Genomic DNA, 55,813 nt, shown 5'->3' on the forward strand with positions numbered 1-55,813 from the left:
GCAACATCTTGAGTTTTTCCTGACAATAAACCTGATTTATCAAATGTAAAAACCTCTGGAGCTACTTTTACAGATGCTACACTAGCAGCTTTAGTTAACTTAACGTTTACAACATAGGATTTTAGAGCAACATTATCAGTAGCAGTAAAACTCACTTTTACTATTGCATCTCCAACAAATGATTCCTTTGCTTCAGGACTTTTAATTGTAATTCCAGGAGCTTCTTTATCAGTATCATCTCCACCACTACTGCCACAACTCATCATACCTATTGAGAAAAGAACGATAAGGGCATACTTTAAGAATTTCATATAATCTGATTTTAGTTTGTGATTTAGTTTTATCTAATAAAAATAGTTGATAGCTAGCAAACTAGCAAGCAACTACAAGGAAATAATTCTTTTTACCTTTTTGAACCAAAAAATATTTATCTGCAATTAAATGTTCTTTTGTAATTAACATCTCCGGATTATCTACTTTTTCCTTATTAATACTGATTGCATTGCCTTTAAAAAGTCTTCTTAGTTCTCCTTTCGATGGAAATACATCTGTTTTAACAGCCAATAATTCCAAAATATCAATACCATTGTCAAATTCAGACTTACTAACAGTAAACTGAGGTACTCCTTCAAAAACAGATAAGAATGTCTCTTCATCCAATTTTTTCAAAACATCAGCTGTGGCTTTTCCAAATAAAATTTGAGATGCTTCAACTGCTGTATTGTAATCTTCTTCGGAGTGGATCATGATAGTTACCTCTTTAGCTAACCGTTGCTGCAATTTTCTCATATGAGGAGCTTCCTGATGTTCTTCTATCAGAGCAAAAATTTCTTCTTTCGGAAGAAGTGTGAATATTTTAAGGTATTTCGCGGCATCTTCATCAGAGGTATTCAGCCAAAACTGGTAGAATTTATAAGGCGAAGTACGTTTAGGATCTAACCAAATATTTCCTGATTCTGTTTTTCCAAACTTTCCACCATCTGCTTTAGTAATCAGCGGACAAGTTATCGCAAAAGCAGTACCACTTTCTTTTCGGCGAATTAATTCTGTTCCGGTAGTAATGTTTCCCCACTGATCGGAACCACCCATCTGCAATTTGCAGTTCTTAGTTCGGTAAAGTTCCAAAAAGTCAGTTCCCTGCACTAATTGGTAAGTAAATTCGGTAAAAGACATTCCTGATTTAGAATCAGCACTTAATCTTTTCTTTACAGAATCCTTACTCATCATGTAATTCACAGTAAGGTGTTTGCCAATATCACGAATAAAATCAAGAAAGGTAAAGTCCTTCATCCAATCGTAATTGTTCACCATTTCGGCAGCATTTACGGCGTCTGAATCGAAATCCATGAACTTGGAAAGCTGCGCACGCAAACATTCCTGATTGTGACGAAGAGTTTTTTCATCCAGTAAATTTCTTTCCTGAGATTTACCTGAAGGATCTCCGATCATGCCGGTTGCTCCTCCTACCAATACAATTGGCTTGTGTCCCGATACCTGAAAATGTTTTAACATCATTACACCAACAAGGTGTCCGATGTGCAGTGAATCTGCCGTAGGATCAATTCCTACATAAGCTGATGTTAGTTCTTTTGCAAGTTGTTCTTCTATTCCAGGCATCATATCGTGAATCATGCCCCGCCACTGGAGTTCCTCAATAAAATTCATTTGTTCTGTATTTAATTTCCTGATAGGAATCTAATTATCAATTTTCTATTTGAATGGCAAAGATAAGAATTTTACCATTTTATTATGCTGTAATTTTTTCTATTCAACAACTAGTGAAATCAAGCTGTATAAAATCCCCGATATCAGTAAAATATTATAGATAAAAGAAAGCATAAAAAATTTCACAATTGTTTTTATCCATGATTGCTGATAATAAAATTTCAAGGCCAGAAAAAGTTGTATGGGAATCAATAAATACAAATAAAAAGCAAACTGATGAACAAATTCTAATTTGGTCATTATCAACAGCTCACTAACAATCACAATCACAAAAATAAAAGAATGGAAATTAAGTGATATTAATAAATGTTCTAACAAATAATGCTTCCTGCGGATGTAGAACAGTGCCAAAAACAAAGCAAATACCGGAAGTATAATCAGCAAAGTTTGTGATAACTTTTTAAAGACATTATCCATCATCAAGGTTGGATTTAACTTCCACATGTCAATCACACGTTTTACATCTGAATTTCCGAACTTGTTATTCTTCCCTCCCTTTCCGCCAAAAGTAATTGATTGCGCCGTTTGTGCAGTATCCTGACTAATATTTAAGTTAAACAATCCTTTTTTTAATTTTGAATTGGTCAAAGAATCTGACTCCAAGCTATCTACCTGGTTTTTATTTTCATCAACCATATCCTCGAAATAGGATAATACATCAACATCTTTTCCTTCCTCTGTTGTAAAAGTAAAGTTTTTTTCTGCCTGAGTTTCGGGCATGTGATTGTGGGAAAGCAGTAAAAATGCAAAAAAAGTAAGAAATAGATACAGTCGAAAAGGTGGCGTATATCTGGCTCTTTTCCCTCTCATAAACTCTTTGGTAAGATAACCAGGCCGAACAAACAGAGGCACTATCGTATGAAGAAATTTATTATCAAGCGATAGAGCATCTCCAAGCGATTCGGACAAGACACTAAAAAAAGGTCTGTGAAAATCTTTTACCGACTGACCACAATTGGAACAAAAACTACCATTAACCGGATGTTCGCAATTGGCACAAAACCCCTCAAAATGAAAAACTTTCCTTTTGGGAAGTTTTTGGATGCATTTCTTAATTATTTCTTTCATCAGACTTCAAGAGGGAGTTCTTTTTTCACTTTTTCCTTAATCTTTTCTTTCGTATCACTAAAATCTGAATCAAACAATTCAAACATCTTTTCCGAAACAGTTGTCATTGGCTTATATAAGTAGCTTCCATCTTTTTTTTCATCTGAAATAAATTTAAATTTCCGATCTAAATAATCAACAAAATAGACAATAATACCGATTATAATAATGCCCTTCATTAAACCAAATACCATTCCCAAAATTCGGTTAAACATCCCTAAAGCAACAGCTTCAACAAGTGAATTGAGAAGCTTGCCAATGATATGAACAATAATTACAATGACAATAAATGTGATTCCAAATGAAATGTATCCCATATATTCGGAGTCGTAATTAAAACGATCCCTTATGAATTGCGCTGTAAAATCGGAGAAATGAATGGCTCCATAGATCCCTAATACTAAAGCAATCAAGGTAGCAATTTCAAAGATGAAACCATTCTTAAAACCTTTAACCATTACCCAAAGCAATGGAATACCTATCAATATATCGAGAATATTCATTTGTAATGCGTTTCTAATTTGACAATGATCACCAAATATAAGTAAAAACCAACATAACCTGAGCATAATATTTAGATAAGAAACAAGACCTCAATTAAAATTTCTTTATATTTAAATCAGTAAACTATTCAAATATGGCTTTAATAAACTCTCTTGTTAGTTGGCTGAATACGAAAAGATTCTCTCAGATCGATTTTTTTAAAAATCATCCGATTGAAACTCAGAAAGAAACCCTTACGCAGTTAATCGAACAAGCTTCGAATACTGAATGGGGAAAAAAGTATGACTTTAAAAGTATTCGCACACTTTCTGAATTTAAAGATAGATTGCCGGTTCAAACCTATGAAGATATAGAACCTTACATTAACAGACTTAGGAATGGTGAGCAAAATATTTTTTGGCCTTCCGAAATAAAATGGTTTGCCAAATCGTCAGGCACCACCAATTCGAAAAGCAAATTTATTCCGGTAAGTAAAGAAGCTTTGGAAGACTGTCACTTTCGAGGAGGAAAAGACATTTTAGCCATCTATACTTCTCTGTTCCCCGAAACCGGGATTTTTAAAGGGAAAGGATTAACACTTGGTGGAAGTCATCAGATTAACAACATCAAAAATGATTCTTATTATGGTGATTTGTCAGCTATTCTAATTCAAAATTTGCCTTTTTGGGCTGATTTTATAAGAACACCTGATACATCTATCGTATTAATGGATGAGTGGGAAGAAAAACTGAATAAAATGACAGAAGCAACACTGAATGAGAATGTAACCAGTTTATCTGGTGTACCTTCCTGGTTTTTGGTTCTGTTAAAACATATTTTAAATGCTTCAGGCAAAAACAACATTCACGAAATATGGCCTAATCTTGAACTTTTTGTTCATGGAGGTGTTAGTTTCGACCCTTACCGTGAACAATTTAAAGGATTGTTACCATCTCAAAATATGCACTATCTGGAGACCTATAACGCCTCCGAAGGTTTTTTCGGAATTCAGGATAATCCTTTAGATGATTCACTGCTTTTGATGTTGGATTACGGTATTTATTATGAATTTATTCCTATTGAATGTTTGGCCAATGATCATCCAGGAGCCATCAGTCTGGAAGAGGTAAAACTTCATACAAACTACGCAATCGTTATTACAACCAACGGAGGATTGTGGCGTTATCAAATTGGAGACACCATCCGGTTTACATCAAAAGCCCCGTTTAAATTTAAGATTTCGGGCAGAACCAAATTATTCATCAATGCCTTTGGTGAGGAATTAATTATTGACAATGCCGAAAAGGCAATTCAAACAGCCTGCGTAAAAACCAATTCAATCATTAAAGAGTATACAGCCGCTCCTGTGTTTATGGCATCGAATCAAAAAGGGGCTCACCAATGGTTAATTGAATTTGAAAAAGCACCCGGCAACATTGACGAATTCAATTTCATATTAGACAATGCCTTAATGAGTGCAAACTCTGATTATGAGGCAAAAAGATACAAAAACATTACCCTTGAGAAACCACACATTACCATCGCTAAACCTGGTTTATTTTATCAGTGGCTGAAAGAAAAAGGAAAATTGGGCGGTCAGAATAAAGTACCCCGACTTTCAAATAATCGTGATTTAATTGAGGAACTACTACAAAAAAACAACTAATCATTTATGCTGCAATTCCTTCTTTGGATATCTCTTTTGTTTCCATCTCAAAATAATGTTCAGATCAATCAGGTTCATGATTTTATTTCGGTTGATCACCTGGGCAATATATTTGTCGTGAATAAGTCCGAACTAATTGAATTCAATTCGAAGGGAGAGAAATTGACCGTTTTTTCTAATTCCATGCTGGGTTCTATCTGTCATATTGATGTCTCGAACCCACTTCGAATACTGATTTTTTACAATGATTTTAATCAAATATTATTTCTGGACCGTAATCTGGCAGAAATTGGCGGCGAAATTGATTTATTTGAATTTTCGGATAACGAAACCGAATTGGTTTGCACTTCTGCAAATGGCGGGTTTTGGATGTATAACTCAAATGACAATCAGGCAATTCATATTTCGGACATTGGCAAAATAATAAATCAAAGCAGCTTACTGAACTCCTTTTATCAGGATTGTATTCCTGATAAAATGCTGGAATACAACAACGATTTGTACCTCCTTTATCCGAAAATGGGAATTCTGAATCTGGATCGGAACGGCCAATTCAAGAAAAAAATTCCACAACCGGGCATCAAAAACTTCCAAATATCCAAGAACACACTTCTATACACAACTGAATCAGGAATTTATTCCTTTCAGCCAATGTCCAGAGAAGACAAATTAATTTTCAGTTTAGAAGATTTAAAAGATTCTCAACTTATCATCCGAAACAACAATTTGTATGTTTCTAATAAAAAATCAATATCAATTAAAGCATTAACCCTCTGATTAAAAACAGACTGCAGCTTACTGGTATTTTTTCCAATTGAATTCCTGAAAAATATTCTTAATTTTAGTTGCCTTTTTCACACAAAGTAAACATAAATATGCACATTGCTGTTGCTGGAAATATTGGAGCTGGTAAAACTACACTAGCGGGATTATTAGCTAAACACTACGGATGGGAAGCTCATTTCGAAGATGTTGATGAAAATCCATATTTAAATGATTTTTACGATGATATGAAGCGATGGTCGTTCGCTCTTCAGATTCATTTTTTAAATAGTCGTTTCAATCAGGTTTTGACCTTACGCAAATCCGGGAAAGACATCATTCAGGACAGAACCATCTACGAGGATGCCTATATTTTTGCTCCTAATCTGGAATCGATGAGTTTAATGCCCAGAAGAGATTTTGACAACTATCTGTCTCTTTTCAATATCATGAGTTCATTAATTCAGCCACCGGATCTGCTTATTTATTTGCGTGCAAGCATTCCTACGCTGGTAAGTCATATTCAGGAGCGTGGCCGTAATTATGAGGAAACCATTCGCTTAGACTATCTGAAGCGTTTAAACGAGCGTTATGAGGCATGGATATCGGGCTATGCAAATGGCAAGCTTCTGATTATTGATGTGGACAACATTAATTTCCTGAAAAACCCTAAAGACTTAAGTGAAGTAATCAACAAAATTGATGCTCAGCTAAACGGACTCTTTTAAATTATAAATGATGAATTATCAATTTATGAGTTCATATCCATAATTGTTAATTCTTAATTCATAACTCATAATTACTAAACATGCATATCGCAATAGCTGGAAACATTGGCTCCGGTAAAACTACCCTTACCGAACTGCTTGCAAAACAATATGGCTGGGAGGCTCATTATGAAGATGTAGATGAAAATCCTTATTTAAATGATTTTTACGACGACATGAAACGATGGTCGTTCAATCTTCAAATCTATTTTTTAAAAAGTCGGTTCAACCAAATTATGGAAATCCGTAAAGCGGGAAAAAATGTAATTCAGGATCGTACCATTTATGAAGATGCCATGATTTTTGCTCCTAATTTATTTGATATGGGTTTGATGTCGCAACGCGATTTTAAAAATTACAACAACCTGTTCGAATTAATGGGATCAATGGTTCAAGCTCCTGATCTGCTAATCTATTTGCGGTCGTCTGTTCCTACATTGGTCAATCAAATTCAGAAAAGAGGCCGCGATTACGAAGAAACCATCCGTCTGGATTACTTAAAAAACCTGAACACCAGATACGAAACATGGATTCAGAATTACAATCGTGGCAAACTATTGATTGTTGATGCCGACAATATTGATTTTCTGGATAATCCTGAAGATTTAAACAACATTATGGATAAGGTAGAGGCTCAAATTCACGGATTGTTTTAAAAACGGTAAAACAATCCGATTGATAATTCTGGGAGAGAGATCTTATCTAGACCAGAATATGCAGTTATTGAATCTGAGAGATTAGGAATATAAATATATCGCAAATTCATATCAAAGCTCCATTCATCGGAAAGATGATACAAAAAGCCAATATTTGGAGCTAATCCTACTTTATTATCAGTCATATCAATTTTTATATTTTCCATTCCAGCTGATATAGCTGTAAAATCAACTTTATTTCTATAGTAGAAATAGCCAAAGGCTAGAGAAGCATAAGGTCTAAAATCACGATCCCAACTATCGAAATAGTAAGACGCTCTTAACAGAGCTGAACCAATATTATAATCTACGTTGTAACTTCCACGATGATCTGCATTCCAAAAATCATCTTGTCCTAAAATACTATAACCAAGCTCAACACCAACTCCTATCTTCTTATTAAGCATCATCTGACCGGTTAACCTAATCGAAGGTCCTCCTTTCGCCTGATCTCCTAAATCTCCAAAAGGATGCTGGTAACCAACAGAAGCACCAACTAAAAACTTTTCATCTTTATAATACTGAGCTTTTCCTACAGAACAAATACAGATTGCCAACAGGAAAAATATAGTAGATTTAAACCTCATCGATTCTATTTTAAAATTTATCAGCCACTAAATTACAAAAAAATGGGAACCAAACCGGCTCCCATTTCATATATAACTTGAATAAAATTATTCAATTACTTTTAATTCTTTTCCAATTTTAATGAAAGCAGCCAAAGCTTTATCCAAATGCTCTTTTGTGTGCGCAGCAGAAAGTTGAATTCTTATTCTTGCTTGTCCTTTCGCTACAACCGGATAATAAAATCCGATCACATAAATACCTTCTTCCAGTAATTTAGCTGCAAATTGTTGTGATAGCACTGCATCGTACAACATCAAAGCATTAATAGCCGATTCGGATGGTTTTACATCAAAACCTGCAGCCAATAATCTTTCTCTGAAATATTTAGAATTTGAAATTACCTTATCGCGTAATTCTGTAGATTCGGTTAACATTTCGAATACTGCTAAAGAAGCTCCTACAATTACAGGAGAAAGCGAGTTCGAGAATAAATACGGACGGGATCTTTGACGTAAAATATCGATAATTTCTGCTTTACCAGTTGTAAATCCGCCTAAAGCTCCACCCAATGCTTTTCCTAATGTACTTGTGATAATATCAACACGATCCATACAATTATGGTATTCGTGAGTTCCCCGGCCGGTATCACCAATAAAACCGGAAGCATGACTATCATCAACCATTACTAATGCATTGTACTTATCAGCCAAATCACAAATTTCATTCAGTTTCGCAATATCTCCGTCCATAGAGAATACTCCGTCGGTAACAATTATACGAAAACGCTGCGCCTGAGAGATCTTTAACTGAGCCTCCAAATCTTCCATATCAGCATGCTTGTAACGATATCTGGCCGCTTTACACAAACGAACCCCGTCAATAATCGAAGCATGATTCAACTCATCAGAAATAATCGCATCTTCCTTGTCGAATAATGGTTCAAAAACGCCGCCGTTTGCATCAAAAGCTGCTGCGTACAATATAGTATCTTCAGTTCCGAAGAAAGCCGCAACCTTTTCTTCCAATTCTTTATGAATATCGGTTGTACCACAAATAAAACGAACAGACGACATTCCATATCCATGCGACTTTAAAGCTTTTGAAGCTCCCTCCATAACCCGGGGATTGGAAGACAAACCTAAATAGTTATTCGCACAAAAATTTAATACTGTTTTACCAGTATTTACTTTAATTTCTGCACCTTGTGGGGTTGTTATAACTCTTTCGTTTTTATACAAGCCGGCATCTTTAATAGACTGTATTTCCTCTGCCAAGTAATCTTTGAATTTTCCGTACATGAGTGTTTGTTGTTTATATGTGTTAGGTGTTTAATATGTTTCTAAATTCCAAGCCAAAATTACAATAAAATTTCGCTTCTGAGTTTTTCAAAAACTGTTTTTTTGTTGCTGCTTATTATCCAATTCCGTTTTTAACCAAATAATTTTCCTTTCAGACCAACTCATCCTGCAAAACTCAATCCTTGAAAAACAATCACATAGCCATTACGTACAGATAGCAACAAGTCAAATTCAGATTAAAAAATCATTTTTTTGAAAAAATATTCCGGCAGATGTTGTATTATTGAACAAATCCTATTAGTTTTGCATCGCAATTTTCCTCCAGAATGTACGTCATTCGTGCAACTCAGAAGAAAATTTGGAAGTTATACTCCTTCTTAGCTCAGTTGGTTAGAGCATCTGACTGTTAATCAGAGGGTCCTAGGTTCAAGTCCTAGAGAGGGAGCAAAAAAAGCAAGCTAAATGCTTTCAAAACAATTTTAGCAGAGTATTCCTTCTTAGCTCAGTTGGTTAGAGCATCTGACTGTTAATCAGAGGGTCCCAGGTTCAAGTCCTGGAGAGGGAGCAAAAAAAAAAAGCAAGCTAAATGCTTTCAAAAACAATTTTAGCAGAGTATTCCTTCTTAGCTCAGTTGGTTAGAGCATCTGACTGTTAATCAGTCCCGACGAGTCGGTATAGGTTCAAGTCCTAGAGAGGGAGCAAAAAAAGCAAGCTAAATGCTTTCAAAACAATTTTAGCAGAGTATTCCTTCTTAGCTCAGCTGGTTAGAGCATCTGACTGTTAATCAGTCCCGACGAGTCGGGATAGGTTCAAGTCCTGGAGAGGGAGCAAAAAAAAGCAAGCTAAATGCTTTCAAAACAATTTTAGCAGAGTATTCCTTCTTAGCTCAGTTGGTTAGAGCATCTGACTGTTAATCAGAGGGTCCTAGGTTCAAGTCCTAGAGAGGGAGCCGAAAGCCATCCATTGCGGGTGGCTTTTTTCGTATCCTTAATTTTTCTTCCCTGCAAAAGTGACTCCAGATCCAAAATTTCCTTAATTTAGTTATATGTTTTTCATATATATTTTATACTCTCCTTCATCAGACAAATACTATCTAGGATATACCGAAGATGTTTCCAAGCGGATTTTCATGCATAACAACCCCATACGAACAAGTTACACTTCTAAACACAGACCATGGATTCTTAAAAAAGCATTTAAAGTTGGTAACAACAAAACTCTTGCTTTAAAAATTGAACGAAAAATTAAGAAAATGAAAAGCCGAAAATATCTCGAACAATTACTGGATCCGCAGATAGGCGAACAAATGTTTGGTGATCTTTTAATATCATCAACACCTGACTGTTAATCAGTCCCGACGAGTCGGGATAGGTTCAAGTCCTGGAGAGGGAGCAGAAAGCCATCCATTGCGGGTGGCTTTTTCTTTTTTTAGGTACTCCGATCCAAAATTTTCATCTATTTTTGTTGGAATTGAAAAATTCTATGCTTTGAAACACTATTCATTACCAATATGTCTTTTTTTGATCCTGCTTTTAAGTATCCCAATTTATGGATATGCTCAGGTAAAAATTGATACAACAGTTACATTTCCTAAAACCCGGCTAAATCCTGGATTAGGCAAAAGGGTTTTTAATAAAGAAAATCTATTGGTGTTTGGTGGATTATTAGGCACTTCATTTCTACTCGACGAATGGTCGAACAAACGGCTGAAATTAAATCAAAATTCCTTTTTAGATTCCTACACCAATATCTTTAATGAATTTGGTGAGAAGAAATACATTGCACCTGCCACATTTGCGACCTGGATTATTGGCACAGCAATTAAGGATGAAAGGCTGTCAACTACTGCGCTCAACTCGGGAAAAGCTTTAATCACTGCTGCAATTTTAACCGAAGGCACAAAAATAATAGCCGGTCGATCCAGACCATCATTAAACAGAGGAAATATGCATTTTGATGCTTTTGGAGGAACCAGCAACGAAACAAAATCATTCCCTTCCGGACACGCTTTTGTATCCTGGGCAGTATTCACTCCTTTCGCCGAAGAATACAGCAAATGGATTTACGTGATTCCAGCCTCCGTGAGCTTTGCAAGAATGTACCGGAACAAGCATTGGTTTTCCGATGTTGTTTTAGGAGGAGGAATTGGCTATTTTGCAGGCCTTTATTTTCACAAAAGAAAAAACCAATCTGTCATTTTCGACGGAAATGGAATTGTAATCAAATTTTAACCAAACAAATTTATACAACCCAAAACCCAATATTATGAGCTTAACAAGTGTCTTTAAAAAATTCCCGAAAACCTTTTGGGTTGCAAACTCCATAGAACTATTCGAAAGATGGGCATGGTATGGTTTTTTCATGCTTTTTGCAAATTACCTTACCGGATCTTCAGATGCCGGAGGTCTTGAATTTACTCAAGTTCAAAAGGGTATGATCATGGGAATCGGTACTGGAATCCTTTACTTCCTCCCAATATTAACAGGATCGATTGCAGACAAATACGGATATAAAAAAGTATTATTCTTAGCATTTATCATCTACACTTCTGCTTTTATTCTGTTGCCAATGTTCGATACTTTTACCGGAGTTTTTATCATGTATCTTTATTTGGCATTAGGGGCAGCACTTTTTAAACCTATCATATCAGCAACAATCGCTAAAACTACCACCGATGAGACTGCCTCAATCGGGTTTGGTATTTTCTACATGATGGTGAATATTGGCGCTTTCTTTGGTCCAATGGTTACACTACTATTCAAGAATTCCTCATACAACCTAGTCTTTTACATCTCCGCAGGTATTGTGGCAATCAACTTTATATTGCTGCTATTCTATAAAGAACCCAATCGTAAACCTAATAACGACACTTTGGGTGTTTCAATCGCTAATGTTTTTAAAAACATAGGTCTGGTAGTGGTTGATTTAAAATTTATGCTTTTTTTATTGATTATTGCAGGTTTCTGGACGATGTACAATCAATTATTTTTTACCCTTCCTGTTTTTATTGCTCAATGGGTTGATACATCAGTTGTTTTTAATTTCTTTCATAATACAATACCTTTCTTCAGTGAAAATTACGGTACTCATAACGGACAAATGGAAGCGGAGTTCATTACAAATTTTGATGCCCTATTCATCATCATTTTTCAACTCATTGTATCAACCATTGTTATGAAATGGCAACCACTTAAAACAATGATGACTGGATTTTTAGTTTGTGCAATTGGAATGTCACTTACTCTTTTCACCCAAAATGTACTATTTACTTTTGCCGCAATCTACATCTTTGCAATTGGTGAAATGGCCGGATCTCCAAAAATTACCGAATACATCGGACGAATTGCTCCTGCTGATAAAAAAGCTCTTTACATGGGGTATTCATTCATTCCTGTATTCCTTGGAAATGTATTTGCCGGTTTTATTTCAGGTAACGTTTATCAGGACATGTCGGACAAAACCTTATTTGTAAAGCAAGAAGTAGCTAAAAGAGGTCTTGAAATTTCTGAAAGTCTCTCACAAAACGAATATTTCAATCGTGCGGCAGAATCAATGAGCATGACCCCAAACGAATTAACAAACTATTTGTGGTCTTCATATAATCCATCGAAAATATGGTATGTGATTTTAGCGATTGGCCTTTTCGCAGTTCTGGCTCTCTATTTTTACGATAGATTACTGCTGAACAAAAAAGCACAATAGCCTGCAAACAAGGACTCGATAAAACAACAAATCCCACTCCGGTGGGATTTTTTTTGTCTTCTTCATCAAAACTATTGAGATTAGCAAGGACTTCTGCATTATATTTTTTAATTTGCAGACGAAATAAATCAACAAATAAAGTCACTTTTTGCTGATTTATTCGTACTAAAAAAACCACTCAACCATTTTTATGCTACCCAACCAAATTAATAACATGTTAAGGCATATTATATGATAAGAACTCTACACGTAAAAATTTTATTTTTCCTCTCTGTTTTTGTTGCTTTTTCAGTTGCAGCAACAGCTCAGATTTCTATTGAAGAATACTACCAAAACGCTGCCGGAAAAACAGGTGGTGAATTGAAGACTGCATTGCATTCAATTATTAGAAATCACACCGAACTGCCCTATACAACTAAAGATGCCGGTGACCAATACAATGTTTGGGAAGCGCTTAAGATTACTGATGAAGATCCAAATAATACAGACAATGTACTTCTAATTTATACCGGAAGAAGTGAAGTGAAAACAAGACAAGATGATGGAGTAAGTAATGATCCCGATTCCTGGAACAGAGAACACATCTGGGCCAAATCACATGGAAATTTTGGAACCGACCGGGGTGCAGGAACAGATATTCATCATCTTAGAGCCTGCGACCGAAGTGTAAATACAGATCGAAGCAATAAGTTTTTTGACAATGGCGGAACAGCTCATTCTGAAGCTGCAGAATGTAAATTTGACGGAGACTCCTGGGAACCCCGCGATGCTGTGAAAGGCGACATAGCCCGAATGATATTATACATGGCCGTATGTTACGAGGGAGAAAATGGTGATCCTGATTTGGAAATGACCAATGATATGACTTACAGCATGGATAATTACTCTGCTCCGTTTTTTGGTAAGCTATCTACTTTATTAGTTTGGAATACACAGGATCCGGTTGATGATGCCGAAAAAGCAAGAAACGAAAAGGTTTATACGATTCAAGGCAATAGAAATCCATTTATTGATTATCCAGAGTGGGCTGACGAAGTTTGGCCACCCGATACAGATAGCCCTGCTATCGCCGAACTATCTCCTGTTAATGAATCTTCCGGAGTCTCATTAACGGCAAATCTCATTATCAAATTTAATGAAGATATAAAAGAAGGAACAGGTAGTGTTACCATCAAAAGATACAGTGACGAAACAATTTTTGAAACACTAACAATTCCAAGTGCCAGATTAACTTATTCAGGCAACCAGCTGTTAATAAACTCTGAAGCTAAATACGAAGAAGGAGTTAGATACTATGTTGTAATTGATAATGGTGTAATTACCGATGCTTCCTCGAATGCTTTTGAAGGATTTTCGGATAAAACCATATGGAACTTCACAGCAACCTACACTCCTCCTGCAATTACCGGATTTACTCCGGCTGACGACAGCGAAAATGTTCCCGTAAGCACTGATCTGGAAATTACTTTTGATAAAAATGTACAAGCTGGAAATGGTAAAATTTATATTAAAACCAATGGCACTGCAGTAGAGGAAATATTTGCTTCAGATGCATCTGTCACTTATAGTGGGACTCAAGTAAGTATTGATTTATCCGATGATCTGGAAACAGGAACCGAATATTACATTAACATTGATAATAATGCATTTGTAAGTTCAAACAGCATAGCTTTTGCAGGTATCAGTTCCATTACAGACTGGTCTTTCACTACCGAAAACCCTACCGGAATTGATGATTTACATACCGATGGAATTCCATCATTCTACCCGAACCCAGCCGTGAATGAAATCCGGTTGAAAAATATGGATGATGTGGAATCGATGTATATTTCGAACTTAACCGGGCGAAATATCATGGAAATAAAATCTCCTGATACAAGAATATTCATTAGTAAATTGCCAAAAGGGATGTATTTTGTGACCTTTGTTACTTTCGACGGAAAACGAATTACCAAAAAATTACTAAAACAATAAGTTGTAAAATTCTAATTAATTAAGACTGTTCTCGAATGGAACAGTCTTTTTTTTGGGGCAGAGGACTCTAAATATCTTTAAGATCCGAAACAACCACCCCTCCTGATGGCGAACCGCCACCTGTACAGGTGGGAGACCACCACTCTCATACGTGGAAGGTCACCACCTGTACACATGGCAGACTACCACAACGAAAGGTTTGAGTTTGTCATCAATAAAAATCCGGACAGATGGTTCTGTCCGGATAAAATGTATTCAATCTCAGTTGGTCTATTCTACAATCAGAACATGCTCAAAGGGTGTAGTTCTGGGCTCTTTTAGGGTAGAGTTATTAGATGAATATTGTGTCACAATCTCTAAAATGTAATTACCTGCTGGCAGATCAGGAAGCATTACCATCAATTGTTTTGGCTCATTGGTTACGATTTGTTCACATTTGCAGCGCGTATTGGTACCCTGATCTACCAGATAAACACCTACACCAGAATCGTCTCCTGCAATCTTAATTCTGTTTCCTTTAATAACAATTACATTACCCGGGGTAATCGTGCTATCCTCTGCTTTAGTTAAATTGTCGATTACTTTCCCGATAACGGGCTCGGTAGTGGCTGCTCCAATAATCTCTACTTGTGTTTTCTTTAACTCTTCGCGCAAAGCAGTACTGCTGGTAAAAGATGCTGTAATGCGGTGCTCATTAGGATCGAAACGATCTGTTGCTCCGTGAAAAGCACCATTTATACCAATATGGCTGTAACATACGCCTGTATTAATGCTATATCCCTCAACCAATTTAGAGACTTTAATCCGGTCGCTTCGATCGAGGATATTTAAAATGGTTTCCTTTTGGTATTCGGTGCCTTCCTTTACCATAGCATCGGCGATATCGTTATTGCGGAGTGTACCCTGAGGCTTAACTTTTCCGTAGAAATCATTGGGGTCGGGAGTCAACAGGTTATCGTATAACCATACATTTACTTTACTCATAATAATGTGATTTAATTAATATAATTAACAAGTTAAAAGTTCCGATTCTTCTTAAACAAAACCAAGACAGGAGCAGTTAAATTATTATGTTATTGAACACCTTTATCAGTCCTCCAATCAAAACATGTACTCTGCATACAATCTAAGCAATGGAGATAAAAAAAGCCCGAATCCATTGGATTCGGGCTTAGTATTATATTCCTTTCTGTTAAATATCTTCAACAGCTTCAAGTATCACTGTTTTATCAGTTACTCCAGCACTATAATATTTATAAGTAACAGAATAAACCTGACCTACAGCAACCTCATAATTGTTTTTGATAATCTTAGCGATTTTTTCAAGAACAACAGCTTCTTCTTCATCGAAGTTACCATATTGACTATTGCCAACAAAAGCATAATCATCATAAACCAAAGTAAACGTTACAGTTGGGGTCTTCTCCGACTTCACAAATTTGATTGGAGGAACAAACAACCATGTTTTATCTTTGTAAGCAACCAAAGAGGATGCTTCAACAGTACTTTGATAAGCAACCCACACCCCTTTAGTTAAAGTATATTCAACAGCTTTTGTTTCTGTCACACCATCACCAGCATAATACTTGTAAATTGGTGTAATTTTATTTCCTTCTAAAGCAAAAGGAAATTTAAAACTAAGGAAATTTGGTAAATAATCAGCAGGCACAATTGAACTTGAAAAGTTATTGTATTTGCCAGGTTGATTAGAACCTGTTCCCATTGCATCGTAATCTTCGGTAGTCAGTTCATAAATCATTACATCACCAGGAATAGCCGGAGCAACTTTATCAGATTTAGTCCAAACAGAACCATCAAAAGCCCAAAATTCAGTAACCATAGAAGTTGATGAACCATTGTAATATTTGTAAGTTACAGCTAACTCATCACCATCAGCAGCACTAGGGTATTTACCCAATAAGAAGTCAGGCAAATAGTTTTCTGCTTTTACTGTAGCATCGAAATTATTGTACTTGCCAGGCTCACCTGCAGCAGTTCCCATACCATCGTAATCTGCTGTAGTCAGTGTATAAGAATCAATAGCAGCTAACACTTCCAGATAATCAAGATAATCATAGATATAAGAAAGACCACCTCTATAATAATTATAGTTTACAGTATATTCTGCTCCTGCCTCACCATAAACCTTCATGTTTGTTAATACTTCAGGCAGGTTATCAGCTACAGTAGCAGTACTTGAAAAATTCTGATGCCCGCTAACATTCGTGTTAGTTGAAAGGGCATAATCAGCATCAGTCAAAGTATATCCTGTTTCAAGCAATACTTTATCTGAGAAAAATTTCGCATCAGCCACAGCATCAGCATTCGCTTCATCTACTTCTTTGTAAGCATCTTCCATTGGGTCACAAGAAGTGAAAACCAAAGCAAAGAAGGATGCCATATATAATAATTTCTTCATCTTTCTATTTTTTTTATTAAACAAAAGTCTGATTAAAACTTAATTTTAAGACCTGTTGACCAAGTTCTTCCGAATCCGTAATACACTAAAGCTTCATTAGTTGTATGAGTTAAACCATCTTGCGCTTTAGAAACATACTCCGTATCAAACAAATTGTAAACATTTGTATTTAAAGTAGCATCAAGTCCTGCAATCTGAAACTTATAACGGAAACCTGCATCAACCAGCCCTGCTTCCGGCATTTCCCATGAATCACCACTGGTGGCAATATCAGTTCTCTTAGTAGCATCAAAATCAGCATAATGATTACCGTAGTAGGTATAATCAACACTTACATTTAATTTAGGAAGCACTTCGTAATCGATAGAAGCAGAACCAGATAACTGAGCTGAATTACCAACATGAACATCTTTTAAATAGGCTGTAAACTCACCTTTTTTCACTTGTGCATCATCATAAACAACCGCATGTACATCATCTTGATAAACCCAATCACCTACAGATACCATAGCGCGAACAGTTAATTTCTTAGAAGGCTTGTATTCTCCCTCAACCTCGATACCTTGGTGAAGTTGATTCAAACCTGAGATATTAACATTTTCACCACCAAGACTTTTCACCAAACCTCTGTCTTTCCAATTGGTACGATACAAAGTAACATTTGCATTAAAGTTTGAAGATGTATATGCATACCCTAACTCAGCAGTAATGATTTTTTCATACTTCACATCCTTGTTCACTTCATTTGTGTTGTTCAAAAATACATTTGCCATATAAGGCGTTCTTTGCACATATCCTCCATTTACGAATACATTGTGAATAGAGTTGATCTTGTAATTGAAACCAGCCTTCACATTCCAAGGCAAGAAATCTTCCCAATCAGACTTTTGGTTTCCTGGCTCATACAAGAAATAATCTGTACGTCGGTAAGCTTTTCGTGACACTGCTGCAGATATAAATGCTGAATAATCATCAGTTACATATTCTGTTTGACCGAAAAGACCAGTATACAACGCTTCACCATCATTATAATAGTTAATTTTATCATCGGCCTTTAACCAAGTATTAGCATCACGATTAACATTACTAGAGTTTAGGTAAAATTGCCCACCTAATAAATCATGAATTTCGTTATAATGCTCTCCCTTGTAATAACGCGCATCTAAACCTGCAGTAAAAGTAAACTGCTTGTATTCATGTGTTAATGTAGACAATAAACCATACCAAGCATGATTATTTACTGAATTAGCAATAATCGCCTGAGAACCTAAAGCGGTGGAAGCTGCATTGATCGCCGCAACCCCTTCAAAATCCAATAAACCATCAGGAGTTCTCATTGTTACATCATAATCCTCACCAGTACTATAATTAACACCTAATAATTTAGACTGAGTTCCATATACACGACGACCACCACCAGAACCAACTGATGCATAGAATGAAGTAGTTAAAGATGTTTTATCATCCATAGTCCAATAATGATTCAATTGAGCCTGAGGTTTGTGGTAATAGTTGTAACCATATGCTCCACCATATAATTTTCCTTCACGCATTCCATAATCAGAATTGTATTTAAATTCATCTTTATGATCGCGGTATTGCTGGATAGTGTGCTTGTTTCCACGCTGATTGTGCCATTGTGGTGCACCTGTAATCATAAAAGACAGAGTATGTTTTTCATTAATCACTTTAGAGATATTGGCAAAATAGGACCAAGCATCATAATCGGTTCCTTTTATATATCCATCACCTGATGTGTGAGAACCTAAGATAGTAACAGCCCATCCATTATCCATTAAACCTGTTGATAAAGAGATTAGGCTTTTCTTAAGACCATCGTTTCCAATACTCGATTTAATTACTCCACCTTTTTTAGCATCTGTAGATTTAGTTAAAACATTAATAGTACCTCCAACAGAAGAAAGTCCAAGTTTAGAAGCTCCTAAACCACGCTGAACCTGCATAGTACGGGTAACATCAGAAAGTCCGGCCCAATTTGACCAGTAAACTTTACCTGATTCCATATCATTAACAGGGATACCATTAATTAATACTCCAACATTATTCGAGTCAAAACCACGAATATAAACCGAAGCATCACCAAATCCACCACCTTCTTTCGAAGTATATACAGATGGTGTAGACTTTAAAATTTCAGGAAATTCCTGAGATCCCAATTTATTCTCTATTATATCCGAAGAAATAGTAGATACAGCAATTGGTGTTTGACGATCTGTTACAATAGAAGCCATTACACTAACTTCTTTCAATCCAACAGCATCAGATTCCAACTTAATAATTCCTAAATCCTGAGCACCTTTTAAGGCAATTTCTTTGTCAAGAAATCCCACGAAACTTACAACAAGCTTTGTCGCTCCTTTTGGCAATTCAAAAGCAAACGAGCCATCAAAACCCGAAACGGTACCGGAAGTTGTTCCGGCAACAACGATAGAAGCACCCGGCAAACTTTCGTTGGTACTACCATCCACGACTACACCTTTTACGGTGGTTTGAGCAATAGCTGCAATGGACAACATCATAATTGCCGCCATTGTCAAAATACTTCTCATAGCATTTTTCATAAAACAATTTGTTAGGTTAGTAATTGTGTGGCAATGTCGCCACAAAATCATCTCACATTTCCCGGAGAAAAGGATCACAAAAATGGTTGCTTTTTAACTATTTAACAAAAAATCGACGGACTAATAATACCCGTTCGTCTTCCTTTTTTAGCTCTTCATCGAAAAAGTTCATTTCAAACCTGAAACAGGGACAGTTTTTCAACAATCACGCAAAAAAAAGAACAAAAGTTTTAACCAAAAAGGTCAGTTAAAAAATGGATACGGAAGATAATATTTTTCTTTCAAAATCCATAATCGCAAAACTAACCAAAAACTTAGTTTAAACCTTATTTTAATATCCTGATAAAAAAGTTATTATTTACAATTTAGAATATATAAGGACTGTAAAGTTTTTACACAGATGCTATACTTGCTACTTATTTCTATTCTAAATTAGATAATCACTAAATATCGTTGACGTCACAAAGAAACAATTTCATCTGCAACGGTCTGTTAATTTAACATTAAAAAAAAGGAAAGAATTAAATTAATATCTAAAACAAAATTAAATCCGCCTGAAAAGAAAATTTTCAAAAATAAAGCGTACTTTTGCAGCCGCATTTTGAGCACCGCAATCGATTCACTCACAACAATTTCAACGAATGTGATGATTAGATGAATGATCAATTTGACTAGTACAATAAAAAGAAAGAGAATACAGTATCCCATTTCATTAGCTTTCAGCGGATATTTTTTCTCAAATTAATAAAATACAAGATGAGGAAATTGAGAAACATTGCGATTATCGCCCACGTTGACCATGGAAAAACCACTTTGGTTGACAAAATGATAATGCATAGTAACATTTTTAGAAAAAATGAGAACCCAGGTGATTTAATCCTTGATAATAACGACCTGGAAAGAGAGAGAGGAATCACCATCTTGTCGAAGAACGTTTCTCTTGAATACAATGGTGTAAAGATTAATATCATAGACACTCCCGGTCACTCGGATTTTGGTGGAGAAGTTGAGCGTGTTTTGAATATGGCTGATGGTGTATTACTACTAGTAGACGCCTTTGAAGGAACTATGCCTCAAACTCGTTTTGTACTGCAAAAAGCGTTAGCTCTAGGTCTTAAACCTGTTGTGGTTGTTAATAAAGTTGACAAACCAAACTGCAGACCTGAAGAAGTTCAGGAGCAGGTTTTCGAATTGATGTTTAATTTAGAGGCTACTGAAGAGCAATTGGATTTCCCAACCATCTACGGCTCGGCCAAACAAGGCTGGATGTCGAAAGACTGGCAAAAGCCAACAACCGATATTACAGCAATTTTAGATGCGGTAATCGAGTTCATTCCAGAGCCAAAAACCATTAACGGTACGCCACAAATGCTTATCACATCTCTTGACTACTCGGCTTATGTTGGACGTATCGCCGTAGGGCGCGTTCACCGGGGAGAAATTCGTGAAGGAATGGATGTTAGTTTGGTTAAACCTGATGGAAGCATCAAAAAACAACGCATTAAAGAATTGCATATCTTTACTGGTCTGGGCAAAGAAAGAGTTCAATCTGTTGCCTCAGGAGAAATATGTGCTTTAGTAGGTATTGAAGGTTTTGATATTGGAGATTCTATTTGTAGTGTTGAAAACCCGGAACCTCTAAAACCAATTGCCATTGATGAACCTACAATGAGTATGTTATTTACGATCAACAATTCTCCTTTTTATGGAAAAGATGGTAAATTCGTTACTTCCCGTCACTTAATTGACCGGCTAAATAAAGAATTGGAAAAGAATTTAGCCCTTAGAGTTGAAAAAACTGATTCTGCTGATTCATATATTGTATACGGACGTGGTGTTCTTCATTTGTCTGTACTGATCGAAACTATGCGTCGTGAAGGATACGAGATTCAAGTTGGTCAGCCACAGGTTATCATCAAAGAAATTGGTGGTGAAAAATGTGAGCCAGTTGAGTTCCTATTCATAGATCTTCCGGAAGATGTTTCAGGAAAAGCAATTGAGATCGTAACTCAACGTAAAGGAGAAATGCTGACTATGGAACGTAAGGCGGATCGTATTCACCTTGAATTCCATATCCCATCAAGAGGTATTATTGGTCTAAGAAATCAACTGCTGACTGCTACTGCCGGAGAAGCGGTAATTTCTCATCGTTTCCTGGAATACCAACCACACAAAGGCACTATTCCCGGACGTATTAACGGTTCATTAATTGCTATGGAAACCGGATTGACTTTTGCTTACGCTTTAAACAAATTACAAGATCGTGGTACATTTTTCGTTGCCCCAACGGTTGAGATTTATGAGGGTCAGGTAATTGGAGAAAACAATCGTGCCGGCGACCTGGTTATTAACGTTACTAAAACTAAGAAGCTAACCAATATGCGTACTTCTGGTACTGATGACAAGGTGAGATTATCACCTCCAATCACTCACTCTCTTGAAGAAGCATTGGAATACATACAAGGTGACGAGTATGTTGAGGTTACTCCTAACTCAATCCGTTTAAGAAAAATACTTCTTAAAGAAACCGATCGTAAAAGATCAGGCAAATAAATTTTGAATTTCATGTGACTGCAATTAATTAAAGATGTCACATGGAACTCGCCAAATAGTCATTCTATTGTGTGAGAATTTTTTCTCATGGCTTGTTTCAACTGAAATTTAAAAACGCAATATTTTAAAAGAGCGATTTCCTTGTTGGGAAATCGCTCTTTTTACATTCTAAATACCAAGTTCTCCCCTGTTAATTCCATTATTACATCAATTGGTTTCCACCCGAATACATTTGCCTGGACAAATATCGGCCGCTTTCCTATTTTTCTGAACCTCATCATTAAAAATTTCTAATTCGTAACAATCTCTCTTCCTTATCGAACCAATTAGGTCACATCTGCCATCTTCAGTACACATCTCCCAAAATTCAGGTGCTGCTCCTACACAATAAGCACAACCTATACACCTATCTCTAAAATGCTTTATTCTTGTCATTTTTTTAATAACACCCCCTGCTTAATATTGATTTTTTTAGAATATTCAAATATAAGACAATTTTAAATTAAATTTATACTGCTCATTTTCAACTACTTAGATATTTTATTGAAATATTTTTAGTACTATGCTTTGCATATTACCTTTTTTTGTACGTATATTTGTATAACAAGCTTGCGTGCTTGTAATAGTAGTATACGATATAAATACAATCACCATGAACAAGAGAAACAATTCACTATGCAAACTCAGCCTGATTCTAATTGTTCTATTTTCGTGGACAACAGAATCCAATGCTCAATTTGTTTCTACTGCGAAACAATCGAAAATACTATCTCCTATTGTGAAAATTATATCTGATGCAATTTTAGGATGTGAATCAAAAATCGACGGAGAAAAAAGCTATTTCAACTCAAGCCTTTTCTTTTTTGAAGAAAATATACAAGTATGTAAAGATATTTTAGCCGGCAATAGTGACTGCACTGACACTGTAAATATTTCATCTCAAACGAGAGAACAGATCCTAATTGAAAAAGATACTGTTCTAACAAAGGAGGAAACGAAGGTAGTTGAGAAGAAAAAACACAAAAGCATCTGGAACAATCCGGGAAACACAAAATCAAGAATTTAATTTATTCCAACCATGAAGATCGAAAATACTAAAGCCCAAATGCGAAAAGGAGTGCTGGAATATTGTATTCTATCCATTTTATCAAGAAATGATGCTTACGCTTCAGATATAATCAAGGAGCTAAAAGAGGCAAAAATGATTGTTGTGGAAGGAACATTATATCCACTTCTAACCCGATTAAAAAACGACGGACTGCTAAGTTACCGTTGGGAGGAATCAACTCAAGGTCCACCTCGGAAATACTATACAATTGCCGAACTTGGAAGTGGATTTCTTAAAGAATTGGATCAATCCTGGCAAGATTTAGTTGATGCTGTAAACACAATTAAAAAGTAAGACCCTTAAACCGATATACAAATGAAAAAGACATTAACAATTAATATAAGCGGAAGTATTTTCCATATCGATGAGGATGCTTTTGAAAAACTACAGGCTTACTTACGTACTATCAATTCCCACTATGGTCCGAGCGAAGAAGGCCGGGAAATCATATCTGATATTGAAGCTCGAATTTCAGAAATTTTCCATGAAAAACTGAGCACAAAAGATCAGGTGGTAAATGTTGATATGATCGAAGAAACCATATCGATTATGGGGAAACCCGAAGAAATATTTGCTATCGACGAGGAAAGTATTGAAGACGAGTCGAATCAGGAAACTGACGCAAAACAAACTTCCGAAAAGAAAAAGCGCAGATTATTCCGCGATCCCGACCATAGAGTTTTGGGTGGTGTCGCAAGTGGTTTAGCTGCTTACTTTGGAATTGATGTGGTTGTAATCCGTCTCCTTTTTGCACTTTTCTTTTTCCTGGGATATGGATTTTCATTTCTTCTTTACGTGATTTTATGGATTGCTGTTCCTAAAGCAATCACCACAACCCAAAAATTGGAAATGAAGGGGAAAAAAGTCAATATTTCGAATATCGAAGAAACCATTAAAGATGAATACAAGGAAGTTAAGGAAAGCTTCGAGAAAATAAGAGATAAAAACGGACCACAAGTTCAGGATGGTTTCGACAGAGTAATTGATTTTCTGGGCACAGCACTTCGACTCATCCTTAAAGTGATAATTATTTTGCTTGGTATTGGATTCGTATTTGCAGGATTTGTTACCCTTATCAGCTTTATTGGCTCAATGATTTTTGTAAATAGCTTTTTTGGTCCATTTTCTGATTTCCATTTTCCCGGCACAGTACTTCCACACCTATTTCTTGACGGAAGCAGTATCACTCTATTCACAATTGGCGTAATTGTGGTGATTGGAATCCCATTACTCCTTCTGATTTTTGCAGGATTAAAACTCCTGTTCAATTTCAAAACCAACAATAAAATAATAGGATTCTCAGCACTTGCATTTTGGATACTGGGAATTATCCTTTTGGTTAGTCTAAGTTTTTCTCAAATAAAGGGATACATGCAAAGCAGCACCCGTTATTCAGAAAACATTGAAATACAGCCTACCCAAACAGATACACTATATTTAAAATCAACTGACAATATCGATTTTGACTGGCATAATGGACACATCGGTCTGGACAATATAAAAATCATAGTCAAAGATGATAAGGAAATTATAGTTGGAGAACCCACTCTTGATATCGAAAAGAGCAATAGCGGCAAATTTGAAATTAAATTGAAAAAGAAATCCAGAGGAAGGTCAAACGAACAGGCAAGTGAAAATGCTGAAAACATTGAATACAACTGGAAACAAACTGATTCCCTAATTGTCTTCAATCAATTTTTCACACTACCAACAGATAGTAAATGGAGAAATCAAAAACTACACATCACAATTAAGGTGCCCGAAGGAAAAGTGATTTATCTGGACAAGTCGATGCGAAAAATCATTCACGACATTGATAATGTAGATAATGCATGGGACTACGACATGCTTGACAAGATGTGGATCATGAAAAAAGAAGGCCTAAGCAAATTAAAATATCATAACAAATAAATCCATGCTTTACACCGGCTCCTTTTTCAACACACGCTTTGCTGGTGTAAACATGGTAAACTAAAAAATAAAATATCATGAAGAAATTAGTAGTAATAATTGCCGCAATAGTATTTCCAATCCTGATGCAAGCTCAAACCAAAGGTGAGCAAATACATGCTAAATATTCAAATTTAGATGGTTTTAGCAGTTTTAGTTTTGCAGGTAGTTTCCTAAAAAACCTCGACTTTGATGTTGATGAAGACGAATTGGAGAAAAATATCACCGGAGAATGTAAAAACATCAAATTCCTAACTTTTAAACATGTAAACGGAGACGAAACCAAATTCAAAAAGATTGTCTCTTCACAACTATCAAAAGGAAATGCCTATAAAGAAGTATTAACTGACAGGGATGATAAAAATTCTGATGATGTTCATTTCTTCGCAAAAGGAAATGGGAAAAAATTTAGTGAATTTCATGTCTTGCACTATAATGAAAACAGAACTTCATTGGTTTCCTTTTTTGGAGATTTTCGTGTTGACGAATTAAAAACCCTATCGCATTTTACGTTTGATGACGAAGATGAAGAACAGGAGTAATAAAACCAAAAATCCAGAAATATGAAACGCTTAATAAGATCAAAGGAGAAAAAAATAGCTGGTGTTTGCGGAGGTATTTCTCAATACATAAATCCGGAACTCGACCCAATAATTATAAGAGCTGCGTGGCTGATACTAACTTTATTCAATCCACTAATGCTTCTTGCATACTTTATATTAGCATTGGTTTTGCCTGATTCTTCATACGAAACAGCATAAAACAACACATAACAATATAGTCTGATTTGAATGCAATATTTATCCCAAATTTGGTTCTAAAGGTATTTAGTCTTTTTCACCGAAACACAACCAAAGCATTCATTAAATTAGGGTTTCTCTTCAATCAGAGAAACCCTTTTTCTAAATAAAAAATAATTATTTACCTCTTCTTTTAAAATATTTCTTCAGATAATTGTACATTGGCTACCTTAAAATCAAGATATGGCCAGACTCTTCCCACAGGTATTCATCATATTATTATTGCTGTTGACAAGTCAATATTCATCATTGGCACAAGATTTCAATACGCCGTTTTTACATTATAAAGAATTTCAAAAAGCTGACAGCAATAAATTATTTTTAAGATTTGAGAATTTCAATTTTGTAAAAAACAATGAGTATTCCGGCACTTTTTCTAATGGAACAACCTGGATCGGCTACTCAGCAACACCAAAATTGGTTTATTATCCGTCTTCTAAAATTCGAATTGAAGCAGGTATGCGGTTTCAGCAATATTCAGGACGAACAAACTTTAATGAAACACAAGCAATATTCTCTGTAAACTATCAAGCCTCAAGCAAAGTCAATTTAATTTTAGGAGGCTTAAACCAAAACAACAACCATATGCTTTCGGAGCCCATGTTCGAACCGGAAAAGTTTTTTACGGATAAAGCAGAAAGTGGAATTCAACTTTTGTATCATACAAAACGATTAAAACTTGACACATGGATTAATTGGGAACAATTCATCTTAAAAGGGGATCCTTTTCAGGAAAAATTCACTTTCGGAATTTCAAGCAGCTATCAGTTAAATAATACATCTTCACAAAACAGACTGTCCATTCCGGTTCAGGTTCTTTTCGCACACAGAGGCGGTGAAATTGACTCTTCTGACGAATCCGTTCAAACCATTGGCAACTTTTCATCCGGCCTAGATTTTTTAAGAAAAGTTGAAAATTCCAGATTTACTTCATGGTATATCCGAGCTTTAGCATATTACGTCAGCGACAACTCCTCTGTTAGCGAATTCCTTTTTAATAAAGGACATGCTTTTTACCCGCAGATAGGCATTAACACGAAACATTCTCAATTTAGACTAGGATATTGGTATGCATATCATTTCATTGCCTCAAGAGGTTCAGAATTATTTCAATCAATATCCTATAGCAAACCCGGTTCATATCAAAACAGAAGAGAACTTGTTACATTTAAGTATTTCTATGAGCGGAAAATAAGTAAAGGGATCCATTTCGGAGGAAAAATAGATCTTTATTACAATCCAACAGATTCAAACGCGAATTACGCCACAGCAATCTATCTAAGAATCAATGGAGATTTCTTTCTAAGAAAAATTAGCTGGAATTAAAGCTTTGCTTTCTCAATTTTATAACGATACAACTTGTTTTTCCATATATCACCCGCATATTCCACATTAATTCTGGGATGAAGGGTATAATTGCATAACATGCCATCATCTTCCACCCAAATTCGATTCGAGCTCTCCAGATTCTCTCCATAAAAACTCTTATCCAATTTTAATTGCTGTCCGATTCTGCCTGGCCCATCAATTCCTTCAACACCACGAACTAATATTGCCTGAGCTTGATCCTTTTTACCGGTTACAATATTCAGCAGCCAATACATCCCGTAAATTAAATAAACATAGACGCAACCACCGCAAGAATACATAACCTCTGTTCTTTTGGTACGCCCTTTTGATGCGTGAGATGCCAAATCCATCTCCCCCACGTACATTTCAATTTCCGTTATTCGAAACCGTTCTTCTTTCATTGCATCAAATTTTCTAACAATAATTTTTCCGACCAACTGATGGGCAACAATATGGATATCCTTCAGAAAAAAATCTCTTTTTAATCGAACACTCATTCGTTTCAATATTTTTAATTACCAAATGTAAAACTCCTTAGTTCCTGCATATCAAATCTTCCAATTGCATTTCTTTCTAAAAAAATACTAAAAAGAGACTTCAAAAATAAATTTATTTCATACTTTTGCAGAGAAATTGTGACGATGGGCTTACTTACCAGGACTCCCGCCCCCAACAACTTGATTCTACTACCCTTAGCAAGTAAAGGATTCATTATTGGGAAATATATCAATTTGATTTTTTGACAGACTTAACTCCTCCACATTACCCGATTATCCACATCAGGTTAAGTTCTTCATCAATAAATCGTTAAAAAAATTGGTGTATTTATAGGATTCTTGTACTTTTGCAAGCCAAATTGGAATAATTGTATTAAAAGTATTATTTATTAAAAGTTTTTAACGTGGATACATTAAGTTACAAAACAGTTTCTGCAAACAAAGCAACTGCTACTAAAGAGTGGATTGTTATTGATGCAGCAGACCAAGTGTTAGGTAGACTTAGCTCTAAAGTAGCAAAGCTGATTAGAGGTAAATACAAACCTAATTACACTCCTCATGTTGACTGTGGAGACAACGTGATTATTATCAATGCTGAGAAAATACGTATGACTGGAAATAAAATGACAGACAGAAAGTATTTTTCTTACACCGGACACCCAGGTGGACAAAGAATTAAAACTCCAGCTGATCTTATGGCGAAACACCCAGAAAGATTAATTGAGAAGGCTGTAAAAGGTATGCTTCCAAAAAATCGTTTAGGAAGAACTCTTTACTCAAACCTATATGTAGTTGTAGGTTCTGAGCACAAACACGAAGCTCAGCAGCCAAAGAAATTAGATTTAAACACAATTAAATAAGTAGGTATGGAAGTTATTAATGCTATTGGACGTAGAAAAGCAGCTGTTGCCCGTGTATACGTTAGCGAAGGTAAAGGTCAGATTACCATCAACAAAAAAGAGCTTAAAGAGTACTTTACTACCGGAACTCTGCAGTACATCGTAAAGCAACCTTTAAACCTTTTAGAGGTAGCCGATAAATACGACATCAAAGTAAATCTTGATGGTGGTGGAGTTACAGGTCAAGCAGAAGCTCTTCGTTTGGCAATCTCCAGAGCACTTGTTAAAATTGATGCAGAATCAAAATCAGCACTAAGAACTGCAGGTTTTATGACTCGCGATCCTCGTGAGGTTGAACGTAAAAAACCAGGTCAACCTAAAGCACGTAAGAAATTTCAATTTAGCAAGCGTTAGAATTTTTGTGGCAAGTTTAGTATCTAAATTGGTAAGACTTCGATTTTCGAACTACTTAGCAATTGCCATAAAACGAATGTAAACGATTAAAAAAAACAAAAATGTCAAATACAACATTTGAAGAATTATTAGAAGCAGGTTGCCACTTTGGTCACTTGACTAGAAAATGGAATCCAAAAATGGCTCCTTATATTTTCATGGAGCGCAATGGAATTCACATTATCGACTTGCACAAAACAGCTGTAAAGCTGGATGATGCCGCCGCAGCATTGAAACAAATCGCTAAATCAGGAAGAAAAATTCTTTTTGTTGCTACTAAAAAGCAAGCAAAATCAATCGTTTCTGAAAAAGTAGCAGCAGTAAATATGCCATATGTAACTGAGCGTTGGCCAGGTGGTATGTTAACTAACTTCCCTACTATCAGAAAGGCTGTTAAGAAAATGTCTACCATTGACAAAATGGAAGGTGACGGAACTCTTAACCACCTGTCTAAAAGAGAAAGACTACAAGTATCTCGTCAAAGAGCTAAGTTGGAAAAAAACTTAGGTAGTATTGTTGATCTGACCAGATTACCGGCAGCTCTATTTGTAGTTGATGTAATGAAAGAATATATCGCTGTTAAAGAAGCAAACCGTTTGGGTATTCCTGTTTTCGCAATGGTTGATACAAACTCAAGCCCTGATGGTATTGATTTCGTAGTTCCTTGTAATGATGACGCTTCCAGCTCTGTTTCTATCATTCTTGACATTGTAACCGCCTCTATTAAAGAAGGTTTATCGGAAAGAAAAGTAGAAAAAGATACAGAATCGACTGAAAAGAAAGCTTCTAAGCCAAAAAAAGCTAAGAAAGCAGATGCTCCTGTAGAAGAAGCACCAGTTGCTGAAGTTGCTCCGGCTGTAGAAGTAGCACCAGAAGCACCAGTTGCAGAAACAACTCCAGAAGCTCCAGCTACTGAAGAAGAAAAGAATGATAAGGAATAATTAACTAACAAAAAATTAGATATATCATGTCTATTAAAGCAGCAGACGTAGCCAAATTGCGTAAAGCAACTGGCGCAGGAATGATGGATTGTAAAAATGCTCTTACTGAAGCTGAAGGGGATTTTGACGCAGCGGTAAGCATTATTCGTAAAAAAGGAATGGCGATTGCTAACAAACGTGCCGACAGAGAAGCAACTGAAGGTGTTGTATTAGCAAAAGTTTCTGAAGATAAGAAAAGTGGTGTAATGATCACTCTAAACTGTGAAACTGACTTCGTTGCGAAGAATGATAGTTTCGTAGAATTTGCAACTAAAATTCTTGATTTAGCTTTGGCAAACATGCCTGCAGATCTTGAAGCTTTGAAAGCTTTAGAGCTTGAAGGAAGAAAAGTTGAAGAACACGTTACTGAGCAAACCGGTGTTATCGGTGAGAAAATCGATTTAAGTTTCTTTGGTAAAATGGAAGCAGAATATTCTGTTGCCTATATTCATGCAGGAAACAAATTATCTACTATGATTGGTTTTAACAAATCAATGGATGAGCAAATGGCCAGAGACGTTGCTATGCAAGCTGCAGCTATGGCTCCAATTAGTATTGATAAGGATGATGTTGCTGCTGATGTAGTTGCTAAAGAACTTGAAATCGCAAAAGAAAAAGCTCGTTTAGAAGGAAAACCTGAGGCTATGCTTGATAAAATTGCAGAAGGCCGATTGGTTAAATTCTTTAAAGAATCAACATTATTGAACCAGGACTTTGTTAAAAACAACAAGCAAACTGTTAAGCAGTATCTTGCTGAATCTGACAAAGATTTAACTGTGACTAAAATGATGCGTTTCACATTAAATGCTTAATACAATTATTATTACATATAAAAAGAGTTCCTTTCCGGAACTCTTTTTTTTTATCTTATCGTAGAATTTTCTCAACTTTGGGTATAAAAATCTGAAAGAATGGTTAAATACAAACGTGTACTACTGAAATTAAGCGGCGAATCTTTAATGGGTGATCAACAATATGGAATTGATTCACAAAGATTAAACGACTATGCCGAACAAATTAAAGAAATAACAGATCTTGGTGTTCAAGTTGGAATCGTAATTGGCGGCGGTAATATTTTTCGCGGATTAAGCGGTGCTGCTAAAGGTTTCGACCGTGTTAAAGGCGATTCGATGGGAATGCTTGCTACCGTAATTAACAGCCTTGCACTTAACTCCGCATTGGAAGCCATTCAATGTAAATCACGGGTTTTAACAGCCATTCGAATGGAGCCAATTGGTGAATTCTATTCGAAACAAAAAGCGGTAGACTACCTTTCTGAAGGTTGTGTTACGATCTTCTCTGCCGGAACAGGAAATCCGTATTTTACAACAGATACTGGTTCTTCGCTTCGTGGAATTGAAATAGAAGCTGATGTAATGCTTAAGGGAACCCGCGTTGACGGCATATATACTGCTGATCCTGAAAAAGACAGTAGCGCTGTAAAATTTGAAACCATTACTTTCGATGAAATCTACAACAAAGATTTGAGAGTTATGGATTTAACGGCAACAACAATGTGTAAAGAAAACAATTTACCAATAATTGTTTTTGATATGGATACAAAAGGAAATTTAAAGCAAGTGATTGAAGGTGAAAATATTGGGACATTAGTTCACAATTAACAGCCACAAGCTCTTTACTACTGATACATTTTAGTTTTAGTAAAAAAGGACTATCTTTATTTGATTATAGATTTTTGCTATTTTTGTAAACACTATACATTGATCAATAAAAACATATAAAAATCTTTCTCCGATGACTGAAGAAGTTCAAATGTATCTGGATGATACGCAGGAAAAGATGGAAGCTGCTGTTGACCATCTTGAAAAAGAATTAGTGAAAATTCGTGCTGGAAGAGCAAATCCAAGCATGTTGAATGGTGTGATGGTGGATTACTACGGAAACATGACTCCACTGGCTCAGGTTGCCAATCTAAGTGTACCCGATCCAAGAACTATTGCAATTCAACCATGGGAAAAACCAATGATTGTACAGATTGAAAAAGCGATTATGAATTCCAATTTGGGTTTTAACCCGGATAATAATGGAGAATTAATCCGTATTCATATTCCTCCTTTGACCGAAGAACGCAGAAATGACTTGGTTAAACAAGCTAAATCGGAATGCGAACATGCAAAAGTAAGCATCCGAAATGCCAGAAGAGATACCAATGTTGAATTAAAAAAACTGGTAAAAGATGGTTTATCAGAAGACATCGAAAAAGATGCAGAAGCTTTTGTTCAAAAGCTTACCGACAAATTCAGCAAGAAAATTGATGACTTGCTGGTTGAAAAAGAGAAAGATATCATGACCATATAATAATTGAAAAAAGCTGCCGGTTGGCAGCTTTTTTTTACAATTATTAGTTTCTTAATTTCTTAACTATCTGCATAAACATTTTCAATCGCTCATCAGAAATTTCATTCTCCCAATATCCATCTTCCTTAAAGTGTGAACCAACTATAAAAGCAGAAGCATAATCCCAATACTCCGAAAGATTCTCAGCAGTAATACCTGATCCAATTAATATTGGAATATGAATTTTATCCTTCAGACTTTTTAATTCGTGCAAATAAACAGTTTTCCCAGTTGAAGAGCCCGTAATAATAACTCCATCACTTAAGAAAAATTCGGCAGCCTCCGCTGTTTCTGCAATATCAACATCCGCAGTAATGGCATGTGAGCTGTGCTTCTTTTTAATGTCTGTAAACACAAAAACATTTTCCGCTCCAATTGCTTTTCGATAACGCATCAGCTCCCCGGCACAAGAATCTATATAACCCTCGTCAGCAAGATGCCCAAATACAAAACCTTCCGCACGGATAAATTGAAAATTAGCCACTTTTGCCACCGCCAGAGCTTCTTTATTCGCTCCTGCCAATATTTGAATTCCTAAAGGTAATTTTACTGCATCACGCACTGCTTTTGCAACAACTGCCATAGCTGCTGTTATTTCCGGCCCTACCGAACCTTTTAGGTAGGGAACGTCGTGCATGTTTTCTATCATAACTGCATCCAAACCGGCTGTTTCATACTGCCTGGCTTCTTTTACAGCAAGTTCACAAATCTTTGCCAAGGAATATTTATTCTTCGGCGTACCTGGCAATGCCTGAACATGCACCATTCCTATAATGGATTTGTTTAAGTTCATCATATCATTTAGCTTGAAGCCTTGTATTAATTTGATTCCAGTATCTTAAACAACTCATCCAATTTTGGGGTGAGAATGATCTCAGTTCTACGATTTTTACTACGACCTTCGGCGGTTGCATTAGTACCAATCGGCACGTATTTACTTCTACCTGCAACGGTAAGTCTTTCAGCATCAATTCCAGTATTTAAAATTAATATCCGAACAATAGATGTTGCTCTTTTCACACTTAAATCCCAGTTGTCTTTTAACTCACCACTGCCCTTGTAAGGAACATTGTCGGTATGTCCTTCAATCATTACATTAATATCTTTGTTTTGAGCCAATACACCTGCCAAATGCCCTAATGCTTCCACACCTCTTTGATCCACCTGATAACTTCCCGATTTAAAAAGGAGTTTTTCATCCATAGAGACATAAACCTTTCCATTTTTGGTAGTGATCGACAAACCATTGCCGTCAAATCCGGTAAGGGCATTCATTACCTTTTGTTTTAAAGCCTTTACGGCCTCATCTTTTCTGTTTAAAGCCGATTCCAACTCCTGCAATCGCTTATCTCTCCGATTCAATTCAGCCTGTAAAGTATCGAGGGTTCGTTTGCGGGCATCCATTTCTTTTTCCAAAGAAAGAACCTCATCTTCACGCAGTCTCAATTCATTTTGAGCCTTTTTAATCTGACCTAATAAAGCTTTGGTTTCCTTTTCGTTGCCTGCCTGCATTCCTGCCAATTGATTTAGTAAATCCTGATTGCTCTTTTCTATTCTGCTTAATCGTTCCCGTGCAGACTGAAGATGTCGTGATATTTGCAATGTATCTGCAAGAATATTTTTATATTTTTCATCTAAAACCTCAAGTTTTCCACTCAATTCATTATTCAATTCGCTTAGCGTAAGATTTTTTTCCTTTTCCATCTCCAATTCGTCCTGGCAGTTTTGCTGCTTAGATTGGAGTTCTTGAAATTGTCTTGTAGGAACACAAGAAAAGCATAGAAAAACTGATGCTAAAATAAATACCAGCTGACTCGTTTTTTTGAACATGTTTAAATTGTACTTTTGTTAGTAATGAAACTTGCAATTACACAAGCAAATATAAGAATCTGACATGGTATCGTCATCACCAGACAGAAGAATACTTTAGTTTTTATTATTATCTTCGTCAATATTTTTCTTCCAGAATAATCTGTTTATCCGCTATCAGTTGAAAAAAATGATTGGGAAACAAATTCTTATTCTGTTAAACGATTAAAAAGGGTATTTCGTACATGGCTAAGTCTGAAAAAGAATTTTTAGATAAAATCAATTTTCCATCTGATCTGAAAAAGGTATCTGAAGACGACCTTATTCAGGTTTGTGAAGAATTGCGCCAGGAAATTATTGAAGAAGTTTCATGCAATCCAGGGCATTTTGGTGCCAGTTTGGGTGTGGTAGAACTTACCGTTGCTCTTCACTACGTACTAAATACTCCCTACGACAACCTGATTTGGGATGTAGGCCATCAGGCATACGGACATAAAATTCTTACCGGAAGAAAAGATATTTTTCATACGAATAGAAAATACAAAGGAATAAGTGGTTTCCCTAACAGAAACGAAAGCGAATACGATGCTTTTACTGTCGGACACTCCTCTACTTCTATATCCGCAGCCTTGGGAATGGCTACTGCGGCTCAATTAAGCGGAGAGACCGATCGAAAAACAGTTGCCGTAATTGGTGATGGATCGATGACTGCCGGTTTGGCCTTTGAAGGACTAAACAATGCTGCCAACAACAATGCTGATTTACTGGTTATCCTAAACGATAACAATATGGCTATCGATCCTAATGTTGGAGGTTTGAACAACTACTTGCTGGATATTACCACTTCGCAGACCTATAATAAAGTAAAGAATGATATTTGGCGGTTTCTGGGGAAATTAAACCGGTTAAATCCAAACACTCAAAAAATATTTCAGAAAGTGGAACAAGGAATCAAAACCATTCTGCTAAAACAAAGTAATATTTTTGAGGCTTTTAACTTTAGATATTTTGGACCTGTTGATGGTCATGATGTGAATCACATGGTAAAAGTTTTGAGTGATTTACAAAAAATTTCAGGCCCAAAGCTTTTGCATGTTATTACAAAAAAAGGAAAAGGCTTTAAACTGGCCGAACAGAATCAGACTTACTGGCACGCTCCAGGAATGTTCGACAAGGTAACAGGTGAAATTTTACAACCTGAATCAACGAGTCCGCAAGCACCAAAATTCCAAGAAGTTTTTGGCAATACTTTGGTTGAACTGGCCGAAATGAATGATAAAATTGTTGGTATTACACCAGCAATGCCAACAGGCAGTTCATTAAATATCATGATGGAAAAAATGCCCGATCGTGCATTTGATGTTGGGATTGCGGAACAACACGCCGTTACTTTCTCGGGAGGATTGGCTGCAAAAGGCAAATTACCATTCTGTGCCATTTACTCATCATTTATGCAAAGAGCTTACGATCAGGTGATTCATGATGTAGCTCTGCAAAATGTAAATGTTGTTTTCTGTCTGGATCGTGGTGGTGTTGTTGGTGCCGATGGTGCAACTCATCATGGTGTTTACGATCTGGCCTTTTTCAGATGCATTCCAAATATGACAATTGCTTCTCCTCTTGATGCTGTTGAGTTGAGAAATTTGATGTTTACTGCCCAACAAGAAAATATGGGTCCTTTTTCCATTCGTTACCCACGCGGTAAAGGTCGTATTCTTGACTGGCAAAAACCTTTTGAGATTCTTCCTGTTGGCAAAGGCCAAAAGTTGAAAGACGGAAAAGATCTTGCAATATTATCGATTGGTGCCATTGGTGTGGAAGCTGTGGATGCCATTGAAGAACTGGAAAAAGACGGCTACTCGATTGCCCATTACGACATGCGTTATCTGAAACCTATTGATACCGAATTGCTGCATGAAGTTCTTGGAAAACACGATCAGATTATCACTCTTGAAGATGGGTGTATTATTGGCGGATTAGGTTCAGCAGTCATCGAGTTTGCGAATGACAATCATTATCAGGCCAGGGTAAAACGATTGGGTGTACCCGATAAATGGGTAGAACAAGGTACTCAGCAGGAATTGTATCGTGAATGTGGATACGACAAATTGGGAATCATAGAATCGGCAACCGCAATTTTAGCCAAAACAGAAGGTTAAGGACTATCTCTGTATCCATCAGAATAAGGATCAAGCCCTTCGAAATCTCCTGTAAAAGAATCAATTCGGGCCTGAAGTTCCTGATTCATTTTAATTAGATAGATTGTGTCTTCGGTACGCAACTCCACAACATTTATTTTATCACCATTTGGTTTCGTAATGCTGATCAAGTCATCTTCATAAATTCCATCGGGAAAGGTTTTTATCAGACGTTGAATCAACTCAATACCAATGCTTTTAAAGTCCTTAATTACTCTTTTCATCACACACTGATTAATAATCGATATCAATCTTTTTTCACATTTCCCTAAAACTGGTTCGGGCAGATAAGAGTTTCAAACAAGATCATTCTTTCTTTATTGTTACTGATCTCAATTTAAGGAATTTAAGAGAATGAAAAAAAATATTCTCCCATATGGACTCTATTTATATTTTCAATTTAATGGTGCAAAATTGAAAATGAGAATGAAATCAAGCTTTCCGAAACATCTTAAGCTGCACATAAATCGTTTTCGCTCAAATAAAAGTGAATTCTATACACCAATACCAGCATTCCTAAATATTAAAAGCCTAGTTTTGCCGACTTATTCAAAATTTTGATGATTACATATGGTAGATTTTTTTAGAAAGAAAGCAGCAAATTCAAAAGATGATATATTATCCGGATTAACCGTAGCTCTTGCGTTGGTACCAGAAGCGGTAGCCTTTGCCTTTGTGGCTGGTGTTGATCCTTTAGTTGGACTTTACGCCGCCTTTATGGTTGGTTTAATTACTTCTGTTTTTGGTGGTCGCCCGGGAATGATATCCGGAGCTACAGGTGCCATGGCAGTTGTTTTGGTCAGCCTTGTAAAAGAAGGAAATGATCTGGGAATGGCGATGGCTAATCCCGTTCAGGATATGGGTTTGAACTATTTGTTCGCAACAATAATTCTGGCAGGTGTTCTACAATTTTTAGCCGGTGTTTTCAAGTTTGGTAAATTCGTCAGACTCATTCCCCACCCTGTTATGATGGGGTTTGTAAATGGTTTGGCAATTGTTATTTTTATGTCGCAGCTAGGAATGTTTCCACAGGTAATTAATTGGGATGCAATTTCTTTCTCAGACTACACCCTACATATAAACCGTGAAGCTTTTTGGGTAGCAGATAAAGTTCTATATACGATGGTTGGTTTGGTTATTCTCACCATGAGTATCATGTATCTTCTTCCAAAGATTACAAGTAAAATACCTGCAGCCCTTGTTGCTATTTTAACTGTATCGGCCATTGTGATATTTGGGAATCTTGATGTCAGCACTGTTGGATCCTTTATTCGGGATGGCGGCGGTACTGGTCTTAAAGGTGGCTTGCCTTCTTTCCAGAGCCAATTGTTTGCAATGGTTCCTTTCAACTGGACTACCGTTGCATTTATTCTTCCTTATGCGGTAATTTTAGCTGCCATTGGTCTTATTGAGTCGCTAATGACTTTGAATTTACTGGATGAAATTACCAACAGCCGTGGAAACGGGAACCGCGAATGTATGGCTCAGGGAGCTGCAAATATCGTTACCGGATTTTTCGGTGGAATGGGTGGATGCGCCATGATTGGTCAATCGCTGATTAATGTAAAATCGGGCGGACGAGGAAGACTATCAGGTATTATTGCGGCATCAACCTTATTGGTATTTATTCTTTTTGCCTCTCCTTATATCGAAATGGTGCCAATCGCTGCACTTGTGGGAGTAATGTTTATGGTGGTTATCGGAACATTTGCCTGGTCAACCTTTAATGTATTACTTAAAATACCAAAAGCCGATGCCTTTGTATTGGTTCTTGTATCCGGACTAACCGTTATCTTCGATCTTGCCATTGCGGTACTGGTTGGTGTTATTGTAAGTGCCCTTGCCTTTTCCTGGGAAAATGCCCGTAGAATCCGTGCAAGAAGATCGTTTCGGGAAGATGGTACTAAAATATATGAAATCTGGGGACCTCTGTTTTTTGGTTCCATTACCACTTTCAATAACAAATTTGATGTCGAAAATGATCCTGAATCGGTAGAAATTGATTTTATCGAATCGCGTGTAGCCGACCATTCGGGAATTGAAGCAATCAGCAATTTGGTTCAGAAGTATGAAAATGCAGGAAAAACCATTAAATTGAAACACTTAAGTGAAGACTGTATTACTTTACTGCAACGTGCCGATGATCACTTTAGAACCGTTATTTTGAGAGATATTGATGATCCGAGATACTATGTAGTGACCGATAAAGCGAAAATTGGATAAGCTCAAAAGACATTTGTGATGGAAATTTGTTTCCATTGCTTTTTTTCACCTCCTTCCCATGTGGGAGGAGGTGTTTTGCGTAAAAAAGGGCTTGAATTTTCATCCAAGCCCACTTCGTTTAGTATTTGGATTTTATTTCAATCCCAATTTCCTGGCAATCTCGGCAGGAATCGCATCTTTATGCAATAGCAATCCAACGGTTTTGTACTGTACAAATGCCTTCGATGCATAAAAATATCCATCGTAAGGATTGTTGTCGGTTCCCCACGAGTTTTTGATCAGGTAATACCTGTTGCCGTTTTGATCTTTCGCAGTACCCACCATGTGCATCAAATGATCTTCGGTCGATTCGTAATCATCAAACGCAATTTGACGCATTTCCTGAGTTATTTCTTTTTCTTTCACAGGATATTCTGTTCCGTATGCCGCTTTCTGATCCTTGCTCATTTTCTCCCATTTGGAGATTTCGGCATTGTCCATGCTTTTTTCTTCGGTTTCGGGAACTACAGCCACACCTTTACGATATGCAAATCCATCTTCACTAACATCGCTTCCCCAGGCAAGACTGTATCCATTCTCAATGGCATTATCAACAACCTGCATCATTTCATCCATTGGTAAATTGTACACCTTCCCCAACGACCAGTTATCCGGTCCTTCGAAAATAAAGCTTTCGTAAAACGGATGATGTGTATAGGAAGTAATTGTTACGTAATCGTCCATATTAAGGCCTTGCGCTTTTGCAAAAGACATTGGCGTGTATTCTTTAGTATTGTAAATAAAAGTCTCAGGAATCTCTCCTAAATAAGCATCTAGAATTCCATCAAACCCTTTCATCCAAACCGGAGTAATTTTTTTGTTCTTATTTTTTACAACAGCATCAACATATGCTTTTAAAACCTCATCCATCTCACCATGTACGGGCATTGTTTCATCAAAAGTATTTCCTGAGTAAGCCAATTGCGGAATCAGACCATATTTCTTCACCACATTTAAAGCATCCCAGCCTTCAGCACCGGAAGAAAAACTTTTCATCCCGTGAAAACGGACATAATCTGCTGCGCGCAAATGATAGTTGCGGTTCACAATAAACATCTCCGAAAGATCCAATTCTCCTTTTCCCAACCGAATAATTTCCGATTCCAAAAATGAAATGCTTGCAAAAGACCAACAAGTTCCGGATCGGTACTGATTTTTCACCGGTGTTGCTTTCAATTGCTTTTCGATAGTAAACTGATAGCTTTTCTTTACCTCTTCCTTTTTTTTAGCAGAAGATGTTTGAAACAGGCCAAATACAAGAATGGCCGCAATTAAAAATCTGTTCTTCATTTTTATAATTGTTAGGTTGTTTAAGTTAATTATTATCAGGTAAATCTTGATAAAACAATTCTTTGCTGTATTTTTGATTATTAACAAAAAGATCATGCAATGTAAAAATAATTCAACAATTTTATTGTTGAAAAAATCAAAACCAAACAACATTTTCTAACTTAAATATCACACAAAAATGAAAAAAATCGCTTCAATTACACTGTTGCTGGCCATTAGTATAGGCTTTGTTGCTTGTAATGAGAAACCAGCCAAAAAAACTGAGGTTTCTCCAATACAAAAATTAGTAGATCAGTACGCTGAATTTGAACTTACAACAGACATCAGTAAACTGACCAAAAACGAAAAACAAATGCTTCCTGTTTTAATGGAAGCTGCTGATATTATGGAAGAGTTATTCTGGAAAGATGCAATTGGAGACAAAGCAGAATTTTTAGGAACGCTTACTGATCCTGCAGCTGTTGCTTATTCAAAAATAAATTACGGCCCCTGGGATCGTCTGAACGACAACCTGCCTTTTATAGACGGATTTGGAGTAAAACCTAAAGGTGCAAACTTCTATCCATGCGACATGACTCAAGAAGAATTTGATGCCATTCCGGACGAAATGAAAACCGATTGGTATACAAAAATTGAACGTGACGAGAGCGGAGAACTGAAAGTAGTTCCTTATCATGTTGTTTACAAAGAACAAATTAAAAAAGCTGCTGATTTGTTACTAAAAGCTTCTGAATTGGCTGAAGATGCTGGTCTGAAAAAATATCTTGAGCTGCGTTCTACGGCTCTTCTTACTGATGATTATCTGGCTTCTGATTTGGCTTGGATGGATATGAAAACCAACACTCTGGATTTTGTTGTTGGTCCTATCGAAACCTACGAAGATGCTCTTTACGGATACAAAGCTTCTCATTCGGGTCAGATTTTGGTGAAAGACAAAGTTTGGAGCGAAAAATTATCAAAATTCGCTTCATTACTGCCCCGCCTGCAGGAAGGTCTTCCTGTTCCTGCCGAGTACAAAGCAGAAAAAGCGAATGCCAACGCGGATATGAATGTTTACGATGTGATTTACTATGCCGGCGATTGCAACGCGGGCAGCAAGAACATTGCTATTAACCTGCCAAACGATCCTCGTGTTCACGCTCAAAAAGGATCAAGAAAACTGCAGTTAAAAAATGCAATGAAGGCTAAATTCGATAAAATTTTAGTTCCTGTTTCTGATTTACTAATGGACGAAAGTCAACGCAGGAATGTAACTTTTGATGCTTTCTTCGAGAATGTAATGTTTCACGAAGTAGCTCACGGTTTGGGTATTAAATACACTTTAAAAGATCATGAAAGCGTCCGCAAAGCATTGAAGGATACTTATACCTCTATTGAAGAAGGAAAAGCAGATATTCTTGGTTTGTACATGATTACACAAATGGCTGAGTGGGGCGAACTGGATGCCGGTAAACTGATGGATAACTATGTTACTTTTATGGCCGGTATTTTCCGTTCGGTACGTTTTGGTGCTGCCAGTGCTCACGGAAAAGCAAATATGATTCGTTTCTATTTCTTCGAAGAGCAAGGTGCCTTTACAAGAAATGCAGAAACAGGAACTTACAAAGTTGATTTCGGGAAAATGAAAGCCGCTATGAATGAATTGGGAAAACAAATTCTAATTGTTCAGGGTGATGGTGACTATGAAGCAGCAAAACAAATGATTGCCGAAAGAGGTTTTATTCGTGAAGATCTTCAGAAAGATTTAGATCGTATTAACAGTGCCGGCATTCCAAAAGATGTTGTATTTAAGCAGGGAATGAACGTATTGGGATTGTAAAAAAACAGTATCAAGTAGTGAGTAATTAGTATTGAGACTATTTACAGCTACGAAAAAATAAAAAAGGAGGCAGAATCAAATTGATTCTGCCTCATTTGTTCCCCTCAAAACACCTTATGTAATCCCACTCCCCTTATTTCATCTCTTTTGTAATTGTTAAAATATTAATCTACTTTAGCGATTAAAAGACCTACTTGTCTTTTTTCTGAATTTTAGTTTCTGTTCTATAAGTCAAAATTAAATAAGTACTAGCAATTCATAATATTTATGCTCTCAAAAACTGCCGAATATGCAATTCGTGCACTGGTTTATGTCCAGTTGCAAAACTGGGAAGAAAAACGTCCGGGATTTAAGGAAATAGCAAAAAATATAGAATCACCTGAACATTTCACTGCAAAAATATTGCAGGTACTAACACGATTCGATCTAATAAAAAGCTTGAAAGGAAGAAATGGCGGATTTTTCTTTGATAAAGAGCATGAAGATCTTCAACTCTATAAAATTATTACAGCAATTGATGGAGAAAAATCTTTTATCAGCTGTAATTTTGGTTTTAAGGGTTGTGATCATGAAAACAAATGCCCTTTGCATGATGATTTTTCAGAATTAAGAAAAAATTATACTGTTCTTGTAAAAAAGCGAACCATACAAAGTCTTGCAAAAAAAATCCTAAGCGGAGAAGCTGTACTAACACAGAAACTGCAGTAAAAGAGGCAGGATTCTATATAATCCAGCCTCTTTCATTATTTAGGATTTTGATGTCTCTGCTACTTGCAAAATTAGCTTTGGATCAATGCCGTTAGCAATGAGTTCTTTTTCCTTTTCGAGCTTTAAATCTTCCTGTAAGGGAATTAATTTTTTATTGATGTACTGATTGAATTCATACATTCTAACCCAATAATTTATAACTCTTTTGTCTGAAGGATTATTTCTCAGAAGAAGGTAATTACTATAGGGCATTTCAAAGAAGTTCTCACAATATTTTATCGAAAGAGGCATGATATAGTTATCTCCAAACTCAGATTGACTCTCTCGTTGACGATTCAACTGATTTAATCCGGATTCATAATATTCAAACAATTTAATTTTTAAACGGCTATTTTTCATTAATGCTATCCCCTGGTGTTTAAAACTCTCGTAGGCTCCAATATTCATAGACATAGAAGAACGTCCCATTTTAATTTGTAATTTATCCTTCAGATCAGATTGATTCACTGGTTGGATTGTTGTAAGACAGCTATCTAAGTATTTTAAAGGACGTAAAAATGATTTTTCTGTTGTTATTATATTCTTTTGGATGTCATTATAATCCTCTGTTACATCAACATACAGATCACTAATTAACTCCAATTCCAATTGTTTTAATTTTCTTTCTTCATTCCAGTTATTGAATTGCATCGAGAAGGTAATCCCAATAAAGATCATAAATAATTCAAATAGTTTCGAACTCTTCAGAAAGCGCGTTAGTAGGTTTTTCATATAATGGGCTGGTTTGTTTATGATTTTAACCAAAAATAATCAAACCAAATTTTATGGACAATAGTATTGTTTATTAGTATTTATTTTTAGTGCAAATAGATGCAAAGTATTTTTTATGGTTTTATAATATACTGTAACTTGTTGCAAAAACAATCATGAAACGTCCATAATTAAAGCTTCCTGCACACTGGGAAATAACTGTATGGATTCATAAAGACAAAAACTTTAAAATTATGAAAGAATTGGTACGTTGTCGTCCTTGCGGATATGTAATGGAAAAAGACAAATTAAACGGTGTTTGTCCGGCCTGCGGCTTGCCCGACAAGGTATTCGAATCCTATCGGGAACGGGTATCACCAAATCGGCTTTTCATTCTAAATCTGGATTTACATCCCATTGCAATCCACATCTCCCAAACTTTTATCGCACTTATTCCTCTTCTGCTGGCAATTCTATGGTTGTTTCCCGGCTGCTATCCCGAAAAAGTCCGCATCATTGCTGAATTTTTAATTCTCTTTTTACCTCTTGCTCTAATGCTGGCCTTTGTCACAGGAATTATCGATGGAATTACCCGGTTTAAAAGTCTGAAACCTCCGCTGTTAAGAAATAAAATCATTTACAGTGTACTCCTGCTGCTTACATCAGGAATATTGCTGTTTACAATGAAGCACTCGCAAGCTCTTCTCCTTTTACTTCTGGTTAGTCTGATTGGGCTTGGATTTGCTGTTGCTCTGGGCTTAATCGGAAAAAGCCTGCTAAATGTAATATTACCAGGAAAATACCCTCAGAAGAAAGCACAAAAAAATCAGGTTTAGGGACTAAAATTGGGTATTTTACAACATAGCATATCATATTTAGCCTTTGTATCTTACCCTTCCTTTGAAACTGGCCCGATATAACCATTTTATGATGGAAAAGTATAAACTGAATATGAGTAATAGAAGTAACCTTCGTTGGAAGACTCTCCTTCTGATTTTTTTCGTTTTCCTTTTTGCATTTCAGACTTCTGCAAGAAAACAAAGAGTACTTGTTTTGCATTCTTACCATCAGGGATTGAATTGGACCGATAATGTAAGTGCCGGGATACAATCTGTTTTGGGTCGTGAAGACGATGTTGAGCTGATGTTTGAATACATGGATACAAAACGGAATTCAAATCCAGAATATCTGAAAGAATTCGCGAATCTTTATGGCCTCAAGCATCTAAAAAATAAATTTGATGCCATCATTGTTTCTGACAACAATGCCTTGGATTTTGTAAGAGATTATTATACTGATTTCTTTAAAAACGCACCAATAATTTTCTGTTCTATCAATCAATTCTCCGATCAGCTGGTGAAAGGGATCGAACACATTTCGGGTGTTACCGAAGAAATTGACTCCAGAAAAACAATTGAAGTTGCCTTGCGTTTGCATCCTAAGGCAACAAAATTAGTTGTGATTAACGACAATCAGACTCAATCGGCAATCTTGAACAGAAATAACATTAAATCTTTTTGGCCTGACTTACATACCGATGTTGAACTTGTTTTTTTGGAGAATTTACTCATTGATGAACTGGTTGATCAGGTTAAACACCTTGACCCCAACAGCATTATTTACCTCCTGAATTTTAGCCGCGATAAAGAAGGCAATTTTATTTCCTATCAGGAAAATATTGAAATTATACGAGAGGCAACAAAATTACCAATCTATAGCAGTTGGGAATTCTATTTTAACGAGGGTATTGTTGGAGGAATGCTCACAAGCGGATATAAAGAAGGAGAATTAGCCGCTAAAATTGCTCTTCAGGTATTGAATGGGAAAGAGATCAATAAAATTCCAATTGTACAATCAGGATACAACAATTTCAAATTCGATTTTGAACAAATGAAACGTTTTGGGATTCTCCCCAAACAACTTCCAAAAGGCAGTATCATCAGCAATCAACCACCTCCTATTGTTCCCCAGTACCAAACATCACTATTTGTAATCATTATATTCGGCTTAATCATTGCAATCATTTTACGATATTCGAAATTGAAAAGGGAGCAGAATGAAAAGAAACTGATTCAGGAAAATGAAGAATTGGACCGAAGAGTAGCCGACAGAACAAAAGAAGTTGTGTTTGCGAACGAAAAACTGGAGCTGCAAACCGAACAAATTATCAAGCAAAATCAGGAGCTGGAGGATCACCGGCACAATCTTCTGGAACTGGTTAAAGTACGTACCGAAAATTTAGAAGAAGCAAATCTGGAATTGAAAAGCAGCCGGGACAGGCTTCTTCGAATGCTGGATGCAAATTCGGATGGTGTTTGGGAGCATAATTTCGCAAACGATCAAACCTACATTAGTAAGATCATCTGGGATAAACTGGGTTATAAATCTGTCACCATTTCAAACACAAAAGATCTTCTCTGCAAAATTATTCATCCGGAGGATTTAATCATCATCAAACAAAAACACCGGCAAAACAAATTGGGCTATAGCGCATTGTTTATTGTCGAATTCAGAATTTTCACAAACACTAAAGACTGGATGTGGTTCAAAGCAAAAGGACAAATTCTTGATTATGACCAAAATGGAAAACCTTTAAACATAGTTGGTACACTTATTAATATCACCCAACGAAAAGAAGCCGAAGAAACAATAAAAAGCGAAGAAAGGAAGTTGAGAGTATCAGAAAAAAGATGGCGTTCCTTAATTGAGCAGGCATCAGATGGAATATTAATTTACAATACTGACGGCCATATTCTGGATGCCAACTCAGCTGCCTGCAATTGGCTGGGCTATTCTGCTGACGAAATCCTAACACTAAATTACAGCGAAATAGATTCCATGCACAGCAGTTCCGAACTTCATACTTATTGGAGAAAATTAAATGCCTCCTACCCTTCTCTTTCTTTTGAGTCGGTGCAAAAAAGAAAAGACGGCAGCAGCTTTCCTGTTGAAATTCACTTAAGCTTAATTGAACTGGAAGACAGTAAACTGATTTTATCTTTGATAAATGATATTAGTGAACGCCAGAAAACCGAACGAAAAATTCTAAATGCAGTAATCAACACAGAAGAAAGTGAACGAAAACGATTCGCTACCGATTTGCATGATTCTATTGGGCCACTGCTTTCCAGCATCAACCTGTATCTGTCATCCATAAATAAATTTGAATCGGAAGCAGAGAAAAAGAACATTATAAAAGCTTCTGTTGAAGCGGTAAATGAAGCGTTGGTAAGCATCAAAGAAATTTCGAACAACCTGAGCCCGCATATTTTGAACGATTTCGGATTGGAAAAAGCCATTCGTTCTTTCACCAACAAAATCAATTTATCGCAGGCCATCAGCATTAGTTTTTATGCTGAAAATATGAACGAGAGAATCAACCATCAGGTTGAAGTCGTTATTTTTAGGGTAGTAAGCGAATTAATTAACAATACAATTAAACACGCTAAGGCAACAAATATTGAAATAAACTTGTCAAGAGAAGAAAATTTAGTTTCTCTTATCTATATTGACGACGGAATTGGTTTTGATGCCAAGGAGATCAATGCCGGAACATCAGCGGGAATGGGATTGTATAATGTATTTAGCAGGATTAAGTCGTTAAACGGTTCGCACAAAATAAAAAGCCACCCAAAACGTGGCGGCATGATGGCAGTAGTAGAAATTAATCTGTAAAATTAAAGAGCATGAGTGAGTACAGGGTAATGATTGTAGACGACCACAAAATGTTTAGAAGTGGATTGCGGTTTCTTTTGAATAGTGTTCCCAACATCAACATTGTAGGGGAAGCTTCGAACGGAAAAGAATTTCTTGAAATGGCAGATACTATTCCAATCGACATTGCCTTAATGGACATTAACATGCCGGAAATGAATGGAATTGAAGCCACACGAATAGCTCTTGAAAAATTTCCTGATATGAAAATAATTGTTCTGTCCATGCATGGAGAAGAGGAATACTACGATCAGATGTTAGATGCCGGCGTTAAAGGTTTCCTACTTAAAAACTCCGATGCCGATGAACTGATATCAGCACTTGAGGCAGTTATGGCTGGGAAAAGTTACTTCTCTCAAGAACTTTTGGTTGATATTCTTGATCAGAAAAGACTGCACAAATTAAGAACTGAAACCGTAAAATTATCCCAACGGGAATTGGAAGTTTTAAAACTAATTTGTGATGGATGCAGCAATGCTGAAATTGCTGAGGTATTATTTATCAGCCAAAGAACGGTTGACCGCCACCGATCTAACTTACTGAGTAAAACTGCTTGTAAAAATTCAACTTCGCTGGTAATGTATGCAGTAAAAAACAGAATTATTGAAATAAGTTAACCTCCAGATAGTATAATTATCGGATCTTACATAAATTTCCATTCGTATCCCGTTAACATTTTGTATTTTTAGTTTCTCAAAAAACAGATGTTTACAAAATGGAAAGCAATTCACAACTGGATCTGGCTCACAAGTTTGTACGATTCACAAACACTACAATTTTTTTAACGGGTAAAGCCGGCACCGGAAAAACTACCTTTTTGCGCCAGTTAAAAGAGGAACTGCCCAAACGAATGGTAGTTGTTGCACCCACCGGTGTGGCGGCCATTAATGCAGGTGGTGTAACCATTCATTCCTTTTTTCAGCTGCCTTTTGGCCCCATAATGCCAGGGCAAATCTTAAACGAAGATAAAAACCCCAAAACCGAATCCAATTCGCCCATCCGGAAATACCGAAAAGAAAAAATCGATATTATAAAATCTCTCGACCTGCTGATTATTGATGAAATTAGTATGGTTCGCGCCGATTTGCTGGATGGCATTGATGAAGTGCTTCGCAAATTTAAAAACAGAAATCTGCCTTTTGGTGGTGTTCAGGTTTTAATGATCGGCGATTTGCAGCAATTGCCTCCTGTGGTAAAAAATGAAGAATGGAGTCTGCTTCGGAATCATTACGAAACTCCTTTCTTTTTTAGCAGTCGTGCATTTCTGCAATCGCAGCACATTAGTATCGAACTCACACATGTTTACCGTCAAAAAGACGAAAGCTTCATTAAAATTCTGAATGAAATAAGGAACAACCAACTCTCGCAGGAATCCTATACCGAATTGGAAAAAAGATATTTGCCCGATTTTAAACCCTCCGATAAGGATGGTTATATCACTCTAACAACACACAATGCCCGGGCTCAGAAAATAAACGAAGAAAAACTAAAGCAACTAAAGGGAAAACCGCAGCAATTTATGGCGAACATTACAGGCATATTTCCCGAATACTCCTTTCCTACCGAAGAGCAGCTGCAGCTTAAAACAGGTGCACAGGTGATGTTTGTAAAAAACGACAGCTCGCCCGAAAAGCTCTATTTTAACGGCAAAATAGGAACGGTTACCGGTTTTGGCGATGATGTAATTCATGTAAAATGTGAGACAGACAATTTCGAAATTGATGTGTATCCTGAAGACTGGCACAACATCAATTACAGCATCAACCCGGAAAGCAAAGAAATTGAAGAAACAATTTCGGGTGGTTTTTCGCAGTTCCCATTGAAGCTGGCCTGGGCAATTACCATTCATAAAAGTCAGGGACTGACTTTTGAAAGAGCAGTGATTGATGCCAATGCAGCCTTTGCACACGGACAGGTTTACGTGGCCTTGAGTCGATGCAAGTCGCTGGAAGGATTGGTTCTTAAATCAACGCTAAGTAAATCGGGAATCATCTGCGACAACGCCGTATCTAAATTCACACAAAATATGGAAGCCAACCCTCCGGGGGAAGAAAATCTGGAGAATTCCATTCGTAAGTATCAGTTTCAGCTTCTCGAAGAACTGTTTTCTTTTCATGATATCTACCGAATCTGCAATTACTGCAACAAGCATTTGCAGGAAAACAGAAACAGTATTCAGGGCAATTTAGCTGATAAAATGAATGCTGCCCTTCCATTTCTTGGCCCTGAAATTCTGGTGGTTGGTGAAAAATTTATTCCATCGGTAAAACGGTATTGTACCGATAATCAGAACCTGCATGAAAACAAAGAGGCGCAGGAAAGAATCAGCAAAGCTTCGGCCTATTTCGTGGGAAAACTGGAGGAACACCTGCAATCCATTCTGAAAGATTTTAGTTTCGATACCGATAATCAAAGTATAAAGAAAGTAATTGAGGGGCATTTGAAACAGTTGAATGAAAAGCTAAGCGTTAAGCTTGTTAGTTTAAAATCGTGTTTGAAAAAATTCGATACTGCCAACTACCAAACTGTGCGCGCCAAAGCTCATTTCGAAAAACAAAACTTCCGTTTAAAAAGCCCTAAGGAAGTGGTTGATGAAAACGTAAAACATCCCAATTTGTTTCGAATACTAAAGAAATGGAGAAAGAATATGGCCGATAAAATAAACGCTCCGGTTTATTACATCGCCTCGCAGCAAAGTCTGGTTGATATTGCCAATAATCTGCCCTACACTACAGATCAATTAAAGGATGTGAAAGGCTTTGGAAAGAAGAAAATTGAACATTACGGCGCAGATGTAATCAAAATGGTTACAGAATACCGCCAGGGGCAAAATCTGGGTCTGTTGAATTTCACATCGGCTGAACCAAAAAAAATAATAAAACCCGGTAACAAACAAGATACGAAAGAGATAAGTCTGGAATTGTATAAAGATGGCCGAACAGTGCGTGAAATTTCGGCTTTCAGAGATCTTACCGTTGCAACAATAGATAAACATCTGGCACATTACGTTGGCTTGGGAATGCTGCCTCTCGATAAATTTGTGGAGAAAAAAAAGATCAAAAAAATTAAAAAACAACTTGAAAAAGAGGGTGTTGAAAGCCTGAATGAATGCAAACAAGAACTTGGTTCTGATTACTCCTACTCCGAAATACGATACGTTCAGGCTTATCTGAAAAATGCAAATACAAAATAAATCAATAACTTTTTAAGTTTAATTAACTTTAATTCAATCCTTTTTGCATTCCTATGCCCTACATTTGTAGTGTACAAAACAGAAAATGTTTTTTCATATAGATTAGATTTAGGTTAGTAATTAGGGTTAGAGAAAATCCCGGACTTCGCGGTTCGGGATTTTTTTTTGACCCTATCCGACTCCTACCATTCCTAACATTTAAAATGGAACAAATTCTCACACAAAATACTTGTCGTGACAATTAATTTATATATTTGTCATGACAAATACATTTACTATGAACAAAATAGACTTAGAAAAATCTGTAAACCACCATATTGCCATTAGCGCAATCATGATAAAGAGAGTCTTCTTTAAAATATTAAGCCGAAACAAACTCAGTATTACCCCTGAACAATGGACTATTTTATATCATTTGACAGAATCGGATGGGATGACAATAGGTGAATTAAGCGAACTCACATACAAAGATTTCGCCAATATGAGCAGAATGACTCAAAAGCTTGAAGCTGCAGGTTTTGTAGAAAAACGAAGAGATGACATTGACAAAAGAATATTCAAACTTTTCATTACTCCTGAAGGCAAAGATTTAACCAAACAACTTCATCAATGTGCCTTTGAATCAACCAGTATTGCTTTAGAAGGAATTGATGATTCAACGAAAAAGATAATGATAGAAAATCTTAAAAAAATCATTCTAAACACAGATAAATTTCTAAAGTAAAGAATATGCAGCAATTATCAATCACCCAAAAGAAATGGCTTAAATCTATTCATCTTTTAGCCGCAGGAATATGGGTAACAACCGGATTAACCATGTTCCTTTTACATTTTATGCGCAACGAATTACAAACCGGAGATCAATTGCATTTAATCAATAAAATCATCCATTTTATTGATATGAAGATTCTGGTTCCATCAGCAATCGTAAGCTTACTTACCGGATGGATTTATTCCCAATTTACAAAATGGGGCTACTTTCAACACGGCTGGTTGATATTTAAATGGATAATCACTTTGCTGATAATCATACTGGGTACTCTATATTCCGGTCCATGGATTGCCGAAATGGTGAGAATATCAGGTGAGCTTGGCCTGACTGCGCTTAGCAATACCGAATACCAATGGTATGATAAATCGCAAACATTAATGGGCATTTGCATGAATGGCACACTGATTCTTACCATTTTTATTTCAGTGTTTAAACCGGGGAAATCAAAAAAGAAAATAAACAAATGAATTTTTAAGCTTCCTTAACTTTAATTCAATCCTTTTAGCATTCCTACACACTACATTTGTAATGTAGAAAACAGATAATTTTTTTTCATAGATTAGATTTAGGTTAGTAATTAGGGTTAGAGAAAATCCCGGACTTCGCAGTTCGGGATTTTTCATTTGATAAAAATTCACAGATTTCCACGAAGTAAAATCATCTGCAGAAATCATAAAAAATCGCAATCATCTTTGTCTCCATTTTGAAAAACAGATAACTTTATCTTTATTTGTATTCAATTTAAATAGCATGTGCGATTTTACTTTCTTTTTGGATGAATCGCATTCCAAATTTTATATTTCCTGCTATTTTAAATAGCTTTTAGCCAAGGGCTATTAGCTAAAAACTTCTAATTTTTGGTATGGAAGTTTATTAAACAAGTAATAGTTATTAAATAACAATAAATTGATTTAACGAATATGGAAGATATACAATCACCATGCATTAGCATTTGCCGGCAAGACAGCAACGGCGTGTGCTTTGGATGCAGAAGAACAACTGAAGAAATAGGGAACTGGTCGCTGTACACCAACCAAGAAAAAGAAGAGGTAATTAAAAAAGCTGCCGACCGGCGAAATGCTCCCGACACAGCGACAGGAACTTTTTTCAGATAAAAAGATTACAGCCAAATTGAAATAACAATTCAAGAAACATATCGGAAATATCCCGGGCTTCTGCCCTGGATTTTTTCTTTACAAACACCCCATAAAAGCAATAAAAGAAGCTGGATTTAACAAAATCTGATATTTTCAGAAAACCACAGCAGGTTTCGATGCAAACCACGTGTAGTTTCATCCAAAAGCACGTGTGGTTTCGAGTAATACCACAGCAGGTTTTGACCAAAAGCACAGCAGGTTTCGAGTAAAACCACAGCTGCATGCTAAAAGCGTGAAGAAAGATTTGGCTTCAGCCAGTAGGTTGAAGAGAGAAAGCATTAAAGAAATCAACGAAAACTTGGTGGGCTATATAAATACCATGGTAAAAGTAAATCCAGCTACCTACGAAGCTACTGCCAAAACCATGGCCGAATTAATCGATAAAAACAATGAGTTGGTAAAACGCCGCAAAAAAAACAAACGTGGCAGATACCGAATTGGTGTAAAAACCACCTGCTAAGGGTTTCACAAGTTGTGAAACCTTTTGTTTTTGAATAAAAGCCTCAAACACCTGCAAACAAGACCTTTCTTTACTATTTATACTGATACCGGATAAGCGGGACTGGTTTCCTGTTTTTATTTTATGCTTACTTTTAAGGGGCGACAGTAAAAAACAAATGGATAAAACACTTTTACGTGTTCTTCATGCACCAAAGAGAATTATAGAAAGTATGAATAACCTAAGTTCACATGATATTGAATTATTGCATGCATTTTTTAAGCCGGCCAGCCAGCTTACCGATGAAACATTTGAGGAAATGAGTAAATATTTTACAAAATACTCTTACAAAAAAGGAGAATCCATTTTGAAAATCGGAGAGCTTGAAACTAAGGCCAGTATTGTGTTAAAGGGTGTCGTACACCAATATATTTTTGACGAAGGTGAGTCTAAGACCATAAATATTACACCAAAAGGATTGAGTTTTAATAGTCTTAAAAGTTACATTGACGGATCGCCATCACTTGAAGTGCATGAAGCTATAACCGATCTGGAAATTGTCTCTATTGACAAGCGTGATTTAGAAATTCTGACACAAAACAGCCATGAATTCAGTTATCTCATGTTTAAAGTATATGAAAGAATTCTTCTCGATCGCGAAAATAGAATGATTGTGTTACAATATCGAAACCCGTCAAAACGCTTCTCACTTTTTCATGAAATAGTAGAAAGGGCTAACTGGATTCTGAAAGATACACCAGATAAATACATAGCCAGCTACTTAAATATGACACCACAACAATACAGTAAGGAAAAGAATATTTTTTTTAGAAACAAAAAATCGGAATAAGTTATCCTGAGGCAACTTCACTTCGTACAACATTCTATTATTTTGTGAATGCATAAAAATATTAGAATGAAAAGACAGTATTTATTTTTAATTATTATTTCTTGTTTCGGTTTATCAGCTTTAGGGCAAGAAATGCCTAATTCAGTGTTAAATCAATATTCAATTCAAGAGTTTGGAGAGTTCTATAATCCTACAAGTAGAGTCGGTCAACAAAACTTAAAAACAAACCATCTCTATAAAGAAAAATTAGATAGTATTATTGAGTACAATTACGATGAAGGGACAGGCACGTGGAATAAGAAATTCATAAAAACGACTTATGTATACGATGAAAATTTCAATGAGATATTATGGGTTTACTCGGCTTGGAATGCTGGTGACAGCAATTGGACAAACCTCATAAAAGAGGAATCGCAATACGATGAGATAGGAAACAGTGTGGTGAATACCCAATTTATTTGGTCAAATGACCACTGGAAGGAAGAAAGAAAATGGGTCTATTCGTACAACCAAAACAATGAATTGATTCAAATGCTCAGCTATAAGTGGAAATATGATTTAGAAAATTGGTTATTAACAGAAAGATGTGATTATAGTTATAATGCTCAAGGAAAACCTTTAACAGACAGTTTATATTGGTGGTATGCCAATTCGCAGGAATGGAAATTACAAGAGAAGGTTGATTACGAGTATATAAATGACAAAGAACTACATTATATTTTTTATTCAAATTGGGATAGCAATACGAATCAGTGGATACCGAGTAAAAAGGATTGGTATTTATATGATTTGCAATGGCGCTTAATCAATTTATCAAGCTACGAATGGGACATTTCAAGTGAAGATAATTGGAAATTGACAAATAGAAAGGGGTATAGTTATGATGATGATGATGATTTGAAAAAATATGCTAATGTGGTTATTAAACCTCGTAAGGAGGATGGCTTTCTTCAACATGAGATTATGTGGGAAACATATGAATTCGATTTTTCTTTAATGTTTAGTGATATTTTATTGCCAAATTATTTCAATCATCAGGAGTTAAAGTTTCATCATAAGCTTTTAAACACAAGCCTAAGCCAATACAATTATGATACAAAACAAGAAGAACAATACAGAGAGATGGAATTTTATTATTCCCCAATAGTTGTAACAGGAATCGAAAGTCATGACATTTTATCGGAAAACATAAGCATATATCCGAATCCAGCTAAGGAAAGCATACACATAAATTACCCAAGTGAATTTATCCAGGCATTGTTTGAATTATATGATATTAACGGAAAAAAAATAATCTCGTCGACCATAAATAAAGCTGAAAGTATAGATATAAGAGCATTAATAAAAGGGGTTTATATCTATCGCATTAAGTTTGATCAATATGAAAACGTAGGCAAGTTAATCAAAGAATAAGCCTTTTTTAGCAACTATTACTACTTTTCCTATATCAGCTACTACTACTTAAACAGATTAACCACCTCAGGTTGTGAGCCATACAATACAAAAAAACAGAGGAAGTAAAGTTAGCCACGGTGCTTTTCCATAAATCAAAAATGAAAGTCACTATTGCAATTCACCAACCGAGAATCTCTATAAATTTATCAATCTTATATTTGCAAGAGATCGAGATAATATAGCACGAAAGCACAGTCGAGTAAGCCAGGGGAATTTGACTTCGTCGATTTTCAATTCACCCCTAACTTCTCACAGAACCGTATCCTGAAAAAAATCGGGACAGGCAATAAATCTCTCAATTCATACGGTTCTTAATGATGCAGTCAATTCAATTTTAGGTCAACTGATAACCCAATATCCAATGATAAAATAGATTGGGATAACATAAACCAGCTTGTGACTTACTAATGCTTCTGAGAGTCACCCCAATGCATAAGGGACTTGCACCCTCTGGGCTTTCTTTCATAAAAATTAACTACATAAAAGAACTTTTACTAAATTTATCATTCAAGGCACACACACGCGCTAAATTTAATTGCCGTTTCTTCTGAATTCCAGCCACTTACCCCGCAACAACATCAGTGGGGCTCGACAGGAAATCAACCCGCAATCGGCAACTAAAACTTAGCGCCACCGTTGAACAAAAACCGCCTATGGCGGTAGTTAAGAAATAAGCTCGTAACTTGATTGAATATTTATTCATTAAAAATTTAGTCATGAAAAAAAAGTCTTAGAGAACGGATGATTGCGGAGATGCAGATT

General features: G+C 36.2%; 51 protein-coding genes and 5 tRNA genes (1 of these 56 running past the window's edge). 40 read left to right on the top strand and 16 right to left on the bottom strand.

Annotated elements, in window-relative coordinates; translation table 11 throughout:
* The 4 genes from BZG01_RS12965 to BZG01_RS12980 all read right to left on the bottom strand — a co-directional run.
* Window positions 1-311: the 5' portion of a DUF4625 domain-containing protein gene (locus tag BZG01_RS12965; protein WP_101310269.1), read on the bottom strand. It extends 121 nt beyond the left edge of the window; the window shows 311 of its 432 coding nt (coding positions 1-311); it begins with the start codon at window positions 309-311; the stop codon falls past the left edge of the window.
* Window positions 312-372: 61 nt separating this feature from the next.
* Complete coding sequence (tyrS, locus tag BZG01_RS12970) at window positions 373-1,665, bottom strand: tyrosine--tRNA ligase (RefSeq protein ID WP_101310270.1); 1,293 nt, start codon at window positions 1,663-1,665, stop codon at window positions 373-375.
* 99 nt (window positions 1,666-1,764) lie between these two features.
* Window positions 1,765-2,793, bottom strand: a complete 1,029-nt coding sequence (locus BZG01_RS12975) for a DUF3667 domain-containing protein (protein ID WP_101310271.1) — start codon at window positions 2,791-2,793, stop codon at window positions 1,765-1,767.
* Complete coding sequence (locus BZG01_RS12980) at window positions 2,793-3,335, bottom strand: CvpA family protein (RefSeq protein ID WP_180327310.1); 543 nt, start codon at window positions 3,333-3,335, stop codon at window positions 2,793-2,795. Before BZG01_RS12980 ends, BZG01_RS12975 begins: the two co-directional genes overlap by 1 nt.
* 134 nt (window positions 3,336-3,469) lie before the next feature.
* On the opposite strand from BZG01_RS12980, the gene BZG01_RS12985 reads away from it, so the two are divergent.
* The 4 genes from BZG01_RS12985 (at window position 3,470) to BZG01_RS13000 (ending at window position 7,166) form a co-directional block, all read left to right on the top strand.
* Complete coding sequence (locus BZG01_RS12985) at window positions 3,470-4,981, top strand: GH3 auxin-responsive promoter family protein (RefSeq protein WP_101310273.1); 1,512 nt, start codon at window positions 3,470-3,472, stop codon at window positions 4,979-4,981.
* 6 nt (window positions 4,982-4,987) lie between these two features.
* A complete protein-coding gene (locus BZG01_RS12990; protein WP_101310274.1) occupies window positions 4,988-5,758 on the top strand; it encodes a hypothetical protein in 771 nt (256 codons plus the stop codon).
* Between the two features lie 98 nt (window positions 5,759-5,856).
* Window positions 5,857-6,471, top strand: coding sequence for a deoxynucleoside kinase (locus tag BZG01_RS12995; protein WP_101310275.1), 615 nt, complete (start codon window positions 5,857-5,859; stop codon window positions 6,469-6,471).
* Window positions 6,472-6,551: 80 nt separating this feature from the next.
* The gene (locus tag BZG01_RS13000; RefSeq protein WP_101310276.1) at window positions 6,552-7,166 is read left to right on the top strand and encodes a deoxynucleoside kinase; all 615 of its coding nucleotides are present in this window, start codon (window positions 6,552-6,554) and stop codon (window positions 7,164-7,166) included.
* Here the strand turns inward: BZG01_RS13000 and BZG01_RS13005 are convergent.
* Together BZG01_RS13005 and kbl are read right to left on the bottom strand one after the other, a co-directional pair.
* A complete protein-coding gene (locus tag BZG01_RS13005) occupies window positions 7,163-7,792 on the bottom strand; it encodes an OmpW family outer membrane protein (protein WP_101310277.1) in 630 nt (209 codons plus the stop codon). The two genes, BZG01_RS13000 and BZG01_RS13005, sit on opposite strands and share 4 nt — an antisense overlap.
* Before the next feature lie 87 nt (window positions 7,793-7,879).
* On the bottom strand, window positions 7,880-9,070 hold the full coding sequence (gene kbl, locus BZG01_RS13010; protein WP_101310278.1) for a glycine C-acetyltransferase: 1,191 nt from the start codon (window positions 9,068-9,070) through the stop codon (window positions 7,880-7,882).
* A gap of 371 nt (window positions 9,071-9,441) precedes the next feature.
* Between kbl and BZG01_RS13015 the strand changes: the two genes are divergently transcribed.
* The 9 genes from BZG01_RS13015 (at window position 9,442) to BZG01_RS13055 (ending at window position 14,746) form a co-directional block, all read left to right on the top strand.
* Window positions 9,442-9,515 (top strand) — tRNA-Asn (locus BZG01_RS13015).
* 46 nt (window positions 9,516-9,561) lie between these two features.
* Window positions 9,562-9,635: transfer RNA gene (locus BZG01_RS13020), tRNA-Asn, on the top strand.
* Between the two features lie 51 nt (window positions 9,636-9,686).
* Window positions 9,687-9,769: transfer RNA gene (locus tag BZG01_RS13025), tRNA-Asn, on the top strand.
* A gap of 46 nt (window positions 9,770-9,815) precedes the next feature.
* Window positions 9,816-9,898, top strand: a tRNA-Asn gene (locus tag BZG01_RS13030).
* Between the two features lie 47 nt (window positions 9,899-9,945).
* Window positions 9,946-10,019, top strand: a tRNA-Asn gene (locus BZG01_RS13035).
* Window positions 10,020-10,115: 96 nt separating this feature from the next.
* Window positions 10,116-10,418: a GIY-YIG nuclease family protein gene (locus tag BZG01_RS13040; protein WP_101310279.1), complete on the top strand. Its 303-nt coding sequence runs from the start codon at window positions 10,116-10,118 to the stop codon at window positions 10,416-10,418.
* A 172-nt stretch (window positions 10,419-10,590) separates the two neighbouring features.
* Entirely contained in the window at window positions 10,591-11,301 is a 711-nt protein-coding gene (locus tag BZG01_RS13045) for a phosphatase PAP2 family protein (RefSeq protein ID WP_180327311.1), read from the top strand.
* Window positions 11,302-11,335: 34 nt separating this feature from the next.
* Entirely contained in the window at window positions 11,336-12,772 is a 1,437-nt protein-coding gene (locus tag BZG01_RS13050) for an MFS transporter (protein ID WP_101310281.1), read from the top strand.
* Between the two features lie 231 nt (window positions 12,773-13,003).
* The gene (locus BZG01_RS13055; RefSeq protein ID WP_101310282.1) at window positions 13,004-14,746 is read left to right on the top strand and encodes an endonuclease; all 1,743 of its coding nucleotides are present in this window, start codon (window positions 13,004-13,006) and stop codon (window positions 14,744-14,746) included.
* A gap of 270 nt (window positions 14,747-15,016) precedes the next feature.
* Here BZG01_RS13055 and BZG01_RS13060 read toward each other — a convergent pair whose 3' ends face one another.
* From BZG01_RS13060 to BZG01_RS13070, 3 genes are all read right to left on the bottom strand, one after another.
* Window positions 15,017-15,730 carry a DNA-binding domain-containing protein gene (locus tag BZG01_RS13060; RefSeq protein ID WP_101310283.1) on the bottom strand — a complete coding sequence of 238 codons (714 nt, stop codon included), beginning with the start codon at window positions 15,728-15,730 and terminating at the stop codon, window positions 15,017-15,019.
* Between the two features lie 208 nt (window positions 15,731-15,938).
* Window positions 15,939-17,165 (bottom strand): hypothetical protein, encoded by a 1,227-nt coding sequence (locus BZG01_RS13065; protein WP_101310284.1) that lies wholly within the window; start codon window positions 17,163-17,165, stop codon window positions 15,939-15,941.
* A gap of 32 nt (window positions 17,166-17,197) precedes the next feature.
* The gene (locus BZG01_RS13070) at window positions 17,198-19,747 is read right to left on the bottom strand and encodes a TonB-dependent receptor (RefSeq protein WP_101310285.1); all 2,550 of its coding nucleotides are present in this window, start codon (window positions 19,745-19,747) and stop codon (window positions 17,198-17,200) included.
* Between the two features lie 756 nt (window positions 19,748-20,503).
* Here BZG01_RS13070 and typA point away from each other — a divergent pair.
* Window positions 20,504-22,300 carry a translational GTPase TypA gene (gene typA, locus BZG01_RS13080; RefSeq protein WP_101310287.1) on the top strand — a complete coding sequence of 599 codons (1,797 nt, stop codon included), beginning with the start codon at window positions 20,504-20,506 and terminating at the stop codon, window positions 22,298-22,300.
* Window positions 22,301-22,507: 207 nt separating this feature from the next.
* Here typA and BZG01_RS13085 read toward each other — a convergent pair whose 3' ends face one another.
* Window positions 22,508-22,735, bottom strand: coding sequence for a ferredoxin (locus BZG01_RS13085; RefSeq protein ID WP_101310288.1), 228 nt, complete (start codon window positions 22,733-22,735; stop codon window positions 22,508-22,510).
* 217 nt (window positions 22,736-22,952) lie between these two features.
* Here BZG01_RS13085 and BZG01_RS13090 point away from each other — a divergent pair, with 217 nt between their 5' ends.
* The 6 genes from BZG01_RS13090 (at window position 22,953) to BZG01_RS13115 (ending at window position 27,484) form a co-directional block, all read left to right on the top strand.
* Complete coding sequence (locus BZG01_RS13090; protein WP_101310289.1) at window positions 22,953-23,366, top strand: hypothetical protein; 414 nt, start codon at window positions 22,953-22,955, stop codon at window positions 23,364-23,366.
* 12 nt (window positions 23,367-23,378) lie between these two features.
* Window positions 23,379-23,702: a PadR family transcriptional regulator gene (locus BZG01_RS13095; protein WP_101310290.1), complete on the top strand. Its 324-nt coding sequence runs from the start codon at window positions 23,379-23,381 to the stop codon at window positions 23,700-23,702.
* Window positions 23,703-23,723: 21 nt separating this feature from the next.
* A complete protein-coding gene (locus tag BZG01_RS13100) occupies window positions 23,724-25,319 on the top strand; it encodes a PspC domain-containing protein (protein WP_101310291.1) in 1,596 nt (531 codons plus the stop codon).
* Window positions 25,320-25,396: 77 nt separating this feature from the next.
* Entirely contained in the window at window positions 25,397-25,900 is a 504-nt protein-coding gene (locus tag BZG01_RS13105; RefSeq protein WP_101310292.1) for a DUF4252 domain-containing protein, read from the top strand.
* A 21-nt stretch (window positions 25,901-25,921) separates the two neighbouring features.
* A complete protein-coding gene (locus BZG01_RS13110) occupies window positions 25,922-26,119 on the top strand; it encodes a PspC domain-containing protein (RefSeq protein ID WP_101310293.1) in 198 nt (65 codons plus the stop codon).
* A gap of 222 nt (window positions 26,120-26,341) precedes the next feature.
* On the top strand, window positions 26,342-27,484 hold the full coding sequence (locus tag BZG01_RS13115) for a hypothetical protein (RefSeq protein WP_101310294.1): 1,143 nt from the start codon (window positions 26,342-26,344) through the stop codon (window positions 27,482-27,484).
* Here the strand turns inward: BZG01_RS13115 and BZG01_RS13120 are convergent.
* On the bottom strand, window positions 27,481-28,005 hold the full coding sequence (locus BZG01_RS13120) for a DNA-3-methyladenine glycosylase (RefSeq protein ID WP_101310295.1): 525 nt from the start codon (window positions 28,003-28,005) through the stop codon (window positions 27,481-27,483). The two genes, BZG01_RS13115 and BZG01_RS13120, sit on opposite strands and share 4 nt — an antisense overlap.
* A gap of 404 nt (window positions 28,006-28,409) precedes the next feature.
* Here BZG01_RS13120 and rplM point away from each other — a divergent pair, with 404 nt between their 5' ends.
* The 6 genes from rplM to frr all read left to right on the top strand — a co-directional run bounded on the left by rplM (window position 28,410) and on the right by frr (window position 32,596).
* Entirely contained in the window at window positions 28,410-28,865 is a 456-nt protein-coding gene (gene rplM, locus BZG01_RS13130; protein WP_101310297.1) for a 50S ribosomal protein L13, read from the top strand.
* A 6-nt stretch (window positions 28,866-28,871) separates the two neighbouring features.
* Window positions 28,872-29,258 carry a 30S ribosomal protein S9 gene (gene rpsI, locus BZG01_RS13135; protein WP_101310298.1) on the top strand — a complete coding sequence of 129 codons (387 nt, stop codon included), beginning with the start codon at window positions 28,872-28,874 and terminating at the stop codon, window positions 29,256-29,258.
* A 101-nt stretch (window positions 29,259-29,359) separates the two neighbouring features.
* On the top strand, window positions 29,360-30,238 hold the full coding sequence (gene rpsB / locus BZG01_RS13140; protein WP_101310299.1) for a 30S ribosomal protein S2: 879 nt from the start codon (window positions 29,360-29,362) through the stop codon (window positions 30,236-30,238).
* A gap of 26 nt (window positions 30,239-30,264) precedes the next feature.
* Window positions 30,265-31,089, top strand: a complete 825-nt coding sequence (gene tsf, locus BZG01_RS13145; protein ID WP_101310300.1) for a translation elongation factor Ts — start codon at window positions 30,265-30,267, stop codon at window positions 31,087-31,089.
* A 99-nt stretch (window positions 31,090-31,188) separates the two neighbouring features.
* The gene (gene pyrH, locus BZG01_RS13150) at window positions 31,189-31,899 is read left to right on the top strand and encodes a UMP kinase (RefSeq protein ID WP_101310301.1); all 711 of its coding nucleotides are present in this window, start codon (window positions 31,189-31,191) and stop codon (window positions 31,897-31,899) included.
* 133 nt (window positions 31,900-32,032) lie between these two features.
* Window positions 32,033-32,596, top strand: a complete 564-nt coding sequence (gene frr / locus BZG01_RS13155) for a ribosome recycling factor (RefSeq protein WP_101310302.1) — start codon at window positions 32,033-32,035, stop codon at window positions 32,594-32,596.
* A 43-nt stretch (window positions 32,597-32,639) separates the two neighbouring features.
* On the opposite strand, the gene BZG01_RS13160 is transcribed toward frr, so the two are convergent.
* Window positions 32,640-33,431 carry a BtpA/SgcQ family protein gene (locus tag BZG01_RS13160; protein ID WP_101310303.1) on the bottom strand — a complete coding sequence of 264 codons (792 nt, stop codon included), beginning with the start codon at window positions 33,429-33,431 and terminating at the stop codon, window positions 32,640-32,642.
* 23 nt (window positions 33,432-33,454) lie between these two features.
* The gene (locus BZG01_RS13165) at window positions 33,455-34,339 is read right to left on the bottom strand and encodes an OmpA family protein (RefSeq protein ID WP_180327312.1); all 885 of its coding nucleotides are present in this window, start codon (window positions 34,337-34,339) and stop codon (window positions 33,455-33,457) included.
* Window positions 34,340-34,689: 350 nt separating this feature from the next.
* Here BZG01_RS13165 and dxs point away from each other — a divergent pair, with 350 nt between their 5' ends.
* On the top strand, window positions 34,690-36,603 hold the full coding sequence (dxs, locus tag BZG01_RS13170; protein WP_101310305.1) for a 1-deoxy-D-xylulose-5-phosphate synthase: 1,914 nt from the start codon (window positions 34,690-34,692) through the stop codon (window positions 36,601-36,603).
* On the opposite strand, the gene BZG01_RS13175 is transcribed toward dxs, so the two are convergent.
* Complete coding sequence (locus BZG01_RS13175; protein ID WP_101310306.1) at window positions 36,600-36,866, bottom strand: hypothetical protein; 267 nt, start codon at window positions 36,864-36,866, stop codon at window positions 36,600-36,602. The genes dxs and BZG01_RS13175 overlap by 4 nt on opposite strands.
* A 346-nt stretch (window positions 36,867-37,212) precedes the next feature.
* On the opposite strand from BZG01_RS13175, the gene BZG01_RS13180 reads away from it, so the two are divergent.
* A complete protein-coding gene (locus tag BZG01_RS13180) occupies window positions 37,213-38,865 on the top strand; it encodes a SulP family inorganic anion transporter (RefSeq protein ID WP_101310307.1) in 1,653 nt (550 codons plus the stop codon).
* Between the two features lie 132 nt (window positions 38,866-38,997).
* On the opposite strand, the gene BZG01_RS13185 is transcribed toward BZG01_RS13180, so the two are convergent.
* Window positions 38,998-40,194, bottom strand: coding sequence for a C1 family peptidase (locus tag BZG01_RS13185; protein WP_101310324.1), 1,197 nt, complete (start codon window positions 40,192-40,194; stop codon window positions 38,998-39,000).
* Window positions 40,195-40,372: 178 nt separating this feature from the next.
* On the opposite strand from BZG01_RS13185, the gene BZG01_RS13190 reads away from it, so the two are divergent.
* Both BZG01_RS13190 and BZG01_RS13195 read left to right on the top strand, forming a co-directional pair.
* Window positions 40,373-42,013 carry a dipeptidyl-peptidase 3 family protein gene (locus BZG01_RS13190; protein ID WP_101310308.1) on the top strand — a complete coding sequence of 547 codons (1,641 nt, stop codon included), beginning with the start codon at window positions 40,373-40,375 and terminating at the stop codon, window positions 42,011-42,013.
* 267 nt (window positions 42,014-42,280) lie between these two features.
* Window positions 42,281-42,721 carry an RrF2 family transcriptional regulator gene (locus tag BZG01_RS13195; protein ID WP_101310309.1) on the top strand — a complete coding sequence of 147 codons (441 nt, stop codon included), beginning with the start codon at window positions 42,281-42,283 and terminating at the stop codon, window positions 42,719-42,721.
* Window positions 42,722-42,760: 39 nt separating this feature from the next.
* Here the strand turns inward: BZG01_RS13195 and BZG01_RS13200 are convergent, their stop codons facing one another.
* Window positions 42,761-43,492 carry a hypothetical protein gene (locus tag BZG01_RS13200; RefSeq protein WP_143470911.1) on the bottom strand — a complete coding sequence of 244 codons (732 nt, stop codon included), beginning with the start codon at window positions 43,490-43,492 and terminating at the stop codon, window positions 42,761-42,763.
* A gap of 233 nt (window positions 43,493-43,725) precedes the next feature.
* Here BZG01_RS13200 and BZG01_RS13205 point away from each other — a divergent pair, with 233 nt between their 5' ends.
* From BZG01_RS13205 to BZG01_RS13260, 10 genes are all read left to right on the top strand, one after another.
* The gene (locus BZG01_RS13205) at window positions 43,726-44,307 is read left to right on the top strand and encodes a rubredoxin-like domain-containing protein (protein ID WP_101310311.1); all 582 of its coding nucleotides are present in this window, start codon (window positions 43,726-43,728) and stop codon (window positions 44,305-44,307) included.
* A 94-nt stretch (window positions 44,308-44,401) separates the two neighbouring features.
* Window positions 44,402-47,146 (top strand): sensor histidine kinase, encoded by a 2,745-nt coding sequence (locus BZG01_RS13210; RefSeq protein WP_180327313.1) that lies wholly within the window; start codon window positions 44,402-44,404, stop codon window positions 47,144-47,146.
* An 11-nt stretch (window positions 47,147-47,157) separates the two neighbouring features.
* On the top strand, window positions 47,158-47,802 hold the full coding sequence (locus tag BZG01_RS13215; protein WP_101310313.1) for a response regulator transcription factor: 645 nt from the start codon (window positions 47,158-47,160) through the stop codon (window positions 47,800-47,802).
* Window positions 47,803-47,900: 98 nt separating this feature from the next.
* Window positions 47,901-50,378, top strand: a complete 2,478-nt coding sequence (locus tag BZG01_RS22000; protein ID WP_101310314.1) for a helix-turn-helix domain-containing protein — start codon at window positions 47,901-47,903, stop codon at window positions 50,376-50,378.
* A gap of 277 nt (window positions 50,379-50,655) precedes the next feature.
* Window positions 50,656-51,102: a MarR family winged helix-turn-helix transcriptional regulator gene (locus BZG01_RS13225; RefSeq protein ID WP_180327314.1), complete on the top strand. Its 447-nt coding sequence runs from the start codon at window positions 50,656-50,658 to the stop codon at window positions 51,100-51,102.
* Between the two features lie 5 nt (window positions 51,103-51,107).
* Entirely contained in the window at window positions 51,108-51,617 is a 510-nt protein-coding gene (locus tag BZG01_RS13230; protein WP_101310316.1) for a hypothetical protein, read from the top strand.
* A gap of 453 nt (window positions 51,618-52,070) precedes the next feature.
* Complete coding sequence (locus BZG01_RS13240) at window positions 52,071-52,265, top strand: DUF1289 domain-containing protein (RefSeq protein WP_101310318.1); 195 nt, start codon at window positions 52,071-52,073, stop codon at window positions 52,263-52,265.
* 274 nt (window positions 52,266-52,539) lie between these two features.
* On the top strand, window positions 52,540-52,767 hold the full coding sequence (locus BZG01_RS13250; protein ID WP_143470912.1) for a hypothetical protein: 228 nt from the start codon (window positions 52,540-52,542) through the stop codon (window positions 52,765-52,767).
* Between the two features lie 157 nt (window positions 52,768-52,924).
* Window positions 52,925-53,596, top strand: coding sequence for a Crp/Fnr family transcriptional regulator (locus BZG01_RS13255; RefSeq protein WP_101310321.1), 672 nt, complete (start codon window positions 52,925-52,927; stop codon window positions 53,594-53,596).
* A gap of 66 nt (window positions 53,597-53,662) precedes the next feature.
* Complete coding sequence (locus BZG01_RS13260; protein WP_180327315.1) at window positions 53,663-55,009, top strand: T9SS type A sorting domain-containing protein; 1,347 nt, start codon at window positions 53,663-53,665, stop codon at window positions 55,007-55,009.
* Window positions 55,010-55,813 lie beyond the last annotated feature (804 nt).

It is taken from the genome of Labilibaculum manganireducens (genome assembly GCF_002843385.1).
Classification (GTDB): domain Bacteria; phylum Bacteroidota; class Bacteroidia; order Bacteroidales; family Marinifilaceae; genus Labilibaculum; species Labilibaculum manganireducens.

Excerpts from the sequence above, each read along its gene's own strand:
- tyrS (WP_101310270.1), bottom strand. The coding sequence starts at position 1,665 with ATGAATTTTATTGAGGAACTCCAGTGGCGGGGCATGATTCACGATATG.
- BZG01_RS12975 (WP_101310271.1), bottom strand. The coding sequence starts at position 2,793 with ATGAAAGAAATAATTAAGAAATGCATCCAAAAACTTCCCAAAAGGAAA.
- BZG01_RS12980 (WP_180327310.1), bottom strand. The coding sequence starts at position 3,335 with ATGAATATTCTCGATATATTGATAGGTATTCCATTGCTTTGGGTAATG.
- BZG01_RS12985 (WP_101310273.1), top strand. The coding sequence starts at position 3,470 with ATGGCTTTAATAAACTCTCTTGTTAGTTGGCTGAATACGAAAAGATTC.
- BZG01_RS12990 (WP_101310274.1), top strand. The coding sequence starts at position 4,988 with ATGCTGCAATTCCTTCTTTGGATATCTCTTTTGTTTCCATCTCAAAAT.
- BZG01_RS12995 (WP_101310275.1), top strand. The coding sequence starts at position 5,857 with ATGCACATTGCTGTTGCTGGAAATATTGGAGCTGGTAAAACTACACTA.
- BZG01_RS13000 (WP_101310276.1), top strand. The coding sequence starts at position 6,552 with ATGCATATCGCAATAGCTGGAAACATTGGCTCCGGTAAAACTACCCTT.
- BZG01_RS13005 (WP_101310277.1), bottom strand. The coding sequence starts at position 7,792 with ATGAGGTTTAAATCTACTATATTTTTCCTGTTGGCAATCTGTATTTGT.
- kbl (WP_101310278.1), bottom strand. The coding sequence starts at position 9,070 with ATGTACGGAAAATTCAAAGATTACTTGGCAGAGGAAATACAGTCTATT.
- BZG01_RS13040 (WP_101310279.1), top strand. The coding sequence starts at position 10,116 with ATGTTTTTCATATATATTTTATACTCTCCTTCATCAGACAAATACTAT.
- BZG01_RS13050 (WP_101310281.1), top strand. The coding sequence starts at position 11,336 with ATGAGCTTAACAAGTGTCTTTAAAAAATTCCCGAAAACCTTTTGGGTT.
- BZG01_RS13055 (WP_101310282.1), top strand. The coding sequence starts at position 13,004 with ATGATAAGAACTCTACACGTAAAAATTTTATTTTTCCTCTCTGTTTTT.
- BZG01_RS13060 (WP_101310283.1), bottom strand. The coding sequence starts at position 15,730 with ATGAGTAAAGTAAATGTATGGTTATACGATAACCTGTTGACTCCCGAC.
- BZG01_RS13065 (WP_101310284.1), bottom strand. The coding sequence starts at position 17,165 with ATGAAGAAATTATTATATATGGCATCCTTCTTTGCTTTGGTTTTCACT.
- BZG01_RS13070 (WP_101310285.1), bottom strand. The coding sequence starts at position 19,747 with ATGAAAAATGCTATGAGAAGTATTTTGACAATGGCGGCAATTATGATG.
- typA (WP_101310287.1), top strand. The coding sequence starts at position 20,504 with ATGAGGAAATTGAGAAACATTGCGATTATCGCCCACGTTGACCATGGA.
- BZG01_RS13085 (WP_101310288.1), bottom strand. The coding sequence starts at position 22,735 with ATGACAAGAATAAAGCATTTTAGAGATAGGTGTATAGGTTGTGCTTAT.
- BZG01_RS13090 (WP_101310289.1), top strand. The coding sequence starts at position 22,953 with ATGAACAAGAGAAACAATTCACTATGCAAACTCAGCCTGATTCTAATT.
- BZG01_RS13095 (WP_101310290.1), top strand. The coding sequence starts at position 23,379 with ATGAAGATCGAAAATACTAAAGCCCAAATGCGAAAAGGAGTGCTGGAA.
- BZG01_RS13100 (WP_101310291.1), top strand. The coding sequence starts at position 23,724 with ATGAAAAAGACATTAACAATTAATATAAGCGGAAGTATTTTCCATATC.
- BZG01_RS13105 (WP_101310292.1), top strand. The coding sequence starts at position 25,397 with ATGAAGAAATTAGTAGTAATAATTGCCGCAATAGTATTTCCAATCCTG.
- BZG01_RS13110 (WP_101310293.1), top strand. The coding sequence starts at position 25,922 with ATGAAACGCTTAATAAGATCAAAGGAGAAAAAAATAGCTGGTGTTTGC.
- BZG01_RS13115 (WP_101310294.1), top strand. The coding sequence starts at position 26,342 with ATGGCCAGACTCTTCCCACAGGTATTCATCATATTATTATTGCTGTTG.
- BZG01_RS13120 (WP_101310295.1), bottom strand. The coding sequence starts at position 28,005 with ATGAGTGTTCGATTAAAAAGAGATTTTTTTCTGAAGGATATCCATATT.
- rpsI (WP_101310298.1), top strand. The coding sequence starts at position 28,872 with ATGGAAGTTATTAATGCTATTGGACGTAGAAAAGCAGCTGTTGCCCGT.
- rpsB (WP_101310299.1), top strand. The coding sequence starts at position 29,360 with ATGTCAAATACAACATTTGAAGAATTATTAGAAGCAGGTTGCCACTTT.
- tsf (WP_101310300.1), top strand. The coding sequence starts at position 30,265 with ATGTCTATTAAAGCAGCAGACGTAGCCAAATTGCGTAAAGCAACTGGC.
- pyrH (WP_101310301.1), top strand. The coding sequence starts at position 31,189 with ATGGTTAAATACAAACGTGTACTACTGAAATTAAGCGGCGAATCTTTA.
- frr (WP_101310302.1), top strand. The coding sequence starts at position 32,033 with ATGACTGAAGAAGTTCAAATGTATCTGGATGATACGCAGGAAAAGATG.
- BZG01_RS13160 (WP_101310303.1), bottom strand. The coding sequence starts at position 33,431 with ATGATGAACTTAAACAAATCCATTATAGGAATGGTGCATGTTCAGGCA.
- BZG01_RS13165 (WP_180327312.1), bottom strand. The coding sequence starts at position 34,339 with ATGGAAAAGGAAAAAAATCTTACGCTAAGCGAATTGAATAATGAATTG.
- dxs (WP_101310305.1), top strand. The coding sequence starts at position 34,690 with ATGGCTAAGTCTGAAAAAGAATTTTTAGATAAAATCAATTTTCCATCT.
- BZG01_RS13175 (WP_101310306.1), bottom strand. The coding sequence starts at position 36,866 with ATGAAAAGAGTAATTAAGGACTTTAAAAGCATTGGTATTGAGTTGATT.
- BZG01_RS13180 (WP_101310307.1), top strand. The coding sequence starts at position 37,213 with ATGGTAGATTTTTTTAGAAAGAAAGCAGCAAATTCAAAAGATGATATA.
- BZG01_RS13185 (WP_101310324.1), bottom strand. The coding sequence starts at position 40,194 with ATGAAGAACAGATTTTTAATTGCGGCCATTCTTGTATTTGGCCTGTTT.
- BZG01_RS13190 (WP_101310308.1), top strand. The coding sequence starts at position 40,373 with ATGAAAAAAATCGCTTCAATTACACTGTTGCTGGCCATTAGTATAGGC.
- BZG01_RS13195 (WP_101310309.1), top strand. The coding sequence starts at position 42,281 with ATGCTCTCAAAAACTGCCGAATATGCAATTCGTGCACTGGTTTATGTC.
- BZG01_RS13200 (WP_143470911.1), bottom strand. The coding sequence starts at position 43,492 with ATGAAAAACCTACTAACGCGCTTTCTGAAGAGTTCGAAACTATTTGAA.
- BZG01_RS13205 (WP_101310311.1), top strand. The coding sequence starts at position 43,726 with ATGAAAGAATTGGTACGTTGTCGTCCTTGCGGATATGTAATGGAAAAA.
- BZG01_RS13210 (WP_180327313.1), top strand. The coding sequence starts at position 44,402 with ATGGAAAAGTATAAACTGAATATGAGTAATAGAAGTAACCTTCGTTGG.
- BZG01_RS13215 (WP_101310313.1), top strand. The coding sequence starts at position 47,158 with ATGAGTGAGTACAGGGTAATGATTGTAGACGACCACAAAATGTTTAGA.
- BZG01_RS22000 (WP_101310314.1), top strand. The coding sequence starts at position 47,901 with ATGGAAAGCAATTCACAACTGGATCTGGCTCACAAGTTTGTACGATTC.
- BZG01_RS13225 (WP_180327314.1), top strand. The coding sequence starts at position 50,656 with ATGAACAAAATAGACTTAGAAAAATCTGTAAACCACCATATTGCCATT.
- BZG01_RS13230 (WP_101310316.1), top strand. The coding sequence starts at position 51,108 with ATGCAGCAATTATCAATCACCCAAAAGAAATGGCTTAAATCTATTCAT.
- BZG01_RS13240 (WP_101310318.1), top strand. The coding sequence starts at position 52,071 with ATGGAAGATATACAATCACCATGCATTAGCATTTGCCGGCAAGACAGC.
- BZG01_RS13255 (WP_101310321.1), top strand. The coding sequence starts at position 52,925 with ATGGATAAAACACTTTTACGTGTTCTTCATGCACCAAAGAGAATTATA.
- BZG01_RS13260 (WP_180327315.1), top strand. The coding sequence starts at position 53,663 with ATGAAAAGACAGTATTTATTTTTAATTATTATTTCTTGTTTCGGTTTA.